The 49,237-nt window shown below is 51.2% G+C and carries 51 protein-coding genes and 1 pseudogene (1 of these 52 only partly in view); 23 read left to right on the forward strand and 29 right to left on the reverse strand.

Going from position 1 to position 49,237, the window contains the following annotated elements:
• The 11 genes from H8S52_RS01835 to H8S52_RS01885 form a co-directional block, all read right to left on the reverse strand.
• Positions 1 to 497 carry the 5' portion of a hypothetical protein gene (locus H8S52_RS01835; RefSeq protein ID WP_007569373.1) on the reverse strand. The gene continues 433 nt to the left of window position 1, outside the view, so 497 of the gene's 930 nt are visible here — the first part of the coding sequence; the start codon lies at positions 495 to 497; its stop codon lies beyond the left edge, outside the window.
• Positions 484 to 738 (reverse strand): hypothetical protein, encoded by a 255-nt coding sequence (locus tag H8S52_RS01840; protein WP_225719307.1) that lies wholly within the window; start codon positions 736 to 738, stop codon positions 484 to 486. The genes H8S52_RS01835 and H8S52_RS01840 overlap by 14 nt, the downstream gene beginning before the upstream one ends.
• Before the next feature lie 8 nt (positions 739 to 746).
• Complete coding sequence (locus H8S52_RS01845; RefSeq protein ID WP_008655044.1) at positions 747 to 1,460, reverse strand: HmuY family protein; 714 nt, start codon at positions 1,458 to 1,460, stop codon at positions 747 to 749.
• A 14-nt stretch (positions 1,461 to 1,474) separates the two neighbouring features.
• Entirely contained in the window at positions 1,475 to 3,832 is a 2,358-nt protein-coding gene (locus tag H8S52_RS01850) for a TonB-dependent receptor (protein WP_008655042.1), read from the reverse strand.
• An 89-nt stretch (positions 3,833 to 3,921) separates the two neighbouring features.
• Positions 3,922 to 4,554, reverse strand: a complete 633-nt coding sequence (locus tag H8S52_RS01855; RefSeq protein ID WP_044301994.1) for a DUF4903 family protein — start codon at positions 4,552 to 4,554, stop codon at positions 3,922 to 3,924.
• Between the two features lie 412 nt (positions 4,555 to 4,966).
• The gene (locus tag H8S52_RS01860; RefSeq protein WP_007569380.1) at positions 4,967 to 5,458 is read right to left on the reverse strand and encodes a hypothetical protein; all 492 of its coding nucleotides are present in this window, start codon (positions 5,456 to 5,458) and stop codon (positions 4,967 to 4,969) included.
• Positions 5,459 to 5,498: 40 nt separating this feature from the next.
• Positions 5,499 to 6,941: a hypothetical protein gene (locus H8S52_RS01865; protein WP_007569382.1), complete on the reverse strand. Its 1,443-nt coding sequence runs from the start codon at positions 6,939 to 6,941 to the stop codon at positions 5,499 to 5,501.
• 147 nt (positions 6,942 to 7,088) lie between these two features.
• The gene (locus H8S52_RS01870; RefSeq protein WP_007567535.1) at positions 7,089 to 9,827 is read right to left on the reverse strand and encodes an outer membrane beta-barrel protein; all 2,739 of its coding nucleotides are present in this window, start codon (positions 9,825 to 9,827) and stop codon (positions 7,089 to 7,091) included.
• Positions 9,828 to 10,213: 386 nt separating this feature from the next.
• Positions 10,214 to 10,753, reverse strand: coding sequence for a hypothetical protein (locus H8S52_RS01875; protein WP_007567538.1), 540 nt, complete (start codon positions 10,751 to 10,753; stop codon positions 10,214 to 10,216).
• A gap of 120 nt (positions 10,754 to 10,873) precedes the next feature.
• Positions 10,874 to 11,302, reverse strand: a complete 429-nt coding sequence (locus H8S52_RS01880; RefSeq protein WP_007567540.1) for a hypothetical protein — start codon at positions 11,300 to 11,302, stop codon at positions 10,874 to 10,876.
• An 81-nt stretch (positions 11,303 to 11,383) separates the two neighbouring features.
• Entirely contained in the window at positions 11,384 to 12,178 is a 795-nt protein-coding gene (locus H8S52_RS01885; protein WP_007567541.1) for a M23 family metallopeptidase, read from the reverse strand.
• 140 nt (positions 12,179 to 12,318) lie between these two features.
• Between H8S52_RS01885 and H8S52_RS01890 the strand changes: the two genes are divergently transcribed.
• The 17 genes from H8S52_RS01890 to H8S52_RS01970 all read left to right on the forward strand — a co-directional run bounded on the left by H8S52_RS01890 (position 12,319) and on the right by H8S52_RS01970 (position 29,850).
• Entirely contained in the window at positions 12,319 to 13,077 is a 759-nt protein-coding gene (locus H8S52_RS01890) for a DUF4099 domain-containing protein (RefSeq protein ID WP_007567550.1), read from the forward strand.
• Between the two features lie 20 nt (positions 13,078 to 13,097).
• Entirely contained in the window at positions 13,098 to 13,322 is a 225-nt protein-coding gene (locus H8S52_RS01895) for a hypothetical protein (RefSeq protein WP_007567552.1), read from the forward strand.
• Between the two features lie 25 nt (positions 13,323 to 13,347).
• Entirely contained in the window at positions 13,348 to 14,922 is a 1,575-nt protein-coding gene (locus H8S52_RS01900; protein ID WP_007567553.1) for a hypothetical protein, read from the forward strand.
• Positions 14,923 to 14,930: 8 nt separating this feature from the next.
• On the forward strand, positions 14,931 to 16,379 hold the full coding sequence (locus H8S52_RS01905; protein ID WP_007567554.1) for a toprim domain-containing protein: 1,449 nt from the start codon (positions 14,931 to 14,933) through the stop codon (positions 16,377 to 16,379).
• 46 nt (positions 16,380 to 16,425) lie between these two features.
• Positions 16,426 to 17,817: a toprim domain-containing protein gene (locus H8S52_RS01910; protein ID WP_007567560.1), complete on the forward strand. Its 1,392-nt coding sequence runs from the start codon at positions 16,426 to 16,428 to the stop codon at positions 17,815 to 17,817.
• Positions 17,814 to 18,311: a PH domain-containing protein gene (locus H8S52_RS01915; RefSeq protein ID WP_007567564.1), complete on the forward strand. Its 498-nt coding sequence runs from the start codon at positions 17,814 to 17,816 to the stop codon at positions 18,309 to 18,311. Before H8S52_RS01910 ends, H8S52_RS01915 begins: the two co-directional genes overlap by 4 nt.
• Complete coding sequence (locus H8S52_RS01920; RefSeq protein WP_007567566.1) at positions 18,292 to 18,987, forward strand: hypothetical protein; 696 nt, start codon at positions 18,292 to 18,294, stop codon at positions 18,985 to 18,987. Before H8S52_RS01915 ends, H8S52_RS01920 begins: the two co-directional genes overlap by 20 nt.
• Positions 18,988 to 19,014: 27 nt before the next feature.
• Positions 19,015 to 19,698, forward strand: coding sequence for a hypothetical protein (locus H8S52_RS01925; RefSeq protein WP_008655035.1), 684 nt, complete (start codon positions 19,015 to 19,017; stop codon positions 19,696 to 19,698).
• 16 nt (positions 19,699 to 19,714) lie between these two features.
• On the forward strand, positions 19,715 to 20,380 hold the full coding sequence (locus tag H8S52_RS01930) for a hypothetical protein (RefSeq protein WP_008655034.1): 666 nt from the start codon (positions 19,715 to 19,717) through the stop codon (positions 20,378 to 20,380).
• 22 nt (positions 20,381 to 20,402) lie between these two features.
• A complete protein-coding gene (locus tag H8S52_RS01935; RefSeq protein ID WP_008655033.1) occupies positions 20,403 to 21,233 on the forward strand; it encodes a M23 family metallopeptidase in 831 nt (276 codons plus the stop codon).
• 23 nt (positions 21,234 to 21,256) lie between these two features.
• On the forward strand, positions 21,257 to 21,541 hold the full coding sequence (locus tag H8S52_RS01940) for a hypothetical protein (RefSeq protein ID WP_008655032.1): 285 nt from the start codon (positions 21,257 to 21,259) through the stop codon (positions 21,539 to 21,541).
• Positions 21,542 to 21,556: 15 nt separating this feature from the next.
• Positions 21,557 to 23,365, forward strand: coding sequence for a hypothetical protein (locus tag H8S52_RS01945; RefSeq protein ID WP_008655031.1), 1,809 nt, complete (start codon positions 21,557 to 21,559; stop codon positions 23,363 to 23,365).
• A gap of 26 nt (positions 23,366 to 23,391) precedes the next feature.
• Positions 23,392 to 25,731: an ArdC-like ssDNA-binding domain-containing protein gene (locus H8S52_RS01950; RefSeq protein ID WP_008655030.1), complete on the forward strand. Its 2,340-nt coding sequence runs from the start codon at positions 23,392 to 23,394 to the stop codon at positions 25,729 to 25,731.
• Between the two features lie 4 nt (positions 25,732 to 25,735).
• Positions 25,736 to 27,283 (forward strand): glucosaminidase domain-containing protein, encoded by a 1,548-nt coding sequence (locus H8S52_RS01955; protein WP_008655029.1) that lies wholly within the window; start codon positions 25,736 to 25,738, stop codon positions 27,281 to 27,283.
• Between the two features lie 12 nt (positions 27,284 to 27,295).
• Entirely contained in the window at positions 27,296 to 27,472 is a 177-nt protein-coding gene (locus tag H8S52_RS01960; protein WP_008655028.1) for a hypothetical protein, read from the forward strand.
• A 78-nt stretch (positions 27,473 to 27,550) separates the two neighbouring features.
• Positions 27,551 to 28,159 (forward strand): hypothetical protein, encoded by a 609-nt coding sequence (locus tag H8S52_RS01965; RefSeq protein WP_008655026.1) that lies wholly within the window; start codon positions 27,551 to 27,553, stop codon positions 28,157 to 28,159.
• Between the two features lie 5 nt (positions 28,160 to 28,164).
• Positions 28,165 to 29,850, forward strand: a complete 1,686-nt coding sequence (locus H8S52_RS01970) for a zincin-like metallopeptidase domain-containing protein (RefSeq protein ID WP_008655024.1) — start codon at positions 28,165 to 28,167, stop codon at positions 29,848 to 29,850.
• 103 nt (positions 29,851 to 29,953) lie between these two features.
• Here the strand turns inward: H8S52_RS01970 and H8S52_RS01975 are convergent, their stop codons facing one another.
• Positions 29,954 to 30,322, reverse strand: coding sequence for a hypothetical protein (locus H8S52_RS01975; RefSeq protein WP_008655022.1), 369 nt, complete (start codon positions 30,320 to 30,322; stop codon positions 29,954 to 29,956).
• A gap of 94 nt (positions 30,323 to 30,416) precedes the next feature.
• Here H8S52_RS01975 and H8S52_RS20145 point away from each other — a divergent pair.
• Positions 30,417 to 30,515 (forward strand): annotated as a pseudogene (locus tag H8S52_RS20145) (IS982 family transposase); the annotation flags it as partial.
• 147 nt (positions 30,516 to 30,662) lie between these two features.
• Here H8S52_RS20145 and H8S52_RS01980 read toward each other — a convergent pair.
• The 10 genes from H8S52_RS01980 to H8S52_RS02025 form a co-directional block, all read right to left on the reverse strand.
• Positions 30,663 to 30,947 (reverse strand): hypothetical protein, encoded by a 285-nt coding sequence (locus tag H8S52_RS01980; RefSeq protein ID WP_008655007.1) that lies wholly within the window; start codon positions 30,945 to 30,947, stop codon positions 30,663 to 30,665.
• Between the two features lie 12 nt (positions 30,948 to 30,959).
• Positions 30,960 to 31,154, reverse strand: coding sequence for a hypothetical protein (locus H8S52_RS01985; protein ID WP_008655004.1), 195 nt, complete (start codon positions 31,152 to 31,154; stop codon positions 30,960 to 30,962).
• Entirely contained in the window at positions 31,151 to 31,504 is a 354-nt protein-coding gene (locus H8S52_RS01990; RefSeq protein ID WP_008655002.1) for a hypothetical protein, read from the reverse strand. Before H8S52_RS01990 ends, H8S52_RS01985 begins: the two co-directional genes overlap by 4 nt.
• Positions 31,505 to 32,020: 516 nt before the next feature.
• On the reverse strand, positions 32,021 to 33,286 hold the full coding sequence (locus H8S52_RS01995; protein ID WP_008654999.1) for a PcfJ domain-containing protein: 1,266 nt from the start codon (positions 33,284 to 33,286) through the stop codon (positions 32,021 to 32,023).
• A gap of 2 nt (positions 33,287 to 33,288) precedes the next feature.
• Positions 33,289 to 33,714, reverse strand: coding sequence for a PcfK-like family protein (locus H8S52_RS02000; protein ID WP_008654998.1), 426 nt, complete (start codon positions 33,712 to 33,714; stop codon positions 33,289 to 33,291).
• Positions 33,715 to 33,731: 17 nt separating this feature from the next.
• Complete coding sequence (locus H8S52_RS02005) at positions 33,732 to 34,217, reverse strand: hypothetical protein (RefSeq protein ID WP_008654997.1); 486 nt, start codon at positions 34,215 to 34,217, stop codon at positions 33,732 to 33,734.
• Positions 34,218 to 34,720: 503 nt separating this feature from the next.
• A complete protein-coding gene (locus tag H8S52_RS02010; protein WP_008654991.1) occupies positions 34,721 to 35,209 on the reverse strand; it encodes a GNAT family N-acetyltransferase in 489 nt (162 codons plus the stop codon).
• Positions 35,210 to 35,665: 456 nt separating this feature from the next.
• Entirely contained in the window at positions 35,666 to 36,580 is a 915-nt protein-coding gene (locus H8S52_RS02015; protein WP_007572000.1) for a hypothetical protein, read from the reverse strand.
• A gap of 765 nt (positions 36,581 to 37,345) precedes the next feature.
• A complete protein-coding gene (locus H8S52_RS02020; protein ID WP_225719306.1) occupies positions 37,346 to 38,047 on the reverse strand; it encodes a hypothetical protein in 702 nt (233 codons plus the stop codon).
• Positions 38,048 to 38,062: 15 nt separating this feature from the next.
• Complete coding sequence (locus H8S52_RS02025; protein ID WP_007571996.1) at positions 38,063 to 38,644, reverse strand: hypothetical protein; 582 nt, start codon at positions 38,642 to 38,644, stop codon at positions 38,063 to 38,065.
• A gap of 81 nt (positions 38,645 to 38,725) precedes the next feature.
• Between H8S52_RS02025 and H8S52_RS02030 the strand changes: the two genes are divergently transcribed.
• Positions 38,726 to 38,974 (forward strand): hypothetical protein, encoded by a 249-nt coding sequence (locus tag H8S52_RS02030; RefSeq protein WP_007571995.1) that lies wholly within the window; start codon positions 38,726 to 38,728, stop codon positions 38,972 to 38,974.
• 297 nt (positions 38,975 to 39,271) lie between these two features.
• Here the strand turns inward: H8S52_RS02030 and H8S52_RS02035 are convergent, their stop codons facing one another.
• The 6 genes from H8S52_RS02035 to H8S52_RS02060 all read right to left on the reverse strand — a co-directional run bounded on the left by H8S52_RS02035 (position 39,272) and on the right by H8S52_RS02060 (position 45,772).
• Positions 39,272 to 41,002 (reverse strand): ABC transporter ATP-binding protein, encoded by a 1,731-nt coding sequence (locus H8S52_RS02035; RefSeq protein ID WP_007571994.1) that lies wholly within the window; start codon positions 41,000 to 41,002, stop codon positions 39,272 to 39,274.
• Positions 41,003 to 41,014: 12 nt separating this feature from the next.
• Positions 41,015 to 41,635 carry a class I SAM-dependent methyltransferase gene (locus H8S52_RS02040; RefSeq protein WP_007571993.1) on the reverse strand — a complete coding sequence of 207 codons (621 nt, stop codon included), beginning with the start codon at positions 41,633 to 41,635 and terminating at the stop codon, positions 41,015 to 41,017.
• A 10-nt stretch (positions 41,636 to 41,645) separates the two neighbouring features.
• Positions 41,646 to 43,451, reverse strand: coding sequence for an ABC transporter ATP-binding protein (locus tag H8S52_RS02045; RefSeq protein ID WP_007571990.1), 1,806 nt, complete (start codon positions 43,449 to 43,451; stop codon positions 41,646 to 41,648).
• A gap of 24 nt (positions 43,452 to 43,475) precedes the next feature.
• The gene (locus H8S52_RS02050) at positions 43,476 to 44,177 is read right to left on the reverse strand and encodes an L-2-amino-thiazoline-4-carboxylic acid hydrolase (protein WP_007571988.1); all 702 of its coding nucleotides are present in this window, start codon (positions 44,175 to 44,177) and stop codon (positions 43,476 to 43,478) included.
• The gene (locus H8S52_RS02055) at positions 44,174 to 45,028 is read right to left on the reverse strand and encodes a class I SAM-dependent methyltransferase (RefSeq protein ID WP_007571986.1); all 855 of its coding nucleotides are present in this window, start codon (positions 45,026 to 45,028) and stop codon (positions 44,174 to 44,176) included. Before H8S52_RS02055 ends, H8S52_RS02050 begins: the two co-directional genes overlap by 4 nt.
• Before the next feature lie 132 nt (positions 45,029 to 45,160).
• Positions 45,161 to 45,772: a TetR/AcrR family transcriptional regulator gene (locus H8S52_RS02060; RefSeq protein ID WP_007571984.1), complete on the reverse strand. Its 612-nt coding sequence runs from the start codon at positions 45,770 to 45,772 to the stop codon at positions 45,161 to 45,163.
• Positions 45,773 to 46,022: 250 nt separating this feature from the next.
• Between H8S52_RS02060 and H8S52_RS02065 the strand changes: the two genes are divergently transcribed.
• From H8S52_RS02065 to H8S52_RS02075, 3 genes are all read left to right on the forward strand, one after another.
• Positions 46,023 to 46,832: a KilA-N domain-containing protein gene (locus tag H8S52_RS02065; protein WP_007571983.1), complete on the forward strand. Its 810-nt coding sequence runs from the start codon at positions 46,023 to 46,025 to the stop codon at positions 46,830 to 46,832.
• A gap of 56 nt (positions 46,833 to 46,888) precedes the next feature.
• The gene (locus H8S52_RS02070) at positions 46,889 to 47,443 is read left to right on the forward strand and encodes a Crp/Fnr family transcriptional regulator (RefSeq protein WP_007571982.1); all 555 of its coding nucleotides are present in this window, start codon (positions 46,889 to 46,891) and stop codon (positions 47,441 to 47,443) included.
• Positions 47,444 to 47,522: 79 nt separating this feature from the next.
• Complete coding sequence (locus tag H8S52_RS02075; protein ID WP_007571980.1) at positions 47,523 to 47,942, forward strand: DUF4405 domain-containing protein; 420 nt, start codon at positions 47,523 to 47,525, stop codon at positions 47,940 to 47,942.
• A gap of 11 nt (positions 47,943 to 47,953) precedes the next feature.
• On the opposite strand, the gene H8S52_RS02080 is transcribed toward H8S52_RS02075, so the two are convergent.
• On the reverse strand, positions 47,954 to 48,223 hold the full coding sequence (locus H8S52_RS02080) for a hypothetical protein (protein WP_225719305.1): 270 nt from the start codon (positions 48,221 to 48,223) through the stop codon (positions 47,954 to 47,956).
• Between the two features lie 189 nt (positions 48,224 to 48,412).
• Between H8S52_RS02080 and H8S52_RS02085 the strand changes: the two genes are divergently transcribed.
• Positions 48,413 to 49,072 (forward strand): recombinase family protein, encoded by a 660-nt coding sequence (locus H8S52_RS02085; RefSeq protein WP_007571976.1) that lies wholly within the window; start codon positions 48,413 to 48,415, stop codon positions 49,070 to 49,072.
• The last annotated feature ends 165 nt before the right edge of the window (positions 49,073 to 49,237 follow it).

The following is a 49,237-nucleotide window of genomic DNA, read 5'->3' on the forward strand; positions in this document are numbered from 1 at the left end:
AAGAGCAACCGTTGCCACCAGTTGATGAAGTTGCATCCGTTCTTTGTACTGAACAGGTACATTACCATAATCATCATCCAAAAACCGAACGAGGCGGGCAGTATGAGATATTCGGGACGGGTTACGATTTCACCCGTCACAGGGTCGAGTTCCGGCTGCGTGCCGAAACGGTTGGCAAAATACATGAAGAGAAATTCCACCCAGCCTGTCCAGAAGAGCAGACCGCCGAAGAATCCCCAGAGTGTTTGGCGCGTATCTCCTTTGGCGAATACGCCGACAATCACCATCGCCATACCTACCGCGCCCATGACAAAGGCCGAATAGTGCAGAACGGTCTCGCTCATCAGATGCTCCATGATAATCATCAGCCCGTGCCCCAAAGGCATGGTAAACAATACCATGAGGAAAGAAGCGATGGCTTTCCACCAATAGCGCCGTTTGGCGGCAGGAGGTGTTACATTTGTTGTTTCAGTGGTCGTTACGTTAGTCTTTTCCATATTCCATTAATTTACGTTTGATACGTTTCTTGTAGAATACTATAATAATTGCCGCAGCAACCAGCATGGCGGCGTGCAGCGTAATTGTAAACTCCCAAGTGGGAGCATTGGGGCTGTCCCCGTACTTGTCTGCCATGACGAAGTGGGCGACCGTTATCGCCGTCAGGAAGACGATAACTGTCGGCCATTTCACCCACCGCCGGTTGCAGAAGCGCATAAAGCGCACGAATTGTCCCATCATACTTTCCGTCATTTCAATTCGTCGCAATAGTAACTGATTCTCCCGCCTTCATCACCGATTTCCACGTTGGCATCGTACCAACTGATAATCTGTATCTTGAAGTACCTCTCTCCGTCGGCGGTACGCACCACATACGTGTGGAACGAAGGGGTGTATGTGGGGGGAGGCCCGGAGAAGCTCATGGCCTGCGACAGCAGCGGGTTGGCATTGGTCTCGGTCGTGGCAGGACCGTTGTTGGGGTCGAACCACGGGTTGGCATCGAAGTCCAGATTGTTTTCCACAAGGTAATGGTTCCAGTCGTTCTGCGACATGGTGACGCGCACGTCGTCCGTGTCAACGACCCATTCCAAGTCGGAAGGCAGTTGTGAAACGCTCGTCCAGTCATCGTAACCGCCATAGCCCAAGTCGGCGGCACCGCCCTGACCGATGCCGCTCGTACCCGAATTGGTACGCATGGTATAGCCGCAGAAAGCCAGATCCCAGTCCGTGCGGTTGATTTGTTCGCCTTCCTTGATGTCCTTGTTCACGGTGTAAGTGTTGAATGACTCTCCCGTGCGGAGGTTGAAGTATATCCAGTCGTTCGTCACCCCTGTGGAATAGCCCGACTTGCGGGGCAGCGTCTTGCCCGTAAAGGGCTGTATGTCGTCATAGTCCACGCAGGAGAACATCGTGAGACAGCCCAGCAGGAGGCTTACCGTTTTGAATAATCCCATACGTTTCATTGTCGTATATTTAATCATTTCTTTTTCCTTAAAGAGTTAATCACATCGTCCAGCATAAATTCCAACTGCACCCATCCGCGTGTTCCCGGCGTGGCGGGCACGTTGAACATCGTGATGCCCGAACCGAGGGTTTTCGGCACGTAGTTGAAGATGTTGTCCACACCGAGCGTCAGTTTTACCTTATTGTAGAAGGTCTGCGACACCGACAGGTTGCACAGCACGTATTGCGGCAGGTCGCAACGGAAGTAGGCGTCATAGCTCTTGTTGTCCTCTTCCACGAACACGCGGTCCTGCACGTCGAACTTCTTGCGTCCCATGTACGAGGCGCTGAACACGGCGTTCAACCGGTAGTTCTTCTTCGTGAACTTGTAGTCCAGACTGGCCGTGGCGGCATGGGGAGAGGTGGTGTTCACCTGTATGCCCTCGTTCTTGCTCACGTTCACGAAGCTGTACGTCCCGTTCAGCGTCAGGCAGTCCAGCACGTGCCAGCGCAGCAAGGCTTCCAGCCCCAGAAGGCGTTGCTTGCTCAAATTGGTGTACTCGAAGTTGTACTGCATGTCGTAGATGCGCCATACGCCCTCGATTTTATCACGGAAATAGTTGCCGTAGGCCGTACCGGACAGGAACAGGCGGTCGTTGCTGTACTCGGCTCCCAGCGAGAAATAATTGTTCTTTTCCGGTTGCATGTTCTCGTTTCCGCGGATCATGAACATGCCCAAATGGTCCCAGTTGAAGAAGAGTTCCTTGATACTCGGAGAACGGTATCCCATCGAATAGTTGGCGCGGATGCTCCACCGTTCGTTGGGCGAATACTTGGCGGCAATCTTGGGCATCCCCATGAAACCGAACGCCTTCGAGAAGTTGGTACGCAGTCCGGCAGATACCATCCACTTGGGGTTGATGGTCCACTCGTCCTGCAAGAAATACTCCGTTTCTTTCAAGGCGCGGGTTTTCAGATCGTGGTTGGCATTGCCGGAGAAACGGTCGGAGGTCAGTTCGTCCGACGTATGTTCCACACCGAAGATCAGGCTGTGCCCGTCGAAGTAGTTGCTCGTGATGGTCAGGCGCGGCTGCCAGATGCTACTCTCGTAGTCCTTGTTGCGCGTGTCGATGCGCTCGTGCCGCTTGAAGCGGTCGTAAAAGTCGGCATGAAGGCTACCCGTAACGCTGAACCAGTCCTTCACGTGGTAGGTCAGCTTGGCTCCCGCCGTCCAGTCACGCGCCTGGCTGAAAGTCATGTCCTGTATCAGGTCATACGTGTTCATGAAGAAGGTGCTCCCGTAAACCAAGACCGAGAGGTCATCGGTCGGGTCGTAATACAGTTTTTGGGAAACCGTGATATGCTCCTTGCCCTCGATGCCCATCGGCGGACGTGAGGACGAGTTGACCACGGTGATGTCGTGCGGAAGGAAGGGATTGGCCTCCTGCGTGTAGACCTTCTTGTCATTCTCCGCCTGATACATGTAGAACGCATCCGAGGAACTGTACCATGCGTCGGTCTGCGAGGTTACTTTCCCCGCCTTGAATCCGGCAGATACCCAGCCTTGCAGGTTGGGGCGGTCGGCATTCTTCTCGAACATATACAAAAAATCCTTCGGTTGCGGATTCTTGTAATTGCGCTCGTTCATCTGTCCGTAGCGCACACCTGCGTCGATGGAAAGCGGTTTGGTCGTTTTCTTCGTGATAAGGTTGATTACCGCACCGGCGGCACGCGAGCCGTACAGCGTACTGCTGGCTCCTTTTACAATCTCGATACGGTCGATGGCGTGCAGGTTGAAACGCTCGTAGTCGAGATTCCCGGCCATGTCGCCCGTCATGCGCTCGCCGTCCATCAGGAACAGCACGTGGCGGGCGTCGAGCCCCTGCATGGAGATTTCGTTTCCGAAGCCCACCTTCTGGATATTCAGACCGGGAGTTTCCTGCTGCAATGCCTGTTGCAGGTTGCTGTATCCGGCTTCGACCAACTGCTTGCCGCCCAAGACTTGCGTCGTAACGGGCGACATCTTGATGGGTCGCGCTGTACGCGAACCGGTGACGACTACCTCGTTCAGTCCCAAATGATCCTCTTCCAGATAGACGGTCTTCTCGGTTTCGGTCGCTTCTATCTTTCCTGTTGCCGGAACAAAACCGACATAGGATATTTTGTAATAATACGTTTTCTTGGAGGGGATTTTCAGTTCCGCCAGCCCGTCCACATTCGTGACGCTCCCCTGCAGGTTTTGCAACGCTTCGTTATCGGCATAGACCACAGTGGCCGCGATGACCGGCTGTTCCGTCCCTTTCTCCAGAACTTTGAGCTTTACTTTACGTTGTGCCTGGGCATTCATACATGCCAGTAAGACACAAAATAAGATGGCTGTTATTCTTTTCATCTGTCTATCATCAAAACATGTTATTCTACACAAAAAAGAGGGAAAGCCGTGTGTCTTACGGTCTTTCCTTCTTTCCTGCAATCGAAAGGTCAAGCCTTGCCCTGTTCTTTCTTGGCTTCTTCCAAGTCTTTTTCGTACTGGGCAAATTCTTCTTCAAAGCGGTCGATACGGCTCTTGTCGATTTCTTGCAGGAAGGTTTCGGTGCGCACGTTCATCATGTTGTAGTCCACGATGAACTCCACTTGCTTGGTGTCCACGTTCAGGAAACCATCTACACGGGCGCCGCTCCCTTCCTGGTTGTCCGCAGCGTCATCGCCGCTCGTGGTGACATTTCCGTCCGTTCCCACGAACTTCACCCAACCGCTGCCGGGGTATTCATCCTTTTCCCAACTGTTGAGTTGCATAAACTTCGTTGCACAGCGGAAGGTGATGGCGAAGGGCATGGCGCCCACGGTGAAGTCGCTCAGGTCGAGCACCATCGTGCCGTCTTCCCGCCAAGAAAAGTTGAATTTGGTGGGGCAACCGCTTTCCAACAGCGTCTTGTCCACACCGCTCATTGTAGCACGGGTTGAGAGCACGAGGTCTCCTACAAGGATTTCCTTCGCCTTATCAATATATTCCTGTGCAGGTGGCTCATTGGTAAGTGAATCGTCACTTTCACACGAACTTAATCCGATTACTGTTGCCATAAGAAGGCTGAATAAAAAGTATAACTTTTTCATTTTGCTTATATAATTTACTTGTTTTGTAATCCATAATTGTTTCCTGTTCATTACCCTTGCCTGCGTGTATTCCGCAAAGGGTATGTAAAGTCATGGTTTTTACATGATTAAAGGCAGGCTTTTTCCGATGGCAAAGTCTGTCTTTGATGTGTACCGCATGTAGGCTTCAGAAGCGGTTCAGGCGGTTTGGATAATTTTGTTTCCTCGCCGTCGGTTGCATACCGGAAGTGTTTTTAGCGGCATAGCAGCCTTGCTGACAGGATAATGGTGTCTTCCCCATTGGGTGAGGTGAATATATTGTGATAATTTTTTCTTAGTAACACACAAAAAAAGAGCTAAGAGAAAGCCGTTTGACAGCTTTCTCCTTACTCTTTCTGAATTTAATTTCGTTGCTTGACAAAATAATGACGAATTATTTTGTTCCAACAAAGTGTACGGATGCAGGGAAATCTGCACCTAAGAACTTACCGGATACTGCCAGAGTAAACTCGATAGTGTTGCCTGTAACTTTGGCATCAGTCAAAGAATCTAACTTCAATGTTACTAAATCCATGCCTAAAATGGTCAAAGTTCCTGCTTTATCACCTTTGAAAGCTGTAATTTCACCGGTTTCTTCATCTACTTCTACTTCCAACTCGATAGTGATATTCCCCGGCATACTTCCGATCTGCGGAAAATCGCAACTCAAAATACCATTTTCAAGAGTATAAGATGCAGCACGTGGCTCATAATCTTCTCCTCTCATTTTGATTTGATCCATTGTACCGTTATAAGTACCTTCGTAATCGCTGATTGCCAATACGGTACTTACACCATCTACATCCATCACTGTGGCAGCGTCAGCAGACTGTGCCATTCCGAAACTTGCTGCAACAAGGGCAGCTCCTAAGAAAAATTTTCGCATCGTTTTTATAATTAAAGTTTAATAAAAAAATAATTACACTTTATTTTTGTTTGTTCAATAAAGTCCTCCAACGGCATCCTTTGTTTTTATCATACGATAAAGAAGAAGTATAACCTAACCTTCTGACCGTATCGTCTGGGTCAATGTCTGTATAATTTGCTTTCAGGAATGCTTGGGTTGATTCTCTATAGAAAGTGTTCTCTGAACAAGCGAAATAAGTACCGGCATATCCATCTTCACTATAGAAAATGGTCAGTTCCGGATAAACCAGATTAAAGTCTTTATTCAAATCACCTATACTGAGTTCTGCTACCATCTTGACATTCGACATGTCAAATGTTTCCAATGCGTCCAAGCATTCAATATCAATTCTGTAGGCTTTCAATTCATTTTTTTCGGGCAATTTGATTTCTTTCAGTATAGGACAACCCAGAACCATCAGACTACTGCCATACGTACCATTGCCTTCCGTTTCTTTATCTCCTTGACCCCAAATAGTGGAATAACTCAAATCTAACTTCTGCAATGCCGGGTTATTTTGGACCCAAGCACTTCGCAAATCTGTAGCATTGGATAAGTCGATATCTTCCACTTCTATATTTTGCAGGATGACTTGGGTTATGAATTTCCCTACTTTTATATTGGGCATAGAAGCTATACTTTCTTCTCCGGCAGAATAAAGGCTGATTTTAGCACCTTCCCAATAAGGATTCTCCACCAGAAACTGAATACCCTCAAAGTTGGTAACATTATCAGCAGGAGCAACAAGCAGTTCCTTTGTTTTCTGGTCGAGTCCCAAATGTTTGCTAAGGTCTATTTGGTCGCCGTTAAACAGATCGGCAAAATTTGTCTGCAAATAAGTGAGCAGGTTTGCGTCGGGCACGTCGCGCAGGGTGGTATAAGTTTGCAGATTGCCGTCGACATCAGTCATCTTCATATCAATGGTGCCGGCGGTGATGGCTTCCTTGTTTTGGCGGTAGAAACGCACGAGATCTTCGATATTCTCTTTAGCGGTTTCCGGAAGGTAAAGTTTGGTAATTTCGTGCAGGTTAGTCACAGTTTCATCACCGTTTTCTTCCACTACGACACTCACAAGATTATCATAGTCGTAGATTTCATTACCCGTCAGGTCTATTCCGGTGATTTGTTCCGGCAATTTGGCAAAGTCGAACGCCGGGCCGTAACCATTGTCCGACAGATCCACATCAGTCAAGTTAGGGAACATGGAAAGTTCTGCCAGTGCGTCTGTGGAAATCTGCGTTCCGGAGAGGTCAAGCGTCGTCGTATTGTTAGCCAAATCATCAAGCAACAGATTGCCGTCCTCGTTGAATGTGTAGCCTCTTTGAACAAGAATGGTTTTCAATTCGGTATTCTGCACGGCACCCGTGCTGTATGAGAGGGTGTTGTCGTCATCGCTGCACGATGCCCCTATCAGCAGCATTGCGAATGCCATCAAACCGACATGCAAATTGTTTCTTTTCATCTTTCTGTGATTTTATTATTTCGTTATTATTATTTCGGGGTGCAAAATTATAACGAGTTTACTCAGAGCACAATACCTAAAAATTGGTATATAATTAGAAGCAAATCACCACTCATTAACTAAAAAAATATAAACTTCGCTCCTGCTTTATAATTGTTTGTTAAAACGGTACTTGAAGGAGAGCATGAACCAACTACCTATCTGCTGCGTGTGTCTCTCCGACAATCCGGAGGAAGAGACGCTGCGGGTAAAGTTCTTTTTCTGGCTAAGGATGTCCGCCCAGTAGAATGACAGTTCCGCCTTCTTCTGTTTGAGGAAACGCCAAGAAAGGGAGGCGTTCCACACTACCTGGTCATCTTCGCCGGGGGTGATGTTCGTCCCGTTGCGGAAAGAATAATCGACATCGCTCCGCAACTGAATGCCGCCGGGCAGGTCGGCGTAGGCGTTCACCCCCAAGCGGTAGTCGCGGGTGTAATCGCCGGTTTCGCGCAAAAGGTTGGTGGAGTGGCGGAAACGCCAGTCACCCGTCAGGTCGAAACCTCCCCATTGGGGCTGGTAGCCAAAACGCAGGTTGGCATTCAGTGTCGTGTTGTGGGTCGTACTGCGCTCCGGCATCTCCTGCTGTCCCTCGTTGATAAGGCTTACGTTCTGGCTGAACGAAGCGCCGGTACGTGCGGTAACGGAAAATCGGCGTTTGATGCGCTTCTGGTATCGCACGGTGGCTCTTGCGTTCCAATTCCCGTTCACATTCACGGGATAGCTTTCTATACCGCCTGTTTGGGTATTGTACGTCACAGCCCGTGTCACACTGTTCACCGTGTTCGCCCAAGTCATGTCTCCGTTCAAACCTATCTTCGTGTCTCGTGCTTCTAAGCGCACCCTTTGGTTGTACGAAGGGCGCAGGCTGGGATTTCCCCGTGTAATGTTCAGCGGATCGCTGTTGTCGGTCAGTGTCAGCAGTTCGGTCAGTCCCGGCTGTTTCGTGTCTCCCTCGTAACTTAGTTGCACCCGTGTTTTCTTTTTGTGCCACAAGACGGTAACAGCCGGGTAGTAGTTCACGGAGGTTCTCAGCGTGTCGGCTTGCATCCGCCCGGTCTTCTGGTCGAGACTCTGCCGTTCGGGAACGACGGACAGGCCAGCGTTGATTTCCCAAGTTCTGTCCGTATAGTTAAGGTGGAGGGCCACTTCATGCGCTGTCGTGTGGCTTCGGCTTCTGTTGCTCAGGCTGTCGGTATAGGCTGCCTCGTAGCCTTCCGGCAGGGTGTACAAGGGTTCATCGTCCGTACCGTCGAAAAAGCGGGACAGGTCGTAGGTATTGCGGTCGTTGTTTTGGTTTTCCCGTCTGAATTTATACGAAAGTTGTGCCCGCAGGCTCTTGTGTAGTGGCTGTGTCAGTATCAGTCCCAAGCTGAATTTGCGGTTTCTGTTTGGGCTGTCATAATATTGATTACGGTAGAGGACGGAATCGTTACCCCACTCATCCTGCAATTGGTAATAGGTGGTGGAGGACACGGAAAACGCCTCGTTCTTTCCTCTCCCCTCCGAGTATTGCATGGTTAGCCCCAAACTGCTGCCTTTCTCGTTCAGCCGTCGGGTGAGGTCGGCGTTCAGGAAATACTGCCGGTTGGCGCTTGTTGAACGGGAGTTCATGCGGATGCCATTCACCCGGATATCGTTTTCCGTTTGGCCGTTTTCTTCCCCATTGAACGGTGCTGTGATATCCAATTCTGGATTTTCATTGTAGGTCGCCTGCCGGCTGTCACTCCCGTTTGTCCCTTTCATCGCACTAAAGCTGCCTGAAAGGTTCAGCAAGGTCATCTTATCGATATTCCATTTCATGCTTAGCATGGTGCTTGCCATGCGGTTGGTGTTGTGGCGGTCGCTGGTCGCATAGCGGTAGCGGTTCCCCGTTTTCAGGTATTGCTCGTAGTAAGATGTCCCCTCGTTCCCATTGATAGCATTGCTGTACATGACATTCCCGTTAAGGTGTATCTTCTTTCCGAACTTTTTCAGGAAGTTCACCGCTACATTGTCTTGGCGGTTGTCTTTGTTTGCGGATGTCATGTTGCGGTTGCCGCTTTTGGCGATTACCGACAGGTTTTCCCCGCCGGTTTTGAAGAAATTGCTGATTAGTTCCGCTTCTTTTTTCTTGTTGTTACCCTTGCCTGCGGCTACGGAAGTCATCAGTGTACCGTTGAACTCCTTCTTGGTTTGCAGGTCGAGCACATAGTTTTCTTCCCCTGTTTTTATCCCCATGAATTTCTCCATTTCGCTACGCTTGTCATACACTTTTATCCTGCTTACCAAATCGGCGGGCAGATTTTCCAAAGCCAGCGCATGGTTTCCTGCAAAGAACGCTTCCCCGTTAACATTGATTTCCGCAATGGGAAGCCCATTATAAACCAAGGTTTTGTTTTGCCTGTCATATTCCAAGCCCGGTATCTTTTTTACCAGCTCTTCCAAGTTCGAGCCTTCGGGAATCCGGTAGGCATCGGCATTGATGACGGTAGTGTCGCCCACCAGTTCCACCTCCTTTATGGGAGCCGTGACCACCACTTCGGACAGTTCAAGACCTTCTGTCAAGACAATGTTTCCGACATGGATTTTCGTCTTGCCTGTATTTAATGCACGAAACTCCGGCTTCATACCTATATAAGAAACTTTCAGCAGGTAAGGCGATTCTTTCTTTGCATGGAAGCTAAGACGGAAATTCCCGCCGGCATCACTCATCACCCCTTTTACAAGGGTGGAATCCCCGGCTTCGAGTACCAAGATATTGGTATAGGGCAACACCTCTTGTCCTTCTCCATTGTTGGAAACGACAAGGGTCTTTCCGGTCACATCCACCCTCTGTTGGGCAAATAGAGTTATCGGAAACAGGAACATAAGTATCAGTCCGAGAACAGATATACGCACAATTACCCGTTATTTTTTTATAGTTTTTAAAAGAAATGAAAAACGGGTACAAAATTACAAGCTTTTACCAGCCGTGCCAATACCAAACAATCGGTATATATAATAACTCATTACTTTAACCTTCAACATATAAAAAATGGTCGGAACGATACAGAGTACAAGAAAACCTGCCGTACAACCGGGTCTTTTCCAGAGCATGGCGTCATGTATGAACCGGACATTTGTCGTGCAAATGAAAGCCTTCCAAAGAAACAAACCCCAGTCCACAATAAAAACAAATCCGGCAACCGTTCTTTTATAGAACCGGCTGCCGGACGAGCCAAATTGCGGAAACTGTTACCGTTTCCCTTCCAGAATCAGAATCGGCCGACCCGCAAAGCATTCACGAAAGCGCTGGCCTCTTCTCCCGTATAATGGAGTACGGAAGATGCCGGTTCGTAAGCGTAAGGAACATACTTCAGCAACTGGACGGCAGCGAAGTTACCGTCCTGCGAAACCATGTAGTCCATCCGCACACCGCCGTCCTTCTTCGGCAGTACCTCTGCCTTGCCGTCAAAAGTCTTCTCCTCCAGCAACCGCCCCAATACAGAGAGGTCGCCCGCATCGAAGAAACAAGAACCTTTTTTCACCAAACTGCCGGTCGGAACGTATATCAGACTCCTTTTTCTTATCATCAGGCGAATACCTCCGGCCACCAGAAAGGCGATTCCGCCGACCAGCAGGACAGGACCTGACGCGGAAGAGGAATCTTCCACTTTCGACGAGAAAAACAGAAGGCACAGTCCCACCGCACAAAAAAGGAGGGAAAGAATAAGAGCCGAAATATTGGTAATCTTCTTTATATCGGGATGCGCTGCGGAAAACAGGGTTTCGGCAGCAGAAATGTTTTGATTCATACGGATTGAAAATTTTATTTTTGCTGATTGTTCAATAATAAGATATACTCACGACGAACAGCCACACCCCGCTTTTCAGCCAAGTGTAACCGTCAGTATAAACGATAAAAAAACAAACCGCTAAATCAGAATCCGTCTCATCCCGAAGATATAATGCTCGCAGGCATTATCCCAGTTCGGGCTACGGGAAGAGTCATGCACGAGGGTACAACAATAGGTCAGGTTGTTCATGCGGCAAATGAGATACCGCTGTAAAATTCGGAGAAAATGGGCCGTTTCCACAGATATGTACCGAAGATGCATCCCCTTTACCGATGCGCCGGCACGGCAAGCCACATCGGGGATTTCCCCGATTATGCCTGTTATGTCGCTGTCCTTTTTTTGCCGGATAGAGTCTCTGTCATGGAATTGCTGAAAAGAGGCGTTGTCCGTATTTCGGACACAACATTCCTGCGCAGCCGCCACACCGGCCGCCGGAACATGCAGCGCCCCGGAATTGCATACCAAGGCCAGCAGCACCAACGATAGAACAGCAACGAATCCTTTCATACCTTAATTTTGCCTTGCAAAGGTAAGCATAAAGGCATTTTTTTACCATTCCCGTGAAATGATTAACAAAAATAAACGGAATCATCTGTGTTTTCCACCCGCAGGACTTAATGCGGGGGCCTCTCTGGATTCGGCCAGTGCCGCCACGCACTCTTCGCGTATGGACTTGATGTAATCCAGTACCATTAACGGATCGACACTTTTTCCATCGAGCTTGCAGGAAATATGCAGGTGTTCGCTGGTGCTGCGTCCTGTAGAACCGGTAATACCGACGACATCCCTCGGCCCGATAGCAGCCCCTTTCCGGGTAAGGATACGCGACAGGTGGCAATAGCTGACCGTGTAGTCTCCATGCCGTAAGGTCACATACTTGCCGGAGGATTTGTCCTGCCCGACTTTCACTACCACTCCCGCCATCATGGCCATCACCTCGTCGCCCCGTGCGTGGAGGTCGATTCCGTTGTGAAACTTCTTTTTTCCGGTAAAAGGATCTTTCCGATACCCATAAAGCGAGTTGATTTTCATCCGGTGCAGCGGATAGCTTACGCTAAGGTAACGCTCTATCCATACGTGTTTGCAGGTGTCGGCGGGCAATGCCGGGGCGGCGTCTCCTGCCGACGGTAAGGAGTCTTGGACGGAAAGCATGTTTCCGGGCAAGGTCGCCACATTATCCCTACCGGCAGAAACGACTTCAACCCTGTATCGGGACGGCACGGTCGAGACCGTATTGAATTGTGCTTGAACGGGGCCTGCGATACTTGCAGCACCCGCCATCAAAACCAGTAGTTTCTTTCTCATGCGGCAAATATAACCAGCCCTGCCCAAGATGTCCCGTTTCCACGGCCTTTTTCGACCAAAGTACAACAAAAAAAGCATTCAGAGTATGAATTTATGCGCAAAATCATACTCTGAACATAAAAATAAACTCTCTTAATACACTAATATTATTCTATTATATACAAGGGAATGAAAAGAATCTATCTTTGCAAAGTGTAATTCAAAATACAAAATTAAATATGAATGTAGTACGATTTGAACTAATTGAATTGCCCTATCCGACACTGGCCCGATTCGGGCTTACACAGGAGATGATCGAGGACTTGCCGATGCGTGTCCTCGATGAGATTTGCGACGGCAGACACTCTCCCGTGCTTCCGGTCCGTGTCCGTGACGAGAAGGGAGAACTAATCGAAAGCCGCAGCCGCTTCGCCCTTGTCCGTAGAGATGACGGTCTGTCGGACGTGGTATTTTATCCCGTCCTGGAATCCTCGCCACTGGAACGCTACGACGAGGCGCAACAGAAACAACTGCTCGCAGGCAAGGCGATTCTTGCCGATGTGGAGACGGCAGACGGACGGCACAGCAAGGCATTCGTGCAGATAGACGAGGAAACGAAGCAGGTGATGTATATCCCCACGCCGATTATCGGGCGCAACCTGCAAGTGCTGGCCGACATAATGCACCTCGGTACAATGGAGGTAAACAGTATGCAGAACGGCGAACCGCTGACACTGGTCGTGGACGATGAACCCGTCACGGTGGGCATCGACCTGCATGACAAGACCGGCATCCGCTTCTGTTCGGGCGACAGCCAGAAATGGAAAGAACAGCCCAAACGCGAGTGGGACAAGTACACTTTCGGCGTGTACGGCTGCTGGGTGATGGACGATGACGGCAACCTCGACTATGTTCCCGAAGAGGAATATACCGAAGAACTGTGGAACGAACAGAAGAAAAGCGCCGAGCGTAACCGTGCGGCGGGAGTTCACAAATAATATCTTAACATCCAGCGAATATGGCAGAACACCAATATTATTCCGAAGAGGTACTTATCGAGAAGATGGAGCGCGGCGAATACGGCTGGCTCGACTATGTGAATCATTTCTCGCCCGAATGGCAGGAGGAATATGCCCGCTATTGCAAGGAGCACAGCCTTATGGCGGGCAACGAATCCGCCGCCGAGTTCGTCCACTACAAGGACGAGCAACTGGAGGCGGCGATGGAGAACGGAGATGCATAACGGAAACCCTTTTTAACAACGGATTATGGCGATACGAAAGAATACCAACCCCCGAATGATGGACCTGCAACCCGAAATGCAGGACATATTGAGGCGTAACGGTATGCAGGCCCACGTGGTCAGCGACGGCACGGGCTACCGGCTCGTGGTGCAGGGCCACGATTCGCCGCTGCTGACCTACGACCTTACCGAGCGTCAGATGTTGGCCCTGACGGACTGGGGAACAAACTCGGCCAACAAGAAAGCCTACAACGTGTTCACGAGCATTGTAGGGAAAGACTTTTATATGCCCAAGAACTTCGTCCATGCCCGCAATGCCAACGGTCGTGTCGCTATGGGGCTGCACGGCTACCGTATCGGTATCGGCGAATACGGGCATGTGGGACGGTTGGGTATGCCGCCCCCGTTTCTCGGCTGGACGCCACGCCACCAGTGGGGCTTCCATCTGCGGCGGGTCGGCGGCCAACTGTTCTATCCGGGACCGCCCGTTGTCCCTGAACGGTGGGACGGACGCATGAAGCCGGGCGAATTGCAGTCGGGCGGCTACGGCTTCTATTACAAATACAAGGCCGGACAACCGGTGCAACCGGCACAACAGGCCGACGTCCTGCAAAACCTGCAGACGGTCATCACGCCGCTGGTCAGCCGTCCGCGCAGCACGGAACCGGCCCGTACCTACAAGGAACTGATAAGCTCTCCTGTCTATTTTTCCAACGAGAAATGGCAGGAATGTCTTGCCTCCCACGGCCTTATCGTCGATAAGGAGGCACGGACACTGACCGTACAGTCCGAAAAGGTGACCGCCGATCTGGTCTATGACCTGACGGAAGAAGAAACGGCCGTCCTGACCTCCAACTCCATCGAGGAACAACCGGTCGAGAAGCGGCTGGAAGTCCTGAACGGGGTTATCGGGGCGGATTTTGCCGACAAGGTAACGATGGCGGACCTCGACAGCAAACAACGTATCGCCCTTGGTCTGCACCCCGAAGTACAGGAGGAACTGACGCAGCGTCAGCAACAGGAGCAGGAAATCCTCTCCCCACTGGAAAACCAGCTCCGGCAGGAGATGCCGTATGGTGCGGCTGCTTCCGTCGATGGACGGGATATTTCCGTCCTTGACGAGCGCAAGGGCTGGTACCGAGAAGAACGGCACGGCAGGGAGGTCGAGGTCGGCGAGATAGCCGTACACCCGTCCCCCATAGAGGGCAAGTACAAGATGACGGCCGTCATCGACGGGCAGGTCATCAGCCACGAGATCAGCCAGAAGGATTACGACAAATTCCTTGCGGTCGATGACTACCACCGCATGAAAATCTTTTCGAAAATATTCAGCGAGGTGGACATGAAGATGCGGCCGGAAGCACAGCGCGGTCTCGGCGTGAAGATTTTCGCCGCCCTTGCGGCAGGAACGGTCGTCACGGCGGGTGTCGTCCACGGCCTGCGGCATCATCATCACGGTCCGGAGTTCTACGGTGAGCGTTTCGGAGGCGAGCCGCGTCCGTATTTCAAGCCCGGTGTCGATACGCCGAGGGACGTGGCTATACGCAATTTCGAGGCACAGATGAATCAGGATATTAACGATATGAGAAGAGGGAGATAAAGACAATTATGAGAGAAGGAGACCTTACCTACGACGACTTCCTGCAAAGGCTGAACATTCAGGACGTGCTGATTGACGCGGGCTACCACCTGAACCGGCGCGACGGCCTGCGCTATCCCTCGTATGTCCGTCTGGACAGCGAGGGACGGCGTATCCGTGGCGACAAGTTCATCGTGACGCAACAGGGAAAGTGCTGCTTCCAAGCACAGCAGCAGAAAGTCTATAACATCATCTCGTTCATCAAGGCGCACCCGCAGTTTTTCGCTGAATACCGTGCGGGCATGTCTCCCGACCGACTGGTGAACCTCGTGTGCAACCGGCTGCTGAACCATCCCATCGAGGACCGGACAACGCGGATTATACAGCCCAAGCGGGACATCCGCCCGTTCGACATCGCGAACTACGACCTGTACAAGTTCAACCCGCAGGACCGGGAGACACAGAAGAAGTTCTATCCTTATTTCAAGAGCCGGGGTATCGACCTCTACACCCAGTACGCCTTCCACCGCCACTTCTGTCTGGCGACGAAACACCGTGAGGACGGTGCGGCATACACCAATCTCGCTTTTCCGCTGACCTTGCCCAAAGGCGACGGCACGGTCGTGGGCTTCGAGGAACGGGGACGTGCAAGAATGGACGGAAGCGGCAGCTACAAAGGCAAGGCCGAGGGCAGCAATTCGAGCGAGGGGCTGTGGATTGCCAGCCCTGCCCAAACCCCACTTGCGGAAGCTAAGCGTATCTATTGGTTCGAGAGTGCCTACGACGCGATGGCTTATTACCAGCTTAACCAGAAATGGGACAAGGAACTGCGAAAGGGAGTGTTCGTTTCTACCGGCGGGGCACCGAGCCAACAGCAGTTCAAAGCCATGATAAAGGCCACTCCACGCGCTTACCACCATCTCTGCTTCGACCAGGACCGTGCCGGACAGATCTTCGCCATCAACTTCGCGCTCACCCAGGCGGGCAAGACATTCACCAGCAACGTGACGAAAGACGACAAACTGCTGGTCCGTATCAGTGGCGAGGAGAACCAGAACTACGAAATAAAACTCGAACCCTTCGACTTTCACAGGATAATCGGCACGCTTTTACGTCCCAAAGAAATCTATCGGGAAGATGGTACGCTCGACTATCGGACAATCGGCGACGGATATTTGCAGGAGATGAGCATGGTGTGCCAAGACGAGTACGAGATAGCCCTTGCCGAGGGTTCGGCCAGTGAGGAAACACTGGAGGGCATGAGACAAAATATCATGGCCATAGAGGATGCGATCCGTAATCTTCCCGCTCCCGGCGAGGACAGCACCGACCTTATTGTGTACGAGCCCGCTGAAAAAGGCTATAAGGACTGGAACGAACAGCTCTTGGCAAAGATCAGGCTGCAAGAATCAGTTCACGAAGAGCCGGCCAGAAGAGAAGAACCCGAACAGGAACGGCAAGCACGTTTCCACCGATGACAACGCAGTACCCCCTACATGAAACAACAAAAGAAAAGAGAAGACAATGAATGACAAGAAATTGACACATAATGATTTTTTGCAAAGACTCGATATCCGGGATGTACTGCTTGATGCCGGGTATCGCCAGAACCGACGCTTCGGACTACGCCTCTCCTCGTTTATCCGCACGGACAGTGAGGAAAAGCGTATCCGGGGTGACAAGTTCGTCATAACGCAACAGGGAAAATGCTGTTGCCAACCACCCCGGCAGAAGGAATACAACGTCGTTTCGTTCATCAAGGAGCACCCGGCGTTATTCGCGGAATATTATGAGGGAATAGACCTGAACCGGCTGGTAAACCTCGTGTGCAGCCGCCTGCTGAACATCCCCTTCGAAGAATACGAGGTGCAAACCGTACCGGTCAAGCAAGACCTACGACCATTCGATATAACAGACTACGACCTGCACAGATTCAACCCTCAAGACCATGAGATGCAGGAGATATTCTATCCCTATTTCAAGAACCGGGGTATCGACCTCAGCACGCAGAATGCTTTCCACCGTCATTTCTGCCTGGCAACAAAACACGGCGCAGACGGTGCGGCATACACCTGTCTCGCTTTTCCACTGACCTTGCCCAAAGAGGGCGGTACGGTCGTGGGTTTCGAGGAACGGGAACGTATGAGAATGGACGGATGCGATAGCTATAAAGGCAAGAGCGAGGAAAGCAATGAGAGCGAAGGGTTGTGGATTGCAAGTCCTGCCGGAACACCTCTTGCCGAGGCCAAACATATCTACTGGTTCGGGAGTACCTATGACGCGATGGCCTATTACCAACTCCATCAGGCGAAGAACAAGGATTTGAGAAAGGCGGTCTTTATCTCAACGGGCGGCAAGCCTATCGGGAAACAGATGAGAGAGATACTTGATCTTACCATCCCTGCCCGGCAACATATCTGTTTCGATAATACCCGGAAAGGGTCGAATCTCACATGGGATTTGCAAAAGGAGATATGCCGCTCAGTACGTTTTGCCATAGAGGAAACGCCGGAGAGGAAACCCTATCTCGATTCCATACCGGACGGCGGGGATTTGACAGACGGAGAATTTTACCTATTGCCCAAGGGTGGTTTGCAAGAAATCTGCATACGGTTCGACGCCGAATCGGAAGAAGCGGAGTCGATGCGTTCGAGCGGGTTGTGTGCCCCGGAAGACGTGCAGGACCAGATAGATACCACGAACAAGTGCTACCGGGAATATCGAGAGAAACTACGGGAGTTCCTTGGTATTGACAGGGAGCATGATGTCTCCATTACCTGGGAAAGTCCGGATTATCGCCATACGAGCTGGAACGAACAGCTTTTGGCTGAACAGAAACGTGAAGAGACTGTCGGGCAGGAGTCGGAAAAAGAAGAAAACGCCGGGCAGGAACGACAGATACACTTTCGCCGATGACCATGCCATATACCATACAAGATGTCCGGAACATTATCCTGCGCCCGCACGCCGGGCAATTCGTCATCGACGAACTGCCATTGATATTCATGTGCATGGCGGGACTGGTGTACGGCGGCATGGAAGGTATGCCGCTTGGCGGTATGGCGACGGTCATTGCCTTGTTTCTGTTCCTCGTGCTGCTGTATCGTTTCATTTGCCTGCGCCGGATATGTTACCGGGTCGGCAACGAACAGCTTGTCTGCGAGCGGGGACTTTTCTGCCGCAGGGTGGACTACATGGAACTGTACCGTATCGTGGACTTTCAGGAACACCAGAGCCTCCTGCAACAGCTTTGCGGTCTGAAAACGGTCGTTATCCTTTCGACGGACCGGAACAGCCCGAAGCTCGACCTTATCGGTATCCGGCGCGGAAACGACATCGTGGCGATTATCCGTGAACGTGTGGAAATCAATAAACGAAAAAAGGGAATCTATGAGATTACGAATCATTAGCATATGGGTGGTCTTTGTGCTTGCCGGTCTGCTTCCGCAATTGGCCAAGGCGCAGGTTGCCGCTTCGAACCCGTTGGAATGGGCAGCCTTGGCCGAGGGAAACGAACTGATAAACGGCCAGATAGACAAACAAATCAAAGGGCAGACACAGACCGCCCTGATGCAGAACAGTATCGCAGCGGAGTTCAACCGCATACATGAGTGGGAAAAGCAGTACAACAGTTACCTCAAGACGGCGAACGGTTATGCTTCGTCGCTGAAAGCCTGTACCCACCTCTATAACGACGGCGTGCGGATTTTCCTCACGCTGGGAAAACTGGGCAAAGCCATCGGGGACAACCCGCAGGGCATCGTCGCCAGCATGAACATGAACAACCTCTATATCGAGACGGCGACGGAGCTGGTTTCCGTGTTCACGTTGCTGAACGACGCCGTGGCCAAAGGCGGCACGGAAAACATGCTCACGGGGGCGGAACGGAGCAAAACCCTGTGGGCTTTGAACGACCAGCTCGCGGCATTCAGCCGGAAACTGCATCTGCTCTATTTGAGCCTGCGCTATTATACCCTGAACGACGTGTGGAACAACATAACGGCGGGTATGATAGACCGCAGCAACGGCGAGGTGGCCCGTCTGGCCATGTCCCGCTGGCGCAGGGCGGCAGCCATCGCCCGTTGAAAAAAGGATAATAAAAAACGAAGAACGATGAAGCGGATAATCTCGATATGGATTCTGTTGCTGTGCGCCGGTATCTCGAAGGTACAGGCGCAGAACGATGCGACCCTTGCGGGAATGATTCTGGTTTATACCAACAAGGCCGAGAAGGAACTGAAAAACCAAGAGAAGGTCATGCTGATGCAAACTACAGGGCATGTGTGGACGAAGGAAGAAGTGGAAGGCACGACGGACTTGCAACGGGAGTTCAACAATTACCTGAACTCGTTCCGCTCGATTGTCTGCTATGCGGCTCAGATTTACGGTTTTTACCATGAAATATCGCAGCTTACAGACAACATGGGCGACTTCACCAAACAATTGAGCAGACATTCGACGGGTGCATTGGCCGTCGCCCTCTCCACGCGGCGCAACCAGATTTACCGGGAGATGATATTGAACAGCGTGGAAATCGTGAACGATATACGCACGGCCTGCCTCTCGGACAACAAGATGACGGAAAGGGAACGTATGGAGATCGTGTTCGGCATACGTCCGAAACTCCGGTCGATGAACCGGACGCTGCAGCGACTGACCAAGGCAGTGAAATACACCACGATGGGCGACATCTGGCGGGAAATCGACGAGGGCGCACGCCCTGTCGCGGACAAGTACGACATCGTGAAAGCCGCCCAAAGACGCTGGCGGCAAATTGGAAGAAATGTAAGACCCTAAAAAAAAGAATAAAAATATGGGAGCTTGGGATACGATATTGAAATACGGCGGAAAGGCCATGAAAGGCATGGGCAAGGCCGCCAATGCGACGGGGAAAAGTGCCGGTCATGCGGTACTGCATCCCTCGCAGACCCTTCGGGGAGCCGGGCAGGCGGTCAAAACGGCTACCGCCGGAGCTGCCGTCGGTTATGTGGGTTGGGAAAAACTGACCACCGACAAAAGTGTCGCACGGATCGTCAGTGAGGCCGTAGTCGGCAAATCCGCCACGGATGCCCTTGCAGGTACGACCGAAGACATGAAGGAACTGAAAGACAAAGCCGGAGAGACGGTCTCTGCCATAGGTGAGGCTGTGGGAGGCGCGGACTCGAAACTGAACGGGGTATCGAACTTCCTGCGGGAAGCCTCCGGCGGTGGGTTGTTCAACATGCTCAGCGGCTTTTTGCGAAACCTCGGAGGGGGCAATGTGTCGGGATTGAACATTGCAGGACTTATCGCAGCAGCGTACCTCGTGTTCGGACGTTTCGGCTGGCTGGGTAAAATCGCCGGTCTGTTTCTGGGCATGATGCTTATCGGCAACAATGCGGGCGTTGTCCGCACGGTTCCCTCGGAAACGGTATCGAGGACACAGACGCCGACACTCTCTCCGGAGGAACAAACGCAAAGCGGAGGAATGAGAAGATAGAAACACGAAAATATATATCACAATGAAATATACGGAAGAAATGATTCTGCACTCCGACAGCGGCTATTGTATGCCGTTCGAGGAGCCGCAGGGGAAAGATGTGGAGATGTCGCTCGGCTACGGCGAACAGGTACACCCGGCAACGGGAGAAAAGTTCTTTCATCACGGAATAGACTTCAACGTGAGGTGTTACATGCTGTCAGCCGTGGCCAGCGGCATCGTGTCAGGTGTGGGCAACGACCCGGTACATGGCATTTGCCAGACGGTCCGTTACGGCGGGTACGAGGTGACATACGGTCATCTGTCGAATGTATTCGCCCAATTCGGACAGCGGGTGAAAGCCGGACAAACGGTGGCTTTGAGCGGCGAACTGCTGCATATAGAAGTCAAATTCAAGGGCGAGGAACTGAACCCAATAGAGTTCCTGACCATGTTGTACGGCAACATCAAGGCTTTGCAGGAAGCCGACGGCAATGGTGCGGCGTCTTTTTACGATGCGGAAACAAGAGTAAAAAACGACTACGAGAAGGATCAAAGGGAAATAGAAGAGCTGATGCTCCGCTTTCTGCCACTTTACATGGAGGATTTACAGCGGGGAGCGTACACGGTGCCCGCACATACGGAGCAGTCGCTGCGCCACATCTTTACAATGGGAGCTGCGAAGGAGTATTTCTATGAGAAGATGCCGAGCATGTACAACCCGCTGGGACTGGGGCGCAAAGCCATGCCGCTGGCCTGCAAGGTACAGAACCTGCTGATAGCGGATTTCCTGAACTACCTTGCCCTGCGGCATGATGTGTACCTTTCCGCAACAGGCGGCGAGGTAAAAAAAAACTTCATGACGAAGCCGTAGCGGGCAGCGGACTCATTGATCTGTTGGCGGAACTGGACATCGACATCCAGAGCTTCGACATACCGAGAATCGTCTCCGTCTATCCCGACCGTGCCGGAGTCCGCTGGTGGACGAAGGCATGGTTCAACAACCGGGAGGAAGGGGAAGCCTCGGTAGAAATCGAGCGGGAACAGGCGATACGTTTCATTCACGACAATATCGAAAAGGACACGTGGCTCGAAGAGTTTTTCCCCAAGCAAATGGAGGTGTACCATAACGCTATCGAGCAGACGAAGGAACAACTGTTGAAACAAATAAACATGATATAGAAAGACATTGATTATATGGACGGAATCAAACATAGCAGAAGGTTTGCGGAGTTGGAGGCCCTGATGGGCAGTTATTTCCGCCATCATCTTGTCCCCGTCATGACGCAGACGCAATCCTACCTGACCGAAAAACAGGGCGAGGAAATGAAAGCGTATTCGACCTCCCTGGGCGGCATACTCGGCATGATGGCGTCAGCGGGGCAACCGCTCGCCGACCCGTACCAGACTCTCAAGGTTACGGGAGAGTGGAACTCCAAGACGACCGAGGACTACATCGGGATGTGCAAGGACAGGATTCTCTCGTCGGAGGAGATGCAGCACGACCTCGCCTACATGGCCGGACAGTGGCGCGATGTCGTTGTGAAGGAAGTCGGACGCGAGCGTTACGATAAACTGTCGCAGGAATTGGGCTGCGACCTCGCCTATGCCTTCGTGGACTATCGTGTAGAGCAACTGATGATAGACCAACTGGTCAAGGAACGTATGCCCAAATCCTCGGCGGACTACATCATCCGTAAGGCGGCAGAATCGAGCCTGCTGGGATTGCCACAGGCTTTGGGGCGCTCGCCGCTGGCCGAAGAGATAGAAAAACGCGGAGAGGTTGCCTACCGGCCGAGCAAGTTGGAGAAAGGTGCGGGCTGGGTGTTGGGGGCTTCGGCCGATACGGTCATGTTGGGCGGTACGGGTTCGTGGACGGCCGTTGCACGGTTCATCGGTGCGGATACGGCAATCTCAGCCGTTGCCGACCATTTCGGGAAGGAGGAAACGCAGCCGCTCTCTGCAGAGGAGTGTATCAGCAAGGGCGTGTTCGGCAGCGACAGCAACGTGTTCGACAGCTTCCGCAAAGAGGCGGCAAGCATACCGGGCAAAGAAAACACGGCTCTTGCCGCAGCCAACGGAAAGTTGCAAAAGAAGATACCGATTGTAACATTCGATTTTATGGACTGGTGGAAAACAGACAATAGAAATATGCCGTGGCGGGAAGAAACCGCCGAGGAGGAACGGAAACGGGTGGAACGGTATAAAGACGTGCCGATGGTTGTCGCTCCCGGACAAGAGGAAGCCTACCTGCAAGATATGGAAAGACGGAAAGCCGAAACGGAGGAACAGACGGAATCGAAACCCAAACAAAGGGAAAAAGAGGAAAAGGAAGTGTCGACTTCCGCCGTCTCTGCGGGGGAAGGGATGCGGCAGGAACAGGCAGGTCAGGGAACACAGACCATACAGACCAACGAGAACGGCTGGGACGAGCTGGTCCGCTCGCTCGGACTGGACGGCATAGGCGATGTCGCGGGTAATCTGGGCTATATACTGGCCATGCTGCCCGACATCCTGCTGGGCGTGTTTACAGGTAGGACACAATCGCTGGGCCTGAAAGACAACCTGCTGCCGATAGCGAGTATAGTGGCAGGTATGTTCGTCAAGAATCCGATGTTGAAGATGCTGCTTATCGGCTTGGGTGGCGCGAACCTGCTGAACAAGGCGGGACACGAGGTGCTGGGAAAAGAACGGACGGAGGGAAACAGAAATGCAGCCACGACCGGTAGAGAGGTACAGTACAGACGCTATCCCGACGAGCCGCTGAATCCGCGTATCGTGAACCCGGCACTACAAGGCTGCACGCTGGTTGCCACGATAGACCGTGTGCCCTGTACGGTGCAGCTCACCCCCGCTATGGCCGACGCTTACCGTGCAGGAGCCTTGCCGCTGAACACGCTGGCCAATGCCGTGCTCGCCCAAAGCGACAAGCTCCGCCAGATGGCTTCGCAGAACTATGACAACGGACAGCAGGAAACCATCGTGCGGACACGGGGCATTCAATAATCCTGTAACCGAAAAAATATGGGAATATGAAAGAAAAATCGCAAATAGAAAAGAATGCCGAGGAGCGTCAGATAGAGCTGCTCTCCACGGCTTTGAACGAAGCGTCGAATGCCGGGGGACACTGGCTCAACGCTACGGGCAAGGGCTTTCCGAAATTTTATCCGAAAGGTGTTGCCGTCAGCCCGTTCAACGGCCTGTTCATGGCCTTGCATTCGGACCGGAACGGGTGCAAGACCAACCTGTTCACCCTTTACAGCGATGCCAAGGCACGCGGCACATCGGTACGCGAGCACGAGCAAGGCGTTCCGTTCCTGTTCTACAACTGGAACAAGTACGTCCACCGCAACAATCCGGAGGACATCATCAGCCGGGACGCTTATCTGAAACTGGACGAGGAGGTGCAGAAACAGTACAAGGGCATACATAACAGGGAGATCCGCACACTTTTCAACATCGACCAGACGACACTGCCCTACGTGGATAAGGAGACTTACGATGCGGTATTGCAGAAAGACGGTAGTGCCGTGGAGCGTGGCTACTCCGAAACCGATGAACGGAGACTGCATATCCGCTTCAACGACTTCCTGCTGAAAATGCGGGACAATCTCGTGCCCGTGCGTTCGGACGGCAGCGGAATGCCCCATTACGAGACGGACCGCGATGCGGTCTATATGCCGCGCCAACGGAACTTCGAGCATTATAACGACTACGTTCAGGAAGCCTTGCGGCAAATCGTGAGCGCCACGGGGCACCAACAACGGCTGGCCCGTGAAGGCATGGTGATGAAAAACGGCATGGGTCCTTCGGAAGATGCCCTCAAACAGGAACGGCTGATCGTGGAGGTGGCTTCGGGCATCAAAATGCTGGAACTGGGACTGCCTGCCCGTCTGTCCGACAAAAGCCTTGAATTGGTAGACTACTGGAACCGGGAACTTAAAGAGAACCCCAACCTGATGGATGCCCTCGAAAGCGACGTGAACAACGCCCTCGAAGTAATCCACAAGGCGGAACGGGGCGAGAAAATCGAATATGCCACGATGCGTAACCGCCGGCAGACTTCGGATATGCAGGAGCAGTTACCCAAGCATTTCTACGTGGCCGATGAAATCCGGAAACACCCGAACAAGGAGGACAAGACCATTGTCATCGTCATCGATCCGTCCTCGAAATCGGCGGATGTGATACTCCCTGCCGGTGCGTCGCCGGAGGTGGACAACGAAGTGCCGGGCATGAACAAGGCCCGTATCGGCAGGGCTTTGCGAAGGGAAGGTATTGAAAACGTGCGTTTCTTCAATCCCGACGGCGCATGGGGGTACAGGCCCGATGATGCCTATTTCGCCAAGAAACAGGTATCACTGGCCCGACTGAAGAACTGGGCACTGGAGATGCTTTCCACACTGGACGTGACGCCTGCGGTCAAACGGGCGGACGAAATCGGTTTCGACCAGATACAGATGATCCAGGACGACAAGAACCGCTGGGCGCTGTATCTGAAGCCCGAACATCAGAACGGGTACAGTATCTATCCAGACAAGGAGGACGTGAACCGTTTTTTCTCCACGCTCAAACAGGCGATGGACAACATCGACAAGGTACGCATGGAACTGGCGCACAAGTATTATGTACTGGCGGAAACACAGCCAGACCTGAAAGTGGACCTGTTCAGCAGCGGGGCGCAGGACATCGACCTGAACCGGATTCAGCGTGTGTCCGTATTCAAGACCAAACAAGAAGGAACTCTGTGCGTGGCGACCATCGACGGGAAGAAACTGCAGCCCCGGAGCGTCACGCGGCAACAGTGGCAGCGCATGTGGCTGGCTGAGGACCGTGCAGAATATAAACGCCATCTGGCGGCCACGCTTTTTGCCGATGTGCTGCGTAAAGGACAGACGCAGGAAGAGACTGCCGGAAAGAAACAAGGAGAAGAGGATACCCTACAGCAGGATAAGGACAAGCACCCCAAGCAAGCCAATGAGGAATCCCCCAAAACTGCTTCATCCTTGAAAGAGTTGCCCATAAAAGATATACCGGAACAACTGTATGACAAATACAAGAAAATCAAAGAGGAACAACCGGAAGCGGTCGTCCTTTTCAAACATGAGAACAAGTATTACGCTTCCATGTATGATGCGGAGACCATAGCGAACGAGCTGGACATGCCTCCGGCCAAAGAACGCATTCCGTATGATGCGGACAAAATCATATTGGTATTTGAACACAGCAATGAGGAAACAAGGCAGCAAATCCATGCGCTGCGGGCATACGTGATGGATTGTGACGGTATGTCCAAGGCGCAGCAAAACGAGCCTGCAGAGGCAACTGACGAACAGAACGAGAACGAACAACGTCCAACCATGAGGAGGTAAAGATATGGCAAACAAGAATCAAGAATATACGGAACAATACGCAGATTATGCGATGGCACAGATGCGGAGGTACGGCATTCCGGCCTCCGTGACGCTGGCACAGGGCATACTGGAAAGTTCCAACGGGCAGAGCCGTTTGGCCGTGAATGAGAACAACCATTTCGGCATCAAGGCCACGCCCGAATGGATTGCCGAAGGTGGCCGGTACGGTCTGTATTCCGATGACAAGCCGAACGAGAAGTTTTGCAGCTACGACAGCGTGGGCGATTCGTATGAGCACCACTCACGCTTCCTGAAAGAGAACAGCCGCTATGCCCGCTGTTTCTCGCTCTCGCCCGATGACTACAAGGGCTGGACACAGGGCCTCGAAAAGGCGGGCTATGCCACGGGCGGGCATTATGCCGACAGCCTGCAACGTATCATCGAACAGAACGGGCTGCAAAAGTACGACCGGCAGGTCATGCAGGAAATGGAGACGCAGGGAAAGCGGTTCGGCGTGGAAGAGAACCCGCTCCGTGAGGTCGGAAATACAGTGGACTATTCGTTTCCGGTGGAGCGGAAAGAGTTTCTTTTCGTCACCTCGCCATTCGGTATGCGGCAAGATCCGGCAGACGGCAAGGAACGTATGCACACGGGTATCGACATCCGGTGCGACGGCGATACGGTCCTGGCCACGGAAAAAGACGGCAAGGTCGTCGCTGTCAAAGACAAAGGCCATGCACCCGGTAACAAATCGCTGACCGTGGAATACACCCGTCCGGACGGCAGCAAGGTACAGTGTACCTACATGCACCTCGGCGAAGTTTCCGTAAAGGCAGGCGATACGGTACAGGCAGGCCAGAAGCTCGGCCGTTCCGGTAACACGGGGACACGGACGACCGGGAAGCACCTGCACTTCGGTGTCCGGCAGATTTATGCGGACGGCACGCAGCGGGACGTCGATCCGGCAGCGTATCTGGCTGAAATCGCACAAAAGGGCCACATCAAACAGCAGGTACTACATAACGGCAACGACCTGCTCGCCCGATATAAGGGAACAGAAGAGAATGCCACCGGCAAAAGCCTTTCGCCCGATGCGTGGATGAAAAAACTGCTCTCCTCGGAGGATAGCGGCGTGGGATTGTCGGGGTGCAGTGATCCTGTCGTGGAAATGGCCATGACCGCCTTTACCTCCCTGATGTTACTGGCGACGCAAATCGACAGCAAGAACAAGGAGGAACAAAAGGCAGCCATTTCCGAGGCGATGGACAGCCGGCGTATCGACCTCAAAGCGTTGCTGCCGGGCATGAAAAACTGTGACCTCACAGTCGGGGAAAACGGGCGAGCTGTCCTGCAGGCGGACAACGGCAGCGTTCAGGTATCACGGGAACTGGCCTCTGCCGAGTTAAGCCGCCTGTCGGTGACGCTGAACGACAGTTCTCTTTCGGAGGAAGCCAAACGGCTGCGTGTGACCGGCGTGCTGAACACGGTCATCCTCTCGGAGGCGGCGTCGCAGAACTTTGAACGGGGAATGTCCGAACAACGGGCACAATCGGAAAACCTGAAAAGATAATCCCAAAAAGTCATGATAAAACGCGTGATGATACGACTTTGCGGGTACTTGTCCGGGGTGTCCGTCTGCGCCCTGCATATCCTGTTCTGTTCCCGGCTATTCGGTTGGGTAGCAACACTCGTTATCGTGGGCGTCCAACTGGGTATTGCCGGCTGGATTGTCTACATGAGAATACGTGCTCCCGATTAGGAAACGCTTTCAACCTGTTCAACTTCAAGACACCCCGCTTTGTCCGGTGGACTATGTATCACTAAAAGACAAAATAAAATGATTAAATGCAATATTACGGCGTGCGGCACCATCGGCCGCGACGCTTCGATGCGCACGACCAAAGAAGAGAAAACATTCCTGACCTTTCCGCTCCGCGTCGTGCTCCAAGGCAAGGACGGTCGGAACGAAACGGTCGAGATCAGTGTCAGCAAGGAGGGCGGTCAGAAGAAGGTATCCGGCTATCGAAACGGATTGCGTGTCGAGGTTGCGGGGACGCTGTTCCTGAAACGCCGGGGCGAAAAGCTCTATTTCAACCTCTTTGCCGACCGTATCGGCCCGGCGGCGGACATCGCGGATTCCATCAAGGGCGAACTGTCGTTCCGGGGCAAGGTGGGCAAGAACATCGAGGAACGGAAGGACAAAAAGGATAAGTCCTACACGATGTTCTCTGCATTCAGCACCGAAAAGGTCGATGAGAATTTCGAGTACCAGTGGGTGCGTTTCTTCTGCTTCGACAGGCAACGTGAAGAGTGGCTGCAACCGGGCGTCAAGGTAGAAGCCAAGGGCGAAATGACGGTCTCGGTACATAACGGGAAGCCGGACATCTCCTGCCGGGTGGAAGAACTGGCGCAATATATTCCCGAATCGGATAACTTCAATCAGTAGCAGTCATGGCCGGTTATAGAAAGCGAAATACGGAGGGGCCGAGCAGCGAGGACAAGGCGCTGGACCTCTTTGCCGAGATGATGATCGAGAAAATCGAAAGCATCCACAAGGACTGGCATAAGCCGTGGTTTACCGAGGGGGCACTGCAATGGCCGCGTAACCTTTCCGGGCGGGAGTACAACGGTATGAACGCCCTTATGTTACTGTTGCATTGTGAGAATGAGGGGTACAAGATTCCGCGCTTCTGCACCTTTGACTGCGTGCAGCGGCTCAACAAGCCCGGCAAGGACGGGCAGGAATTACCCCGTGTATCTGTACTGCGCGGCGAGAAATCGTTTCCCGTCATGCTGACCACATTCACCTGCATACATAAGGAAACAAAGGAGAAAATCAAGTACGACGACTACAAGAAACTCTCCGACGAAGAGAAGGCGCAATACAATGTCTATCCGAAAATGCAGGTGTTCCGGGTGTTCAATGTCGCCCAGACCAACCTGCAGGAGGCTCGACCGGAGTTATGGGAGCAGTTGGAAAGAGAGAACGGGAAAAGGGTCGAAAACGGCGAACATTTCAGTTTTGGGCCTGTCGATGCGATGATAAAGGACAACCTTTGGATTTGTCCCATCAAACCGACGCACCAAAACGAAGCATACTACTCAATCACAAAGAACGAGATTGTCGTACCCGAAAAGGAGCAGTTCAGAGACGGGGAATCTTTCTACGGAACGCTGTTCCATGAGATGGTCCATTCCACGGGTGCCGAAGGTGTGCTTGACCGACTCCAACCTACCTCTTTCGGTTCGAAAGAGTATGCCCGCGAGGAACTGGTGGCCGAACTGGGCAGCGCGTTGGTCGCACAACGCTACGGCATGACCAAGCATATAAAGGAAGACAGTTGCGCATACCTCAAAGGGTGGCTCGATGAGTTGAAAGAATCCCCACAGTTTATCAAGACAACGCTTCTGGACGTGAAAAGAGCTTCGTCAATCGTTACTCAAAAGGTGGATAAGATTGCGCAGGAGTTGGAACAAAATGTTACCGAAGAGCAAGAGGACAAACGCTCTGCCAAGGAACGTATTTTTTATGCTTCGGTGGCCTATCTCCAAACCGCTGACGACACGAAGCAACTGGACGAATTGAAGGACAAAGGCGACTACAAGGGTCTGCTTGCGCTCGCCAAGGAGTATTACGACGGCAACGGCATGGACGAGCAGCATACATACGCTTCTCCCCTCCAGAACCGGGGCGATGACCTGCTGATTGAAGATAAGGACTTTGCCGTGGTGTACAACGGAAGTGTCGGAGGCACATACGACATCATGCTGAAATACACGGAACAGGAGGTGCGGGACCATATCACACGTTACGGCACAGACCGTGCCAGCGATGATGTGAAAGAGGTGGCCAAAGATATGGCGGCGGAACAGTTTGCTGAACTGACACATCAGAGAATGCCGGTATTCGAAATGCCAAACGGAGATATTCTGTATGCAAGGTACAACAGGGACAAGGATACGCTGGACGTGGGTACGGCCACCAATGCAGGGATGGCCGTACAACATCATTACCCTTATGACCACAACATGACGCTGGAGGCCAACCTGCAAGCCGTGAACGAGAAGCTGAACGAGCTTGAAGAATACAGGGAGGAGCTACAAGAGGCGGAATATGGCGGCGGTCTGCGTCGGTAACGGCAGCGTAATATGAAGAATGTGGAGCGATTTCATACTGAAGGCGCTCCACATCCTTATAGTCCCTACCGGTTTTCATTCCGCTACAGACTATATGTTATCATTACGACAGCAGTTTGTCAATCATTGACTGTAACTGCAGCATATCGCAATATTGATTGTTTCCGCCGGTATAATCCTTTGCGTGCCGGGCAGTCCGTATCATGAACGAACCGAGTTCTATCTTTATCCCATCATCCATCCGCACATCCGCAGAATGGTTTATATATACAAACTTACCATTACGTTCAATAAAGCAACTTGTATAATAATGCCCCTTATTCTCGGATACGACCGCCGCATCCACGGCTTCTGCATATTTGGATATTTCACGTAGCAATGCCGTTTGGAAATTACTGTATTCCTTTGAAACATAAGTTTCTGCGTCTGCAAGGACAGAAGATTGCCATTGGGTATAAAAAGTCTGTGTCATATTCTTTCAATTCTAATTCTGTAAATAAATTAGGCACATAGCAATAAAAGTATTGAATTTATAGTATTCAATTAACATTTAAGCAATTACCATGATGTTTTCAGAGACCAAAATTACGGAGATTTATTGTATGACAGATGATTTTTGCAAAGAAATTGCTCAATTTCAGGAAAAATATATGGTTGAAGATAAAGATATTGAATATTCCATGCCCCACTTCCTTTAATATAACTTTATTTCCAACTCCCTTTCTACCATAACAGCATACTGTTTTTGAAAGAAGCCCGCCATTGATGTATGTTTTTCAAAGACGGGCAACTGGCTATATTTTGAATTATACTCACGTTAAATAGCTTTCCCAATTCTCTTTGTCGATAGTTAATTTGTTCATTTCCCAATCGTATTCCACTTCCGGTATATCGGAATAAGGGAAGTGCACGGTATAGCCTATCTGTCCGTAGGAGCAATGCAGCGGTACAACGCAAATTTCCTGACCGCAATAAGACTGTGGCGTACAGTATTTCTTCCAATCAAAACGGCCTGCAACTATATTGCAGCAGAGCAGTTTTAGAGCCATTATGCCTTTCCAACTCTGAAAATCTTTCTTGTAACTTGCTCTTTTCATAATGAATACCATTTAATGAGCCATGTTGTAGTAAATTTCGGGTTCGCTCGATACGTTGTAAATCTGACTCCCGCAACGTACCAATAGGGCGTTTTTTCCGTAGTAAAGCTGCTTCATGCCGGTTATGTTCCCCGTGCGGTGAAAGTTTGGGAAACGGCTTATTCCTGCCTTTTCGGCGTCTCGTGTGTAGAGGGTTTTCGTTCTCATTGCATGGTTGTTTTTAATGTTTCATAAAGTTTTTCTATCATGGCTTCCGCCTGCTCCATATCGCTCACGATGTCTTTGATTCGGTAAGGTGCGCCGTTCTTGCCATGCCCGTCCGTACCAATCCACAGGTAGGCTTCATAGTCGGGGTCGAAGTCTTCGTAATATGTTTCAACTTCCTGTAACAAGCTGTCGGTGTCATTGCCTTTCATCTCAACCGAGAAACTGAAATCCTGCCCGTGAGGTGTGTATTGCTGAAAATCGAACACCACGAGGTTCGGTTTGTCGGTATCGGTTTTAACTTGCCAGCCTAATTGTTCAGCTATGGCGATAATCTGTTCTATTGCTGTCATTGTTCTGTTTTTTTATTTCCCTTTTCTTGAAGCCTTCCGACTTCGCCCAAAGGGTTGATTTTTACGTGCAATTCCCAACGGCGAAAGCAAGAACAGCAGGCAAGGAACGGAGGTTAAAATTTTATGAAATGCCGCAATCTGCGATTGCGGAAAGTTTGCGTCAAATTTTATCCGGAGTAGCGAAGCGGTACTTGACACGCTGTTCGTTCGCCGTACCTTTGCTGCGTAAAAACAGGCCGTGGCGATAGTGGAGATTCCATGAAATGATACGCCCAAGCATACAAAGGGAATGGAGGCAAAGATCTCCGGCCGTTACAACAGGAAACGACGGCAGTATGTGTCTGGGGTATAAAGGGCAAAAAAAACGTCGAACGATTGTCCATCGGACAAAATGTAAGGGAATGGAAAAAGAATTGTCTGTATAACAGAATGTTCGACATGGCCTTTATCGGGAATATGAACAACCACCTGTCCCGATTGGCAGGTGGTTGCCCGATATAACTTCCGCAGCCGGTATCAGGCGGCCATGCGCTTTCGGATAAGGGCGATGTTCTTATGCACGAGGTTCATAATCCGCTTGTGATATTTCGTATTTTTATTACACAGTCCTCTCGACTGCAGCACCTTGAATGTTTCGAGGCTCAATTCTACGGTCTCGACCCTCTTGTCCTCTATCCGTGCGGAGAATACCAGCGTATCCGGTTTGAGGTAATATTCGCACTGTCCCACGCAGTGGTGCAACGCATTACCCTCGTCGTAGTAGGCTTCCACGCTATCCAGTACACGGACGACTATCGTTCCGTCCGTGAACTCCAGACCGAAGAACTTGCCTTTCAACTCCCTAAAACGTGCCTCGTTTTCCCTCGCCCGTTTCATCTGCTCCTTGCGTTTTTCCTGCTCTTGGAGAATACGCACCTTGTTCTGATACTTGTCATGCTCGGCTTTCAAATCGGCGGGGCAAACATAGTGGGCGTTGTGCAAGTCCTTGCCGCATCTGTCGAGCATACGGAGATAATCCACCCATATTCCAATGTCCGTTATCCGATACTTCTGGCGTAACACGATTTTGTAGGACGGCCAACAGAAATCCAAATCCTGCGGGTGGTCGATGAAGTGCTTGAGGTCTCGTTTGCGTCCACTTTTAAGTATTGTCTCCACTCGGCTGTCCGATAGCAGGGCTTTCATCAGCTTTTGCGGGGCGATGTCGGCAAACGACCCTTTCAGCCCGTTGCGCCGTAACTTCGGGATAACCGTGTAGCCCGGACAGACATAACAGTCGGCTATGCGTTGGTACACGTAATTGTCGTTCCGCAGTTCCAATCCCGACCCGTACAGAAAGCTGTCCAAATAACACCCCATTGTCCGTTGCAAGGCTGTCAAAGCGGTTTTCCCGTTCTCGTCCAACCAGTATCTCGCCACTTCGCACACGTCTGTCCATGCGTTCTTGCCTTTGCGGTAACAGACATTCATTCTGAAAATCCGCTGCACCTGAAATCCGTCCTGCGTGGTGATGACAGAAAAATAGCTTTTCTCATCTGTCTTGCGGCAAAGCGTGTCTTTGAGCGTCAGTTTGGCGTGGCAGTTCGGGCAATGGCAACGCTTCGCCTTTGTCTCGTTCCACCTATGACCGCAATCGAGGCAGGTCGTTTGTCCGCTCGGTGTACGAAAAGCGTAATGTCCGACGGTATGCCGGAACGCCCATTCTGCCTGTTTCTCCGTGATAGGCAGCAACCGCCCGTTGGCGGCTACTACCTGATGCTGAAATTTTGTCCGTGCTTTCATGGTCAGAAATCGAAGAGTGAGAGTTCCGTTTGGGTATTCTGTACAGCTTTGGCGGTCGGCTTCGGCCTGCTGTGGCGTTGCTGTATCTTGCGCATTTCTTCCTCCTGATAGGCTTTCAGCGCGTCTTTTCGGGCTTGCGCCTTTTCTTCTTCGGTCAGCTCCACCTTGTGATTGACCACGACGCCACAACTGATAGGTTTGCCCACGTCGATGTTGTCCTCATCATAGTAATGAATGGCGAGCGACCACACCTCGTCGTCGGTCATTCCGCAACAGCCGCTTGCCTTGACTTGATTGAGAATGAATGTGATACAATCGTCCAAGTTTTTGTTTTCTTTGGCATAGGAGACGGCGAAAAGTTCGTCCGTCCGTGCCTTGCCGTCCAAGTATTCCTTGATAGTCCGTTTGAAATGTTCCGTACCTTTCATCGTTCAGCGTTTTGAGGTTAAAAATGATAGTCGATGACACCGCCGATGTAAAGCAGCGTACCGGGTTTAAATTCACATGCCTGCCGCAGGAACTCGTAGGATTGCTCGGCGTTGGATTGCAGCCCCTCCTCGTCCATGTAGAACCAGTAAGCGGTATCGAGCGGGTTTTTCAGGAACTTTTCGAGTTGATAGACCGGGCCAATCCAGTCCTGCACGCTTTCGGGGGTAAGGGCTTCCGCCCTGCTTCGAATGTCTGCGATGAAATCTTCTCTCCATCGTTCCGCACCGCCTTTGTAGCGTATGGTATCGTCGGAAACAAGCTCGAACATGCCTTTGGGCAGAATGTTGTTTACCAAGTTGTCGATATGGAACTGGCGTTCCTCATCGTCAATCTCCGCACAATAGTCGAAGAAACTATCGTCGCCCTGCGTGAGGGTGTCCTCGTTCAGGTAGTTGTCCTTGCTCACCCGTGTTTCGGTAATTTGAAAAATCTTGCTGTGCATAACTTTAAATTTTTAATTTGTTGAACTTGCTTTTTTCTTCTCCCTGCTTTCGGAGCCTTTCGGCTTCCTTGGCGGGAGAGATTTTACATGCAAGCCAGACAGCGGGGAAAGGACGGAAAGGCAAGCAAACGGCCGGAGAATTTCACGGAATACCCAACCCGTCGAGGTACGAGGCGGGGGCTGAAAGGCCATCTTCGATTTGCGGAAGGCTGCCGGGCAAATCCGCGAGCCGTTAGCATAGTGGTGCTTGACGCCGGACGACCGCTGTACCTTTGCATGAGAAAATCCAACCGGCGAGGAGGCAACGGGGGCGAGATCAGGGAAAGAATGGGATAACCGGAATAAAAGAGGAAGAAGCCCGATTGTATATAGAAGTGGGAATAACGGCTAAAAAAGAAAATCTGCCTGTGAGGGCGATTGACAAAAAAAGCCCCCTGAACCTTTTGACCGTCCAAGGGACTTCACGTGCCCGGCAAAGCGGAATTTTCGGAACGCGAGCCGGATTATAAGGTGGCTTTTAATCGTAATGCATAATTCAACAGATATTTTCCTGAATCGGAAAACTCTTTTTTATTTCCTGTATAGACATACCCGTGGCTCTCATAAAATTTTCTTGCTGCAAAATTTTCTTCCAACACCCACAGGTAAACCTCTTTTACATCGTGACTTTTTGCTGTTGTAAGGAAATGGCGCATAAGTTTTGTCCCAACACCTTCTCCTTGAAAGAACGGATCTACATACAACTCTTTCAATTCCCATATACTGTTTTTACAATCCAGTTTCATCATCCCCTTTACAATCCCGTCATCAAAAACATATATATCGTCCAAAGCTCCTATAACATCCTGATAATATAATGCAAGACGCAATACCGACATTTCATTAAAGGAAACATCATCGTTTTGAAAAATAGGGCGAAAGGCTTTTCTTTTAGAGAAAATCTGTATTTCCGCAAGTCTTGAAGCATCCTTTATCGTGGCAACTCTAATCATTTTTTTGTTTTTATAATTTTGTATTTACATATTATTTTCCCAAAAGTTTCTGTTCTTCACATACTATCCGGCACTGTTTCCAGTATGTTTTTTTCAGAAGCAAATATATAAAAATCAATTCCACAAGGTGCCATGAACGACTTTTTTTATTAAGATTCACAGGAATGTGATATAAAAGAGTTTAACTCCTCCGACGTTCCTTTGCAGCTGCATAGGGTGTCGTGTGTCTTGCCTTGATTTGTCGGGTAACGTCAGGAGCAAAAACGGGAAACGCTATCGGGAGGTAGAAAGGAATGGAAATGGGGTATAAGGGTTATAACAGGTGGACGTCCGCTTAAAAAGGAATTTCTTGTGACATGCCGGGTATGGCATATAACTGGAGAGACGACCTTGCGGAATAAAGCCCCCGAAACCGGCTTTGCAGGTTCGGAGGCTTGTGCCGCATGAGGCTATTTATCAGCGTTTGCCGTGCGCCTGTCCCAGAAGATAGTCTTGCAGGGATTGGTAGCGGTTTTGAATATTAGCGTTTTCATTGAAACCGTTCAGGCAATGAAGCAATGCTTTTTCGAGCGTGATGTATCGGCGGCTGAAAGTCTGTACGTTATCCAAGCAACAGGCTTCCAAAGCGTATTTGAACGGTGCAAAATTTTCAGGTTCTTTCCGAATCCGCACATGCCACAGGAAGAACAACTGAATCGTGAAACTGTCGGATTCACCTGCTTTCATCAAATGTTCTTCATCGAGCAACCGTCGGACAAGCTCCGGGGTAAGCTGGCAATCATTTTTCCGGTAATACATGCGTTTTGCCGTATTATAGGCTGCAAACTGTTCGATGTCCTGTGCCGTCAGCCTGTATACTTCCGAGTAAAATGCACGTACTTCTTTACCTGTAACAACGATTTTCTCGTCTCCGAACTCGTATTCATACGCTTTTTCATCGGAGATTTCCTCTTCTGTTAAGGTCTTGAACCCGTAACATTCCGTTACGATGAACGGTTCTTTTCCGAACTCCGCCAGAGATTCGAGGGCATGGAGGCTGTTGCAGGAGAAGAACATGTCGTTTCCAATACTTTCACCGCTTTCCAGCAGCCGGATTTTTACGTCTTCGGAATCGTTGGTGTACTTCCATACTATCCGACAACTTGCATAATGGGGCTTCCTGCCGTTCGCCTCGACAAATCCGGCAAATCCGCTCTTGATGGCGGCCTTTGTCTTCTCTACATCCGTCAGGACGCTTCGTGCCTTACAGGTTTCGCACCGGCCGAATTGCAAAGAATCGTCGGAAATTTCCGTTATCACTTTGGTGTTGGGGTTTACTGTGGCTTCGCATACTACCTGCGTACCGCCACATCGTGTACATATTATACTCATATCTTGTCAAGATTAAAAATTAATATATCTTTCTATCCGCTATATTGAACTTGTCGATAAGGTTCAGCCAATGGCTGCAATTCCTTTTCAACAAAACAATTTATCCAGATTCTGCTTAAAGCGTAGCATTAGGCGACACTTCCCATCGCATTTACGAACCGACCCCATATAGGCGCATTGACCGCTTGTTTCATCAAACAAAAAACATGACTGCCGGAATGCCTCAAAAATTCTTATCTTAACCTGTTCGTCCAGAACTTTCCCTTCCATAATTTGATTACCATTTGCGTGCATAATACATAAAAGTTAAATTAAACTCCGAGTTATTTATTTCCCTCCTCTCGGAAGCTTTTCAGCTTTCCTTGCCGGGAGAGATTTTACATGCAGATCAGACAGCGGGGAAAGGACGGGAAGGCAAGCAAACAGCCGGGGATTTCACGGAATACCCAACCCGACAGGCGCAGCAAGGAGGGAACTGAAAGGACATCTTCGATTTGGGAAGGCTGCCGGGCAAATCCACGAGCGGTTAGCATGGCGGTACTTGACACCGGACGACCGCTGTACCTTTGCATGGGAAAATCCAACCGGCGAGAAAGTGGCGGAAACGAGATAAGGGAAAGAAGGAGATACGATAGTGGAGTAAAAGGGGAAGAAGCCGGACTGTATAAAAAAGCCGGAACATTGGCTAAAAAAGGAGGTCGTTCCGTGGAAACGGCGTACAGAGAAAGTCCTCTCGAACTTTTACTGTCCGAGAGGGCTTATCGTCTACTCTATAAAATGGTAATGGGCATTTTGGCATTCTCCGTTCGATTGTGTCTTTTGCAAAACGTCATCGACGCTGGAATATCGGCTAAAACAGCCGTTATATATCTGCTTGCCGTCGAGCGTTATCCGTTGCAGGTAACAGCCGCATACTCCGTCACGGCTACGGTCAGCGACAAAATAGAACACGATACCGTTGCTGTACGACAATCGCAATTCCGTATAGTTTATCTCGGTTTTGGGCTGTTCGGTCGGCAGACGGGTATTGAAATAACCCGTAGCCAGCATGACCTGTCCGGCGAAACGCATGGCTTCTGCCCGATATTTTTTCATGGCCGAAGCCACGGGGCTTTCGTCCCGACCGTTTCCGACAAACGATGCGGGCAGGCTTCTGTTCCTGTAAGACAGTTTGAACATGCCGACCTCTTCCTGCACCACGGGCAGGCCGACAGCTTCGTACTCCTCTTTCGTCATTTCGATGAAACGTGTGCGTTCCTCGTCCAGATAGAGGCGGTAAGCGGGTTTCACCCGCTCCCGCTTCTCTTCATATTCCGCCTGTTCCCGTGCGTTCATGCAGTTATAAACGTGTCGGGACACTCTCCGCACCGCATTGACGAAAGTCGGGCTTTTGCATATCCCGAAATGCCGGGCGAAGTCGGGTACAGTCCCGATAAAGCCGTACTCTTTCCAATGATAGGTTCTCATGGCTGTCTGTCCGATTTAATCCACGACCACATATTCATTGATACTGCAGCAAGAATCGGGGTTTTCCTGCGCCCATTCTTCAAACAGAGCCTTGGCATCCTGTTCCGAGCGGACGGTTTTTCCTGCGACCTCGCCAAGCCACGCAAACAGGCTCTCCCTGTCGGCAAAATATTCGCAGAAGTATTTGCCTTTGGCAGTACATAAATCGACTATGTATTTGTCGGTAAAATACTTGCCTTCGCTGTCGTTGGTCTCGTAGAAGCCCATTCCCGGCTCTTCGGTCTGGTAATAATAACGGAGCGATGGGAATTTCTCGCACACGAGGTCGAATGTCTCGTTGCATGGCCCCCATGCCGTCTCCGTCGTAAAGCGGAGGGTTTCGCCCACCATTTCGAGGTTTGCCCAATCTCCCCGACAACTCACCTTGTCCCAGTCCTTGCCCAAGGCATCCACAAGACACCCCAGCCATGATGTCCCGAAGCCGTTTTTCACGGCAGGCGTTTTTCTGTCCTGCAAATCTTTCATCAACTCATAGAGGCTTTTGATTTCCTGCGCGTCGCCCTCTATCACATACGCTGTTGAACACCAGTTTGGCATAATCGTTAATTTTTATTCGTTAAACTTTTTCTTCCCTTTTTTCGGAAGCTGTTCCGGCTTCCTTATCGGGATAGATTTTACATGCAGGCCAGACAGCGGGAAAATGAGGAAAAGGCAAGGAAACCGCCGGGGATTGAACGGAATACCCAACCCGACAGCGCAGCACGGCGGGGACCGAAAGGTCATCTTCGATTTGGGAAGGCTGCCGGGCAAATCCGCGAGCCGGTTAGCGGAGCGGTACTTGACGACCGAATGACGCTGTACCTTCGCATGGGAAAATCACACCGACAAGGGAGTGCGGCAGGGAGCGATAAGAACGAGAATAAATAAAAAGGAGAGGTGAACGGGATATAACGGGTATAGAATATGGACTTGAAAAGGAAATTTTTCGGTATAATTATAATAAGGTGTTTCCGGACACGAGGCCGGGTAGCCGTCTTGTCTCTGCCATAACCGAAAGGTCCAGCGAACAATGAATAACGCAGCATCGTTCAGCAGTCAGAAACAGTAACTATGCCGTCGTACTGATTTACGACAATGCCGATAAAATAAGGAAAAGCCGAAAAGAGGGGCTTGCCTTCTTTCCGGCTTTTCGTGAAAGTCCTATTATCCGGGCTTCCCGTTATTCTATACGGTCCAGCCTGCGGACTTCTCTTGAATCGTCCACAGACGGGCATAAAGCCCCTCGTGCCGCATCAGTTCGTCGTGCGTGCCTTGTTCTTTTACCCGTCCGTCTTCCAGAACGACGATCCGGTCCGCATTCATGATCGTCTTAAGCTTGTGGGCGATGACGATGACGGTGCGTCCCTTGATAAGCGTGTCGATGGCTTTCTGCACCTCCACCTCGTTTTCCGGGTCGAGCGATGCGGTCGCCTCGTCCAGCAGGATAATCGGCGCATCCTTCAAGATGGCGCGGGCGATGGATATGCGCTGTTTCTCGCCGCCGGACAGCGTGCAACCGCCCTCACCCACCATCGTGTCGTATCCCTGCGGCAGGCGCATGATGAAATCGTGGCAGCAGGCTTTCTCGGCTGCCGCGATGATCTCCTCGTCCGTCGCACCGGGCTTTCCGAAACGGATATTGTCGCGTATCGTGTCCTGAAACAGATAGACGTCCTGGAACACCATCGAGATGCGGCTCATCAGACTTTCAGGTTCTATATCTTTCATCGGAACGCCATCGAAAAGGACACGCCCCTGCTGCGGGTCGTAGAATCGGGCGCAAAGTTTCATCACCGTACTTTTCCCGCTCCCCGAAGGACCGACGAGAGCCGTCAGCGTGTTTCTCGGAAACGCGATGGAAACGTCCTGAAGCACCTTCTTGTCCTGATAGGCGAACGACACATGCTCGAACCGGATGTCGCCGGTGGCCGGCGCCTGCCGTTCGCCTTCCATCTCCGGCTCGTTCATCAGCGTGAGAATACGCCCTCCGGCAATGGAGAAGTAGCGGAACTCCGCAAAGTTGGTCAGCGCCGAAGTCAGCGGGTCGAACACGCGCGAGCCGACCACGAGGAACAGCACGAAGACGAGCAGCGAGAGTTCGCCTCCCAACAGCAGGTAGGTTCCGCACAGCACCATCAGGGTCAGTCCGGCCCGCACCAATGTAATGCTCAGCAGCACGAAAGGCCCCAGCATGGCTTCCTGACGGATACAGGCACGGCGCAGTTCCGCAAAAGCATCGCGCAGGCGGACAAAGCGGTCGCCCAGCAGGTTGTAGGCTTTCATCACGCGAATGCCCTGCAAGTATTCCTCCAAGCGGTTCCCGGCATTGATTTTGGCTTGTATCTGCCTGCCGCTCAACTTTTTCTGCACACTCGTGCTCATCCATAGGACAAGCAAGGCGACCGGCAGTGCGGCGAACATGGCAACGGCCATCCGCCAGTCGATCCATACCAGCGAGAGGAATGCCAGCACGGGCATGACGACGGCTCCCATCAGTTGGGGCAAATGGTGGGAAATGCCCGTCTCGGCCATCGTGAAATCGGTAACGAGCATGGACGAAAGATCGCCGGGGTCGCGCCGGGAAAGAAATCCGAGAGAGAGTTTCCGCAGATGTTCCGCCAGTGCAATGCGCCCCGACGCACTCATTTCGTAGGCTCCTCTGAAATTGGCCCGGTAGGAGGCCCGTTCGGCCAAAGCCATCACCAGCATATAGACAGCCAATATGCCGAAAATGCACCACAGTCTTGCCGTGTCGAGCGGTCGTCCGCTGCCGTCGAACGCGGCGAAGATGATGCGCACCGCCTCGATGGAGAGGCAGAAAGGTATGATGTTGACCAGATTGGCGAGCATGGTATAGCCCACGGGCTTGTAAAGACGTTCCGTATGGCCTATCGTAATGTTTTTAATCGCATTCATGTTCCACTCCTTTCATTTATGTGCGACGATATGCAGTTCTTCTTTTTTCTGAATTACCCGGATGTCGGAAAAGCCGGCTTGGGACAGCAACTGTTTCAGTTCTTCGGCTCCGTACACCGTCATTCCCTTTATCCGCTCCGTCCACGCCTTTCCGAGTTCGGGGTCGCTCGCTTCCAGACTGATGAGAAAGCAGCCCCCTTTCCGGATCACGCGGAAGACTTCGGCCAGCGCCTTGCTGACGGAAGACCAGAAATAGACGGTCTCGAAGGCCGTAACGGCATCGAAGGCCCCGTCCCCGTAAGGCAGGGAGCAGACATCGCCCTGCTGTATGAAACATCGGCGGTCCAGTTCTCCCGCATTGTGCCTGCGGGCGAAGGCGACGCTCTCCTCCGACAGGTCCATGCCGTAAACTTTTCCCTGCGGACACAGCTTCAGCAGACGCTTCACGTTGGCGCCGCCCCCGCATCCGATGTCCAGCACATTCCATTCCGGCCGCCAGTCCACCTGTTTCATGCCGCGATGGGCCAGCGAAGCGTGGAAACAGTTCATTCCCCGCAAAATCATCCGTCCCCAGAATCCCTGCGGACAACTCGTATTCTGTAAAATATCGTTCAAGAAACTATTCTTTTTCATATCTCCGTATTCAATTTTTGTTCAACTTCCAATGATAAGCGCTCGTATAGGCATCCCACATGTTCTTGTAGAGCCCCTCGGCGACGGATAAGTCGTCGTGCTGGCCCTGCTGTACGATCCGTCCCTGCTGCAAGACCACGATGTTGTCCGCCGAGACGATGGACGACAGCCGGTGGGCGATAATAATCACGGTCTTGCCTTTTATCAGGGATTGAAGGGCCTGCTGCATCTTGTATTCGTTCTCCGGATCGGCGAAGGCCGTGGCTTCGTCCAGTACCAGTATCGGCGCATTCTTCAGAATGGCGCGGGCCACGCATACCCGCTGCGCCTCGCCGCCCGACAGATACACGCCCTCGTCGCCTATTCTCGTCTCGTAGCCTTGCGGCAGCCGCTCGATGAACTCGTGGCACTGGGCGGCTTTGGCCGCCGCCACGACCGTTTCTTTCGTTGCGGCGGGGGAACCGACGGCGATGTTCTCGTACAGCGTGTCGTAGAACAGGAACGTATCCTGAAAGACGAATGAAACGGTATCCATCAACTGCGTCGTAGCGATGTTCTTGATGTTCACGCCACCGATGAGAATCTCGCCCTGCTCCACGTCCCAGAAACGGGGAATCAGGTTCGCGACGGTGGACTTGCCGCTTCCCGAAGGCCCCACGAGCGCCGTAATCCGGCCTTGCGGCGCCGTGAAGCAAACATCGCGCAGCGCCTCGGTACGTGTGCCCTGTTCCGTATTTTCGTAGGAGAATGACACGTGGCGGAACTCCACCTCATACGACTGCGGCACTTCGGGGTGTTCCGGTTCGGGAACGGGCTTTTTCTCCAGAATGCGGTCGATACGCGCCACGCCTTCGTCGATCTCCTTGGTGTTTCCGCCCAGGAACGTCAGTTTGTAGATGGGCGAAGCCACACCCGGTCCCATGATGATGAAAAACAGCCATACGGCGGCCAATGCGAGCGACTGCGGATTCCCTTGTATCAGCAGGATACCCACGGGAAGAATGAACGTCACCATCGAACCCAGCAGGACGGTGAACGCGATCATCCCGTTCTGGTAGGTGTCGCAGCATTTCAGGGCGAACGTCTTGTAAGCCTGTATCTCGGCGTTGAACTGCCGGAACGAGCGGACGCTCTGTCCGAATATCTTCACCACGGGCATTCCCCTGACGTACTGCACGGCGGAGGCGCTCATCTTTTCCTGCGCATCATAGTAAATACTCATGAACTCCCGTGCCTTCTTCCCCATGAAATTGGAGAATTGCAGGGCGAAGCTCAACAGCACCACGGCCAGACAGACCGCCGTCAGCCATGTATCCAGCGAGAAAAAGATGACGAGCATCACCACGACCGTCGCCACTACGTTCACCAAATCGGGAATCGTGTGGGCGATGAATCCCTCGATTTTCTCGATGTTCTGCTCCATCGTCTTCTTGATGGCTCCGGTAGAGGTGTTGTTGAGATAACCCAGCGACAGCTTGCCGATATGCTCGGACAGCCGGACACGCAATCCGTACAGAATGCGGAATGCAGCCACGTGCGAGGACATCAGGGCGGCGTACAGCAGCACCAGTCCGCCGATAAGCCCGCAGAAGGCGATCCAGCCCCAACGAATCATGCCGGCTTCGTCCACCGAAGCCGGGCTTGTACCGTGCGTCAGCAGCTCTTTCAACACCTCGTACACCGCCCAATAGGGTACGAGCATACACACGGCGCTGCCTGCCGACAGCAGACCCGCCAGAAAAAGCAGCCCTTTCTTCTGCCCCGCGATCTCGAACAGGCGGGACAGACCTTCTTTCTTCTTTTCTTTTGTTTCCATATATTGAATTTTATCCGATTCTCTCTATCCGTTGTTGGTAAATTCCTGTAAATCTTCCGGCCGGATTACAACAGCCCCGTCAGCCGCTCCCCGCTCTTTTGTCAGCCGGAAATCGCAGCACGAAGCACCGTGTGCCAATGTGCGGGTCCGTGTCAGCCGGATACCGAGTACATCGTGTGTGATATAATCATTCACGCAGAAATAGGGAAAAAAGCACTCGACGCCAATACGGGAACAGAGTTCGGCGACCGGGCACCGGGCAATGTCCATACCGACATCGAACGTATCGTCCGCATTCGGCAACACGCAATCGAACAGCCAATCGTCCTCTGTGGAAACATGCGAAGCGGAAGCGATGCGACGCACATAGTCGGGCGAACACAACATTTCGCGTATTTCCGAAATTTTTTCAGAAGGGATACTCGACAACGTGAGCTTTTTCAATGCTTTCTGCGTAACAATGGAAAGTTCTGCCGGACTCCATCCTCTGGCCGACAGTTCTTGCCACAGACCGATCTCATAGGCTATACCGATAATGTTTTTCACCCATGGTGATGTCGGCGGGACATCCGGAATGATTGCGGAGATACGATGAAAATTCTCGACAGCCGCTTCCATCACGGAATCAACGGATTCGACCGACAAACGGGATGCCAGTTCTTCCCTGAAAAATTCTTCGAACCGTTCCAACATTGGGAGATAAGGTTCAATCGTCGTCTCTTTCATCTTTCATGGAGAATTGCCGCCGTGTCACGGGAATTCGATACGATTTCATATCCCAACATCGAACTGAACTTGTAGCACAGCCGCGTCATCCGTCCCAATATTTGCCCGAAGAAGAAGCCCCAGCGCGGACGGAAAAACTTCATGTAATTGGCCTGTTCCAAAAGGCGTAGGCGGGGTTCCCATTGTTCTACCAGACGCCCGTCGCTCAGACCGGAGCGGATTTGCGCCTCGTGTTCACGGAGCGAATCGGGTTTCACTCCGTGACGGCTCATCATCGTACCGCAGACGTCGAACCACAGTTCGCCGCCCCCGAAACGCTCGGCCACATGGTGCAGAAATGTTTTTACCTGCTTTTCATAGAAATACATCAGCACGCCTTCGACCACGAAGATGAAATGCGCATCGGGATGCCGGCGACGCAGGTCGTCCAGCCAGCCGGCATCCAGCAGGGAGGCCGCAATGTAGGGGTTGCCCGGCTGCTCCGGAATCAGCTCGCGGCGCAGCGCGATGACTTCCGGCAGGTCCATGTCGTAGAATACGGCCTTCCCGTCGCCGATACGCTGGAAACGGGTGTCCAGACCACAGCCCACATTCACCACCACCGCATCGGCGTGCTTCCCTATGAAGCGGCGCACGGCACGGTCGAAAAACCACCCGCGCACGACGCAGCCGACCTCGCTCAACTTCGCCCCGTCGAAACGGGAGTAGTCGTATTCCAGACTGTCCACCAGCCCCTCCGCAACCTTGTCGTTCAGAATCGGGTTCTTTCGGCGGCTCTCTTTCGCCCTGTAATAGAGCGGAATGAGCAATGTCTCGGCGACAATGCTCTCGAATTTATGTCTCTGTTTCATTTGTTATGATATTTATTAATGAACGATATTCAGATTTGTTCACGAATAAAAAAAGAGGAAACCTTTGTGAAGATTTCCTCTTTTCCCGCTGCCCCGTTACGGCAGCTTGTCCGTATGTGTCTTTTCTATCTGTCATACCTTGATAATGGCCCTCCAACCTTGAATTTCAAACAGAATATAGTCATGCAGAATGGATTCCATTTCCTGTTTGGGCACCGCGTGCATCAACAGCTCCTCGAACAGCGTGAACATCCACACCGTATGCAGGTGAATGATAAAATCGGACACAGCCGTATTTATATTCGGGTACTTCTTCTTCATGGCGGCGAACCATGCCTTGACCAGCCCGGTCGAACGGTCGGTGTAGCTTTCGCGAAAATGTTCCAGCGAAGAGCCTTGGGCACGGAACAACAGGATCTCCAGCAGGCTGCGATGCGTTTCGATGAGCGAAACGTATTCGTCGATACAGGCTTTCAGGTATTTTTCGGAACGCATCGTCATCACGTCCTCGCCGCGTATGCCGTGATGCTCCTGCAACATGGCTTCCATAGCGTGCAGGACGGGACGGACCACTTCACAGAACAATTCGTCCTTGTTCCGGAAATAATTATATATGTTCCCCACACCGACACCGACGGCTCCGGCAATCTCGCGCATGGAGGTCTTGGAATACCCCTGCTGCCCGAATCGCTGTTCGGCGACTGCCAATATGCGGCCGCGTATGTCTTCTTTGAGTACCTGCATAAATAATGAACGATGTTTCCGTTTATATTTTTGCAAAAGTACGGGGTTTGAATTTACTGGACAATACCTATTTATGGTGATTTTACATGATTGAAATAAGGGAAAAGCAGGTATTACCGGAGGTAGCGAAATACCTTGTCTATATCCTTGTCTATATCCGAAAGGAAAAGTCATATTGTTCATTGAAAAGGAGAAAGTCTCATAGATTATAATTACTTTTGTACATAAAACCCAAAGAATCAAATATAAAATGGCAAAGATTACAGTAAAAGACACAAGTGTCACAATTATATCAGTCAACGAGAATGATTATATCAGCCTGACAGACATAGCAAGATACAAAAGCGATGACCCGACTGCGGTTATCGGGAACTGGCTGCGTAACCGGAATACAATAGAATATCTGGGTATTTGGGAGAGTTTGTACAACCCGAGTTTTAAACCCCTCGAATTCGAGGGGTTTAAAAAGGAAGCCGGGCTGAACGCCTTTACCTTATCACCGACAAAATGGATAAGTACGACAAACGCAATAGGCATACTCTCCAAATCGGGACGCTACGGCGGCACTTACGCTCACAAGGATATAGCATTTAAGTTTGCAAGCTGGATTTCCGTTGAATTTGAACTGTATATTATAAAGGAGTTCCAACGATTAAAGACCGAGGAACAACAGCAACTCGGTTGGTCAGCCAAACGGGAACTGTCGAAAATCAACTACCGCATACATACCGATGCCATAAAACAGAACCTTATCCCGGCAGAGGTAACCGCCAAACAAGCCAGTATTATCTATGCCGATGAAGCCGATATGCTGAATGTGGCGATGTTCGGTATGACCGCCAAGATGTGGCGTGAGCAACACCCCGAACTGAAAGGGAATATCCGGGACTATGCCACAATCAATGAGCTTATTTGCCTCTCAAATATGGAAAACCTCAATGCAGTATTTATAGACCAAGGTATTCCGCAGGGTGAGCGGTTGATTAAACTCAATCAGATAGCCATTCAACAGATGAGAATATTGGGAACTGGCGGCAGCGAACGCAAGTTATTAAAGTAGATGAGTCTCTATCAGAATTTGTGCCGAGTACGTGATGAACAATACACTATCAAACCATGACGAATAAAGATGAAATGACAATGAACTCTGATAAAAACGCCTATTTTCTATCGCTTCCGGAGATAACCGAATTATCCGTTCCTCCTAAAACGATATTGTTGGAAGAAGGCAAGGTAGCCGACAGAATGTACCTGATCCGGAAAGGTTGCCTGCGCCTGTTTTTCAACAACGAAGGACGGGACATCACTTTCCAGTTCTTTTTCGAAGGGGATTTCGTCGCGTCATTCGACAGCCTGTATCAACGGACACCGAGCCTTTTTTCCCTGGAAAGCATAGAGCCGGCAGAACTGTCGGTTATGAAGCGGGAAGATTTTTTCAGAAACCTCGGACAGAAGCCCGCGCTACGGCAGATATATGAGGAAAAAATCATCGAACGCTTCCATGTTTATCAGCGGCTCTTCCTTTCCCGCATAAAGAACACCCCCCAACAACGGTATGAAGAACTGCTGAAAGAACACCCCTCTATCATACAGCGGATTCCCCAGCATTATATTGCCTCCTATTTGGGGATTACTTCTGTTTCCCTGTCGAGGATCAGAAACAGGCGATAGTTCATTTCTTTACATTTGTTATCGTCCGGTTCCAGTCGAAGATGCGAACTTTGCCGCATCTATTAAAACCGAAAGACAGATGAAAAAGATTTTTATAATAGACTGGAGCCTGATTCCCGTGTTTGTCCTGTCCGCATACTCCGGAATCGAATTGCATGTGGCCGACTATGAAGGCAATCACGAGGTATGGCATAATTGGGCAGTTTTCCATGTCCTGACGAGCCTGCTGTTCCTCATGGCCTCCATATTTCATATAGCGACGCATTGGGGCTGGTACAAGGGAACTGCCAAGAACGGAATAGGCCGGAAAAGCAAGGTCACGGCGGTACTGTCGGTCCTGTTCCTGTCCGTGGTTCTGACCGGATTTGCCCTGTTAGGCATAGAAGGAGCAGGTTCCCCGGTCGGGCAATGTCATTTTTGGGCAGGAATCGTTACAACTGTCCTTTCTATCGGCCATATACTGAAACGCCTTCCGTTGCTACGCAAATCATTGAAATAAGCACAACCTATTCAACGGACAACTTCCGGACAAAGCGTTCTTACAGAAATCGGGGTACTTATTACAAATGCGGCTTCTTGCTTACTGTCGAGAAGACCGCATTTTTCTTTATTTTTCGGCATATCATTCGATTTCAGCATTGCTCGTCCAACCATTTGGGGCATCCGGTCCATTCGTTGCCCCTTCAAATCCGGCATCAGAGAATGGCTGTTGTCATAGGCACCGACTTCATGCAGTTCCACGAATGAGGCATTTCCTCCGTAACGGTTTATGTTTTTCACGAGCTTACGGCCTGTCCGGAGAAAACATACGTGCCAGTTTTTCCCGACGAGATTCCGAAAAGACATTAAAATAGTTGAAGAATAAAATGTTACGCATACAATTATGTACAGAATCCTTTCATTTCGAACCATCATGCCTTATTTATACCGGACGGGGGCAATGTCGCTCCCGTAAAATAATTAAGGATTATGATAATAGGTTATTTAAGGGTCAGCACGGGCAAACAGAACCCGGCTAACCAACAAGACGAGATCCGGCGTTTCGCCGACAGTAGAAATCTTTCCGTCAGCCAGTGGGTGACGGAGGTCGCCAGCGGCAAGAAGAAGGGGTGCGACCGCAAATTAGGGGGACTGATACGGCGCATGAAACGGGGCGACACGCTGATTGTCACGGAAGTTTCGCGGCTAAGCCGCACGCTGACGGACCTCATGGCCATCATGGGCAAGTGTCTGGAGAAGGGAATCAACCTTTACACAACCAAGGAGGGGTATTCGTTCGACAACTCCATCAACAGCAAGGTACTTTGTTTCGCGTTCGGTCTGGTAGCGGAAATTGAACGCAACCTGATTTCGATGCGCACGAAGGAGGCTCTCGCCCTCCGGAAAGCCGAGGGTGTCGTCCTTGGTCGGAAAAAAGGCAGCTACACGAAAATGAACGTGCTGATCGAAAACCGAAAGGTCATCGTTGGCATGTTGAAGCGGAACTGTACGATTGCCGATATATGCAGGCGTTTCGACATTTCGCGGGATACATTCATGAAATTCCGTAGCCGCTATAAGGAAATAGATAAGGCCATGAAAGAGAAAGAGATAAGACGGAAAGGGGAGTTGCAAAAACGGAGGGTATGATTTTACGTTCGTTTTCAGCCACAAAATTACAAAAACACGAATTATCCACAAAAAAAATCTGCAAAAAATTGCGTTTCAGTTCTTTGAGTAGGACAAATTTTCCCGGAGTGTCCGAATAATACGACCTTTTTTCCGATAGTCTTTTTAACGAACGATTAAACCAAC

The sequence above is a fragment of the Bacteroides sp. NSJ-48 genome, from assembly GCF_014287405.1.
GTDB lineage: Bacteria > Bacteroidota > Bacteroidia > Bacteroidales > Bacteroidaceae > Bacteroides > Bacteroides stercoris.

Bases quoted from the DNA above. Each gene is read 5' to 3' on its own strand.
- H8S52_RS02005 (WP_008654997.1), bottom strand. From the start codon at position 34,217: ATGCACAGCAAGATTTTTCAAATTACCGAAACACGGGTGAGCAAGGAC.
- H8S52_RS02070 (WP_007571982.1), top strand. From the start codon at position 46,889: ATGACGAATAAAGATGAAATGACAATGAACTCTGATAAAAACGCCTAT.
- H8S52_RS01950 (WP_008655030.1), top strand. From the start codon at position 23,392: ATGAAAGAAAAATCGCAAATAGAAAAGAATGCCGAGGAGCGTCAGATA.
- H8S52_RS01935 (WP_008655033.1), top strand. From the start codon at position 20,403: ATGAAATATACGGAAGAAATGATTCTGCACTCCGACAGCGGCTATTGT.
- H8S52_RS01865 (WP_007569382.1), bottom strand. From the start codon at position 6,941: ATGAAAAGAAACAATTTGCATGTCGGTTTGATGGCATTCGCAATGCTG.
- H8S52_RS02040 (WP_007571993.1), bottom strand. From the start codon at position 41,635: ATGAAAAAGAATAGTTTCTTGAACGATATTTTACAGAATACGAGTTGT.
- H8S52_RS02025 (WP_007571996.1), bottom strand. From the start codon at position 38,644: ATGCCAAACTGGTGTTCAACAGCGTATGTGATAGAGGGCGACGCGCAG.
- H8S52_RS01925 (WP_008655035.1), top strand. From the start codon at position 19,015: ATGAAGCGGATAATCTCGATATGGATTCTGTTGCTGTGCGCCGGTATC.
- H8S52_RS01980 (WP_008655007.1), bottom strand. From the start codon at position 30,947: ATGAAAAGAGCAAGTTACAAGAAAGATTTTCAGAGTTGGAAAGGCATA.
- H8S52_RS02000 (WP_008654998.1), bottom strand. From the start codon at position 33,714: ATGAAAGGTACGGAACATTTCAAACGGACTATCAAGGAATACTTGGAC.
- H8S52_RS01970 (WP_008655024.1), top strand. From the start codon at position 28,165: ATGGCCGGTTATAGAAAGCGAAATACGGAGGGGCCGAGCAGCGAGGAC.
- H8S52_RS01900 (WP_007567553.1), top strand. From the start codon at position 13,348: ATGGCGATACGAAAGAATACCAACCCCCGAATGATGGACCTGCAACCC.
- H8S52_RS01975 (WP_008655022.1), bottom strand. From the start codon at position 30,322: ATGACACAGACTTTTTATACCCAATGGCAATCTTCTGTCCTTGCAGAC.
- H8S52_RS01930 (WP_008655034.1), top strand. From the start codon at position 19,715: ATGGGAGCTTGGGATACGATATTGAAATACGGCGGAAAGGCCATGAAA.
- H8S52_RS01965 (WP_008655026.1), top strand. From the start codon at position 27,551: ATGATTAAATGCAATATTACGGCGTGCGGCACCATCGGCCGCGACGCT.
- H8S52_RS02030 (WP_007571995.1), top strand. From the start codon at position 38,726: ATGCAGGCCAGACAGCGGGAAAATGAGGAAAAGGCAAGGAAACCGCCG.
- H8S52_RS01955 (WP_008655029.1), top strand. From the start codon at position 25,736: ATGGCAAACAAGAATCAAGAATATACGGAACAATACGCAGATTATGCG.
- H8S52_RS02085 (WP_007571976.1), top strand. From the start codon at position 48,413: ATGATAATAGGTTATTTAAGGGTCAGCACGGGCAAACAGAACCCGGCT.
- H8S52_RS02045 (WP_007571990.1), bottom strand. From the start codon at position 43,451: ATGGAAACAAAAGAAAAGAAGAAAGAAGGTCTGTCCCGCCTGTTCGAG.
- H8S52_RS02010 (WP_008654991.1), bottom strand. From the start codon at position 35,209: ATGATTAGAGTTGCCACGATAAAGGATGCTTCAAGACTTGCGGAAATA.
- H8S52_RS01850 (WP_008655042.1), bottom strand. From the start codon at position 3,832: ATGAAAAGAATAACAGCCATCTTATTTTGTGTCTTACTGGCATGTATG.
- H8S52_RS02075 (WP_007571980.1), top strand. From the start codon at position 47,523: ATGAAAAAGATTTTTATAATAGACTGGAGCCTGATTCCCGTGTTTGTC.
- H8S52_RS02060 (WP_007571984.1), bottom strand. From the start codon at position 45,772: ATGCAGGTACTCAAAGAAGACATACGCGGCCGCATATTGGCAGTCGCC.
- H8S52_RS02065 (WP_007571983.1), top strand. From the start codon at position 46,023: ATGGCAAAGATTACAGTAAAAGACACAAGTGTCACAATTATATCAGTC.
- H8S52_RS01910 (WP_007567560.1), top strand. From the start codon at position 16,426: ATGAATGACAAGAAATTGACACATAATGATTTTTTGCAAAGACTCGAT.
- H8S52_RS01845 (WP_008655044.1), bottom strand. From the start codon at position 1,460: ATGAAACGTATGGGATTATTCAAAACGGTAAGCCTCCTGCTGGGCTGT.
- H8S52_RS02015 (WP_007572000.1), bottom strand. From the start codon at position 36,580: ATGAGTATAATATGTACACGATGTGGCGGTACGCAGGTAGTATGCGAA.
- H8S52_RS01920 (WP_007567566.1), top strand. From the start codon at position 18,292: ATGAGATTACGAATCATTAGCATATGGGTGGTCTTTGTGCTTGCCGGT.
- H8S52_RS01880 (WP_007567540.1), bottom strand. From the start codon at position 11,302: ATGAAAGGATTCGTTGCTGTTCTATCGTTGGTGCTGCTGGCCTTGGTA.
- H8S52_RS01995 (WP_008654999.1), bottom strand. From the start codon at position 33,286: ATGAAAGCACGGACAAAATTTCAGCATCAGGTAGTAGCCGCCAACGGG.
- H8S52_RS01840 (WP_225719307.1), bottom strand. From the start codon at position 738: ATGATGGGACAATTCGTGCGCTTTATGCGCTTCTGCAACCGGCGGTGG.
- H8S52_RS01860 (WP_007569380.1), bottom strand. From the start codon at position 5,458: ATGCGAAAATTTTTCTTAGGAGCTGCCCTTGTTGCAGCAAGTTTCGGA.
- H8S52_RS02035 (WP_007571994.1), bottom strand. From the start codon at position 41,002: ATGAATGCGATTAAAAACATTACGATAGGCCATACGGAACGTCTTTAC.
- H8S52_RS01855 (WP_044301994.1), bottom strand. From the start codon at position 4,554: ATGAAAAAGTTATACTTTTTATTCAGCCTTCTTATGGCAACAGTAATC.
- H8S52_RS01960 (WP_008655028.1), top strand. From the start codon at position 27,296: ATGATAAAACGCGTGATGATACGACTTTGCGGGTACTTGTCCGGGGTG.
- H8S52_RS01945 (WP_008655031.1), top strand. From the start codon at position 21,557: ATGGACGGAATCAAACATAGCAGAAGGTTTGCGGAGTTGGAGGCCCTG.
- H8S52_RS01990 (WP_008655002.1), bottom strand. From the start codon at position 31,504: ATGACAGCAATAGAACAGATTATCGCCATAGCTGAACAATTAGGCTGG.
- H8S52_RS01885 (WP_007567541.1), bottom strand. From the start codon at position 12,178: ATGCTTTTTTTGTTGTACTTTGGTCGAAAAAGGCCGTGGAAACGGGAC.
- H8S52_RS02055 (WP_007571986.1), bottom strand. From the start codon at position 45,028: ATGAAACAGAGACATAAATTCGAGAGCATTGTCGCCGAGACATTGCTC.
- H8S52_RS01915 (WP_007567564.1), top strand. From the start codon at position 17,814: ATGACCATGCCATATACCATACAAGATGTCCGGAACATTATCCTGCGC.
- H8S52_RS02050 (WP_007571988.1), bottom strand. From the start codon at position 44,177: ATGAAAGAGACGACGATTGAACCTTATCTCCCAATGTTGGAACGGTTC.
- H8S52_RS01985 (WP_008655004.1), bottom strand. From the start codon at position 31,154: ATGAGAACGAAAACCCTCTACACACGAGACGCCGAAAAGGCAGGAATA.
- H8S52_RS01875 (WP_007567538.1), bottom strand. From the start codon at position 10,753: ATGAATCAAAACATTTCTGCTGCCGAAACCCTGTTTTCCGCAGCGCAT.
- H8S52_RS01905 (WP_007567554.1), top strand. From the start codon at position 14,931: ATGAGAGAAGGAGACCTTACCTACGACGACTTCCTGCAAAGGCTGAAC.
- H8S52_RS01895 (WP_007567552.1), top strand. From the start codon at position 13,098: ATGGCAGAACACCAATATTATTCCGAAGAGGTACTTATCGAGAAGATG.
- H8S52_RS02020 (WP_225719306.1), bottom strand. From the start codon at position 38,047: ATGAGAACCTATCATTGGAAAGAGTACGGCTTTATCGGGACTGTACCC.
- H8S52_RS01890 (WP_007567550.1), top strand. From the start codon at position 12,319: ATGAATGTAGTACGATTTGAACTAATTGAATTGCCCTATCCGACACTG.
- H8S52_RS01870 (WP_007567535.1), bottom strand. From the start codon at position 9,827: ATGTTCCTGTTTCCGATAACTCTATTTGCCCAACAGAGGGTGGATGTG.